The sequence below is a fragment of the Peribacillus sp. TH27 genome, from assembly GCF_016650915.1.
Lineage (GTDB): Bacteria > Bacillota > Bacilli > Bacillales > DSM-1321 > Peribacillus > Peribacillus butanolivorans.
The window spans coordinates 5,203,671-5,261,341 of record NZ_JAEKEV010000002.1 but is presented as its reverse complement, the minus strand read 5'-3'; the positions used below and the strand labels follow the sequence as shown (position 1 = coordinate 5,261,341).

The window sequence follows — 57,671 nt, the reverse complement described above, 5'->3', positions numbered from 1 at the left end:
ATCCTGAGCGATTTGAAAACAACTTTGTGAAAACTCTACCTCAGTTCGCTTACTTTCCGTTTGGCGGAGGTGCGAGAGTTTGTATCGGTAATCATTTCGCAATGATGGAAGCTGTGCTTGTCCTAGCGTGCATTGCTCAACGATATCGGATAAGGCTTGCGCCGGACCATCATGAAGTAAAACCACTTCCGTCTATTACACTTAGACCAAGGCGTGGATTGCGCATGATAGTCGAAGATAGAAAAGAGTCTTTTCGTGAACCCTTAGTTGATGAATAGTAATATAGATTTAAATGACTTGAGGCGGCCATTTGACTTTGAAGTATTTGGGTGTGTTGGCCATTTTAGAAGATCCTATTCTTTCAGTAACCATTTTTAGCAGATTTTTCGTAGGAGACATAATATCACGTTATAGATTTCTAAGAAAACACTATTTATTTTCACCTCTGAAACAAAGAAACAAAAGGCTGCAATGTTCTTCTTCAAGAAAGCATTGCGGTCTTTTCATGTTTCTAGGCATTATGCCAAAATGATAGATACATATATTTAAAGCTTCAGGATAGCTATTAAATTATTGGACACATGAATTTATATCACCGGCATGAAAGATTGTATGGCTATTTTTTACACTTGCTGGTTTTGAAACAAGGATCATTTCGAATCTAGTAAATTATGTTGTTAGCTTAATTGCATGGGGTTCCGCCAACATTTTGACATAAAACCTAGGCTACGACATTTTATGTCAATAAAAGCCAATTCCCTTACAAGAAAAAGAGAGAGAACATTAATTGTCTCTCTTCCTTTTTACTAAATTTCACTTAACTATTAAAGGTATATAATCTGCAGTTGCCCAATTGTTCATGGGTACTACTTTATATTTTACACCAGTCTTCAATGTGTTATTTGTAACATCGAAAATACCAACCGAACCTTTACGAGAAGAGAAACGATATTGTGCTTGTACCGTGCTTCCATCTTCGCCTTGCAATTGTATGCTTCTGCCTGCAAATAACTCCATGCCTGGGTCTTTATCTAATACAATTTTAATAGTCTTGTTATCAATAGCTTCTGCCGATTGAAGTTTAAGTGGAGCGATGTATTGTGCCTTAAACCTTTTATTTTCAAGATCTGCCCATTTTGATTTCACTGTATAGGTTACACCTGGTTTCAATTGTTGTCCTGCTGGTAATCGAAATTTTGGAGCTTGTCTTCCATCTGTTGCTTGTGTAAAAGGAACGTAATTCGCAACAAAACGTTCTCCGTTTCTGCCTGTAATCGTTACAACACGATCACGTAAGGACGAAATAATTTCGAAACGTTTCCCATTTTCGTCTTTGTTTCTGTTATCTAATTCAAATGCTAAATCACCTCGACCTGCCCGATACGCTTCGATAATATTTGCGTAGTCTGTTACACCATCCTCTAAAAATGATTCCAATTCAAATGTGTCATTTGTTACTTGTTGGGTGTTACGAATATTTATTTTCTCATCTGTTCCTTCAAAGGTTTTTACTCGTTGCCCTTTGTAGCTTATTGAGTATTTGGTGTCATCCTTTTGAATTTCAACTGGCACGATGTATGTGCTTTTTGCTCCTGTTTTCAAACGTGGTACATTGACTATGCTCATGCCATGATTAAATTCGAATTGTTTCTTAATATTCTCCAAATTGTTTGGATCCACATCTTCTGCAACTAACGGTTTATTAAAAGTGACCTGTAAAGTCATCGTATTCAATACGTTTATGTTCGTAATCCTTGCTTCTTGTTGTTTCTTCTCTTGTTCTACTAGGTGGTTACTTGAAGCCTCTACGTTTAATGTTTGGTTATATGTCGCTATTCCAGACGATATTACAGATACAACTAATACAGCTGGTACTATACGTTTTTTTATATTCATTTTTCTCTATCTCCTTTATTTTGTTATTTGTTATAAAATTTATAATACAAGTAACATCTAAACTGGCTATAAAAAAATTCTTAATAAAATATTAAATTTATTAATTTCTTTTACTATGAAAACTACATAAAATAGGGAACTCTGGACGAATAGGATCCCTCTTTTCAACTTGATATATTATTGAGTTCTTATAGATTCTCTTCTTATTTTGCTGTTAAAGTGACTGTATCTGGGCTTGCCCAGTTACCCATAGTTACTACTGAGTATTTGACGCCTGATTGAAATGTATTATCGTTTAACACATCAACGATTCCATATGGTCCTTTGCAGGGGGAGAAGCGGTATTGAGCTTCTATATTTCTGCAGTCATCACCCTTTAATTCCACTTTACGACCGGAAATAGCTCCATACCCAGAGATCTTTATCAAAAGTTATCTGGAACGATTTGTTGTCGATTGCTTCTGCAGACTTGAGTGGAGGTGAGGCAATCGCTTCAGTAATAAAGCGTGGATTTTTGATTTTTGCCCAATCAAACATTACGGTATATGTCGTATAAGATGTTAAATTTTGACCTACTGGTAAACGCAACAGTTTGATTTCACCAGTAGGAAGGCTTAGAACATCTGGTTATTTTGCCCCTTCTTTTGTCAAAATCTGTTCAATCTCTTTAAAGCCTTTCTCGCGGGCATGTTGCAAAGGAGTCACATTATTATGATCAGCTATGTTCACATCTGCCCCATGATCTATCAGTAATTGTACTGTTTGCTGCTGTTTTTCATCTCCATTACTCAATATAATTGCCTCCATTAGAGCCGTCCAACCTAGGTTATTAACATGATTTATATCAATATCAGTATTGGTAAGAAGTTCTTTTATCACATTCACATAGCCATGTTCCGAAGCAGGGATCAAAGCAGTTCCTCCATAACGATTGGTAATCTTGGGATCCACACCTGCATTAATTGTAAGCTTCAGGATTTCAAGGTAACCTTCTGCACCCGCATATAGGAAGGGATTGTTTTTCATGTCATCTTGGATATTAACATCTGCACCTGCTGTAATTAGGATTTTTGCAGTCTCAACATCATTGTTATAAGTCGCAATCATAGTGGCAGTTCGCCCTTCGGAGTCCTGTGTATTAATATCTGCACCTACCTCAATCAACCTGCTTATCGTTTCTGTTTCTTTCCGTTCTGCTGCTTGAATTAGTTGTTCATTCACTCCTTCTCTCTCCTTTCCCTGTATTTTCAGGTCTTCCTTGTCATCTGAGACACACCCTTGAAGCAAGAGAATGCATCCTATGATTACTGCCAGCCACTTCCACATAAAATACACGTTCCTTTAAAATTTGTTATTATCACTGTTTTTCTTGACCCATAAATCAAAGGCCTAGATGCACTTTTCATCTCAATATTATGAAAGCGTCCTTCTTTCTGATCACTCCAAGACACATACGGCAAGGTTCACCACTGGCTTAAATCTCTCAAACGGAGAGAAATTCGCTTCCCGAATTGCTTTCATTTCGGTGTGAATTGTCGGTTTCCTTGTTTCCAATGCATCATTAATACCAATAGCAATGATTTTCCCGTTTTGTACAATAACAGCCCCAAAGGGAAGTTCTCCTTTTTCAGGTACATTCTGATGTGCCTGAAAAATGTCTTATTCTAGTAATTATTGAGGTTCCATGAAATATTCCTCCCTTATAAATTTTCAGTTAAACTTTTTTATTCCGTCTTAAATTATGTTAGTACTTAATCCTAAACTCCCTCTAAACAATTTCTTAAAAAAAGATAAACTTATTAATAAAATTTATTAATGTTTATAAAAAATACCCGCCACCTATGTGACGGGTCAAAACACATTATTTAAACATTAAAGCGATATCCGGCTCCCCAAACGGTTTCCAAGAATTTTGGATGTGCAGGATCTCTTTCGATTTTTTCACGTAATTTTCTGATATGGACGGTCACAGTTGAAACATCCGCAGCTGACTCCATCCCCCAAATTCTTTCATAAAGTTGCTCTTTGCTCAACACTTGGTTCGGGTGCATCACAAGAAACAGTAACAAATCGAATTCCTTTGTAGTAAACGGAATTTCCTCTCCATTAACATGAACTTTTCGCGCCGACTTATCGATCGAAATTCCATGAACGAAAACTGTATTTGTTTTGGCTTGACTTCCTGCTAAACGTTCATAACGGGCTAAATGCGCTTTCACTCTAGCAACCAGTTCATTTGGACTAAAAGGCTTTGTAATATAATCGTCTGCCCCTAAACCAAGACCTCGAATTTTATCAATATCTTCATTTTTGGCGGACACAAGCAAAATTGGAATGTCTTTGACAGCACGTATTTGTTTGCATATCTCAAATCCATTTACTCCTGGAAGCATGATATCTAGAATAATTAAATCATTATTTTCTTGAAGTGCCTGTTGAAGTCCAGCATCACCTGTATGTTGAATATTGACACTAAAATCATTAATTTCTAAATAATCTCTCTGCAATTCTGCAATGCTAACATCGTCTTCAATAAGTAATATTTTTTTCATATTTCCTCACCTTTCTTTAGGGAAAAGAAGACACTTGTGCCTTTTCCTATTTCGCTAGTAGCCCAAATATCCCCTCCATGCTCGTGAATAATTTGTTTTGCAATCGCAAGTCCTAAGCCACTTCCGCCTGTCTGAGAATTTCTTGATTGTTCTGCACGGTAAAAGCGATCAAAAATGTAAGGTAAAGCAGATGGTTCTATTCCTTGCCCGTTATCTGCTACTTGAACGACTACATCATATGGTCCTTCATGCAGAGAAATGGCAATGTTCTTTTTTTCTTTATTCGTATACTTCACACAATTACTGATCAGGTTAGCCAATACGCGTTTTAATTTCTCTCTATCTGCTGTCACGTTTATCAGTTTATACATAATATGAAGTTCAATCTGGATCCCTTGTTGAAGTAAATCCAAATGAAGCTCGTCTACGTAGTCTCTCATATATTTATCCAGTTCGACAGTTTCAAAAGTGAATGGTTCTTTTTTTAAATCCAGCTTAGAAAATAAGAACAGTTCATCTATCAATGAATCCATATCTTTAGCTTTTAAGTATACAGTTGATAAATACTTTTCCATTTTCTGCGGGGTGTTTGCTACACCGTCTTTTATACCCTCAACATATCCAATAATCGAAGTAATTGGCGTTTTCAAATCATGTGAAATATTTGATAGAAGTTCTTTTCGATTTTCCTCATACTGAAGCTGGATAGTAACGGACTCTTTTAATTTTATTCTCATTTCATCAAACGTTCTATTTAATTGTCCGATTTCATCATTCGAAGTAGCTTTGATTTCAAAGTTTAAATCTCCTGATTTTATTCGTTTGGCACCTTCTTTAAGAACTGAGATGGGCTTGATGATGCTTCGTGAAACTAAATAGTTTAAAAGCCCAATAATCATAATAAACAAAAATAGCAATAGACCAAATAAAATTGGAAACAACTCTCGAGCCAACTCGGCATAGGAACTCGCCTTTCTCAATACAAAAATACTTCCTTTGCTTTTATCCAAAAAATAAAAATCAAACTTCACATACGTGAAAAAAAAGTCTTCGATTTTAATCGTATCTCGCGTATTGATGTTTGTTTCTTCAAATCCAGGAAGCGACTTAACCAATACCTGCTTATCCAAAGAGGGGGAAGCATACTCGATGTTCGTATCTTTTCTAACGACAATCTCGATATCCTTCTGTTCAATTTTCTTCAGCTGCTCTTCGTTTAGAAGCTGTGTAGGATTATTTTTAGCCAATAGCTTTAAATCGAGAAACGCACTTTCTTCTATTGTAGTCAATGGTTTTTGGACATAAGATTTTTTGTAAAAATACTCTATAGATTTTATATCGCCCGTTATCGCAATAATAATTAAAAACCCAGCCGCTAACAATAAAGTGATAGAAAAAAGTATCACTCCAACGTAAGACAACAGAAATCTCGTTTTAATTGACATGTTAATCACCTCAGTACTTACTTTTCACTCTGCTTCTTAAAAGTATATTTGGCACCATATAAACAATTTTCCTTAGAATTTTTGTTTTTTATTCAGTATGGTGTATTAAACACCTTATCACTAGCTTGTGCTTAACATGGAGATTTACCATTTACAAAGAAACTAAAAGAACAATAACATACAAACCTTAAAACTTTCTAAAATATGTATGAAATATCCCTAAACATCTTAAAATATTTTGTTGAAATATCACATCAGACCGAACTTGGTCGATTTCAAAATGGGATAATTCCAACCGATTGACTGCGCTAGGTCTTCTTATTTTTTCATGAAAAGGCAGAAGTATTTTTTCAGGGAATTAAAAAGGATGAATAGGATGAGTCAGGTAAATGCCACTTCTCTAAAATTTTCTAAAAAACGGGATATTATCAGTGAGCTTACCCTATCAGGATTACACTCTGCAAGAATGGGTCGATATAGAAGAAGACCTTCCAAAGACCATAAGATGGTAGAAGGTGCTTTAAAACTACACACTTCTCATCAATATAACATCAAAGAAATTACGGATATGACGGGTGTTAGTAGATTAGTATTATATCGAGATTAAGAAAAAATTTAACCTTGGGGTTAGAATAGAGGGATTATCCTGTGGACATAAGAGCAACGGAACTACTTGCAACTGATAAAAGAAAGGATTTCTTGACAATCCCTTCTACTTTAAGCAATTGAGAATCAGCATACGACTATACCCTTACACAAGATGATATGGAAGAAATACGAAAACACTACGGTTTTTCTAACTTTTCTGTCCACTCAGATCGGGTTATTTAACAATCATTACTAACATGCTGACACACGAAAAGGCGATCCTTCTTAATATAGAATCGCCCTCTTTATATTTGGTTTTCAGGAATCAAATATATCATTTACAAATTATTGTACCTATTCATTTTTCACTAACAAATTTTATTAGGCTTAAGAAAAATATTAAGCGATTATCGTCAACGAGTTTCTTCTATTAAAAACAACAACTTTTTATCACATGTTCCGTACTAAAGCTGGCACCTTTGATAATTAAGGGTATCCCCTTAATTGGTTGTTATAGGAAGTTATATGATTGACTATCAAACTACTTAATTCGTCGTATTTTCACTCCCAAACTTCCCAAAAACAAATTAACACTATTTTTTGAGAAGTACGTTTTAGGATAACTACTTAGAGTCCATATCATCCTTTTTAATACTAAAAAGAATTAGCGTGGATTTAAATGTACCCAATTAGAGGTGAAGACAACATACCTGTTAATATCGTAGTCCTCTCACTTTTTGCTTCTATCGCCTTTTACTAATTATGATAGTCGCTCCATATTCATTGTGAATTTATATCGATCTGCACGGTAGACGGATCTTACAACCTCAAGTGGTTTTTTTGTATCAAGCGTGCTTATTCGTTCAATTAGCAATACCGGGGCCCCTTCAGCTATCTCTAGCATTTCCGCCTCTTTTTTTTGAGCAATTGATGCTTCAATCACCTGTCTGCCATGCTGAATTTTCAGGCCAAACGTTTTTTCTACATAGCTATAAATGGAGGTTACGGCTATTTCTTTCGTTAGACCCAGGGCAAGATCTTTTGAAATATATAGCATCTCATATGCCATCGGCTGCTGATCAGCAAGCCTTACACGTTTCAGCTCGAAAATAGGAGTTCCTGCTTCAACCTCAAGCTTTGCAGCGAGATCATGATCTGCGTTGACCTCTGTAAAACTGATAACACGTGTACTTGGTTCAAGTCCTCTTGAACGCATATCCTCTGAAAAGCTTGTTAATCCTTGCAGGGGTTGCTCGATTTTATTGTGGGCAACGAATGTTCCTTTTCCGCGCTGCCTGTATAAATAACCCTCATTCACAAGATTAGAAATGGCTTGTCTCACCGTCATCCTGCTTATTTCATATTTTTCAGTGTATTCTCTTTCTGAAGGTATCATCTCGCCTGGCTCTAATTCATGGTTTTGAATCGCTTCTTTAATCGCCTCTTCAAGTTGATAATAAATCGGAAGCGGAGAATTCTTTTGGATCATTTAGCGTACATCTTCCTTTCATCGTGATGTAATTTTGAAAAGGCATCCTGATCGGGATCATCTCAAGCTAAAATAGCGTAAAATCATTCCTGATCCTACCAATGCTTTTTGAAAGTAAAAAACACACGATAAAAAATTTCGGCAGATTAGATTCACTTTTCTAAAGTATCTAGATTTCTTTTTGTGAATTTTAATACAGATTCTCTTGAACGTTCAATTTCATTTTTATTCTCATTATAGAACTTTGAAACATACGCATAGAAAATAATACTAACCGTTAGAAATTGTGCAAACAGGGAACTTGTTGCTGCGCTTCGAAATTTAGCCTCTGGTGCACGTACATGGTGTAAAGACATATCGACTTTTTTAGTTAATCCATTGTTCCCCAATCGCGATAAACCAATTGTTTTAATACCATATGCTTTAGCAATATCAACAAGTTGCAGAACTTCTTCAGTTTCGCCACTATTAGATATACAGAAAAAAACGGTATTCTTTGATGATGCAGCAAGCGCTGTGGCAGTAATATGAGGGTCTTGATTTGCACTTACAATCTTTCCTAACCGTAACCATTTCTGTGTAATATCTTCAGCAATGAGCCATGAAGCTCCTATTCCATAGACGTAAATTACATCTGCACTTTTCATGGTTTCAATTATATTGTCTAGAACGGCTTCATCCAAATAATGTGCGGTTTCTTGTATAGCTTGTACAGAGTTAGAAACTATTTTATCTTTAATGGACGCTATTGTTTCATTAGGTTCAATGTCATAGAAACCTTTTTTCTCTGGTTGCGAAATAAGAGATGATAAAGATACCTTTAGTTCTGAAAAGCTGTTAACTTTTATAGAACGACAAAATCTTGTTACAGCCGAACTGCTGGCATTGGCTTGAGAAGCTAATTCATGTATAGTCATTCTTATAATATCCTTTGGATTTTCTAAGATATATTGTGCAATTTTTCTTTCTGATTTAGGCAATTGATTTAATAAACTTTCAATTCTTAATAAAACATTTTCAACGTGCATATTATTTTCTCCCTTGATCTTTAATTAACTTATATGCTTCAATGCTATGTAATAACAACCTAATGTAGAAGATACGTCTTCTAAAACTAGTTTTACTTCCGGTTTTTCAAGTTTAATATGATTAATAAAAGAGCTTTGCACCAATGGTATATTAGCCAATATACTACCTTTAATTGCAATTGTAACATTCTCACTAAAATTCAACTTCTTGCAAACATCAAGGCTATTCTTAGAAAGGTGATATCCTGCCTGTCTAAGAATATTTTGCGAGAAATCATCGCCAGTTTCTGCATGTTGGACAATTAGTGGAACAAATGCAGCAATCTCGGCTTTCGTTGCGGTATAAATAAATTTCTTCAGTTCTAATACACTGTGATAGCCAAGTTTTGTAAGTATTAACTTAGTTAAATGGCTATAATTTAATCCCTCATCTTCTTCTTTCGTCATTTTTATAAAAGTCTGCATGGCAATCCAATAGCCGCTTCCTTCATCCCCAAGAATGTGTCCCCAGCCACCAGCCAATTTCTCAATACTATTATGAATTCCAATACTTACAGAACCTGTTCCTGAAATTGTCAAAATGCCATCTTTTCCTTTTAGTAAAGCAGCATGAGCAATAATTCCATCATTTACAATTGTAAATGGGGTATTAAATGCCTTGCTTAATGCACTTTTTATCCCCTGTGGATTTTCAACTCCTCCATACCCTGCTAATCCTAAGCAAATGTAGTGACAATTTCCATTATTAATAGGAGCTACGCATTGTTCAATTGCCTGAATAATGTTAGCAATGGCTTGTTTTTCATTTATAAGCAAATTTCCATAACCCGATTTGCCTTCACTTAATTTATTACCCTCTAAATCATAAGCAACTGCTTCGGTTTTAGAGCCACCACCGTCAACACCGATAATATAACTCATATCATTCTCCTATTCAGTAAAAAAGGAAGGAGTATCACTGTTCCTTCCCTTTATCTTCTTTGAAGATTCTAATTAATATTGAATTGGAATTTCCCCCATGGTTCCAAATGATCTAGCAGAAAAATTTCCTCTTCTGCTAATCGGCCAACTACATTTGTTTTCCCTGAGTTCTTCATTTCTTTCAATGCAATCTGCAATTCACCTTTATATTGTCCATAGAGCTCATTTTCAATTAAAATATCACCACGTCTAATATCAGGGGTGAATGTTGGTTTAAAATCTTCATTCTTATATTTTACGCGTGATTGTGTGGAGCGAATAAGATAATCAGATACGTCTCCACGGTAAAAATGAAATTCTTCCAATACTATTTTTTTCTCTAAATCTGTTATAGTGTCGTGAAGATTAACATTAAATGTTATCAAGCCACTGTTTAACATACTAAGATGTTTTAATTCATCTTCAGATGCGTAGGCATTTGCAATAATTACATCATCAATTAATCCAGTTGCAAATAAGTGCTTCGCTTGTGTAGTAATGGGTAATTCCCGGTGCATTTCTAATGTACATAATCCTTCAGTTATAGGCCAAGGTCCATACGTCGCTGCATGTGAGCTAATGAAAGCTGCCGTGTGAATATTATGCTTTTTGAATTGTTCACAGCATTTTATAAAATGTGGATAGCTCAATCCTGCATAGCGATGAGGATAGAAGTTATGTGATCCAACTAAATTTTCTTTTTTAGGTTTGTAATCCATGATATTTTCTAAATATTTTGTTGCATTGCTCATGTTTATTTCAATTTTTAAATCATATGGATTATGTGTCATAATGGACTCTTCATTTCCTGTAAAACCCATGTCTAGCCTAATTCCATACGCACCTAACTCTGCAAAGAATGATAAATCATTATAAGATATACCTAGCGCCCCAAATACTCGAGGAGCAATATCGACCATCACTTCCATATTCAATTGATTTGCAAACAAAATCGTTTCTTTAAATTCTTTTAAAATCTTCTCTTTATCGCCTTCAACTGAAAGCAAGCAAGTAAAAATTTTTCTGAATCCATATTTGTGTGCAAGCGCAATGTATTCTATGTCTTTATCAACGGTTGAATGTTCTGGATAGATAGAAATACCAAGTTTCCCCATAGTTTAATCACCTCTATTTTTTTACTGTTGTGGGGCTAGTTTTTTTATAATACGAATCATATGTTCAATTAGTTTTTGTTCACTCATTGCCGTCATTAAGTGATCCTGAGCATGAATCATTAATAAAGTTTTTTCACTGGGAACTCCATTCAATTCAGCTTGAATTAACTTGGTTTGTGTCTTATGGGCCAAATTTAATTCTTCCTCAGCTTGTTTAATTAGGTCTACAGCTTTTTCAAAATTAAATTCTTCCGCTTCTGCCAATGCTTCAAATGCTAATCCTCTCGCATTTCCACTATGTGATATTATTTCAAAAATTTCCATTTCGTTATTGTTAATTTCAGATGACATATAATTACACTCCTATTTAAATATATTATGAAAGTAATATTCTCATTAAAAAGATTGGATTATAGTATTCCAGTTTGAATTACTGGAGAAAATTTACTAAATGTTAGGCAGACCATTTTGATTGAAGAATTGTGGTAAGTATTCTTCATGCGCTTTTAACAGTTTTTGTAAAACCAATTCAGCTAGATCATCACTTGGAATAAGGGGGTTAATAGTTAAAGCTAATAATGCTTTATCATAAGAACCTGTAACTGTCTGCTTCTGCACCTATTCTTTCAAATGATTTAATTTGTTGAATTAAGCCATGTACTTGTACGGGTAATTTACCCATTGTCATAGGAATTGGTCCATTTTTGGTGACGATACAGCTTACTTCGACTGCTGAATCATAATCAATTTCAGTAAGCGATCCTTTGTTTTGTACATTTAAAACTTGAATGTCTTTTTTATCATTATAAATAGAAGAAATTACATTACACGCTGCATCGCTATAGTAAGCACCGCCGCGTTGCTCTAATTGTGGAGGCTTGATGTCAAGAGTTTCATCTTTGTATAGGTCAAACAAACCTACTTCTAATTTTTTCACAATTTCAGCTCGAGTTTCTCCTGATTTGAATGCTTCTAACTCATCATCTAAAATAGTTTGTGTTTTGTAATAATAGCGATGGTAAGGACAAGGTACAACTCCTAATGATTTCAAAAATCTTCGGTTCCAAGCCAGAGGAGCAATATTCTTCATCGTCATCTGAATTTCTGGATTACCCAGCATTTCAAGCACTTTATCTGTTACTTCTTGATCATCAACGAACACATGCATCCCGAATACCATATGATTTAACCCAGCGAAATCTATGTGTACTCTCTCCATTTCAACACCCAACATTTTAGAAATAGACATATGCATATTAAATGGGACATTGCATACCCCAATTACCTTTTTATGCTTGCTGTAACGGAGAAGAGCTTCCGTTACCATTCCAGCTGGGTTTGTGAAGTTAATTAACCATGCATTGGGGCAAAGCTCTTGCATTTCTTCTGCGATTTCTAGAAGAACAGGTATGGTTCGTAGTGCCTTAAACAAACCACCTGCACCATTGGTTTCTTGACCAATTAATCCTAATTCTAATGGGATACGCTCGTCTTTGACTCGTGCATCAAGTAAACCAACTCTCATTTGCGTTGTGACAAAATCAGCATTATGCAATGCTTGACGGCGGTCTAATGTTAGATGAATTTCCATTGGAACTCCTGCTTTTTCTACCATTCTCCTTGCTAAGGTTCCTACAATCTCAAGTTTTTCTCTTCCTGCTTCAATATCCACTAACCAAAGTTCTCTAATAGGTAACTCATCAAAACGTTTAATAAAACCTTCTATTAATTCTGGTGTATAACTAGAGCCGCCTCCAATTGTGGCAATTTTTAATCCTTTTTTCATTTCCATTTTCCTAACACCTCATAGTAAGCATTTATTTAACAAAAAAAGCCTGCAATTTTTCATTTACGCATAGATAATTGCATAACAAACCAGTGCGCTTACTGCTAATAAAGACAAGAACAAAAGTGTCGCTTGTTTCTTGTTTTTAAACTTACCTTCAACCAAAATAATAACAATCGTCAATCCTGCGCTTATGGCAAAGGTATTTCCTAAGTACAGTGATAATTGTTTATCTATCCCAAAGGCATTCATTAATGTGTTAAAGATAAAATTAAAAACAAGAATAAAACTAAAAAATAGAAAGGCACTTTTGTAACTAAAAAAGTGAATTCTGGTTGTTGAATTCATGTTTATTCTCCCTCTCTCTATTATATTAAAAGGAGTTTGGAGCTTTTAGTCCCAAACTCCCTTTCAGATATTCCTTATAAAGCGATATTTTTATTATCTGTTGTTTCTACCATGTTTTCCTGTGCCAAAAGCTTTTTATCGTACATTTTAAAGAATGGCAGATAAATAACAACTGAGATTGTTAAATTCACCAGCACGAGAATAATTGCTCTCCAATCACCGCCTGTTGAAAGATAGGCACCTATTGGCGCTGGTAATGTCCAGGGAACCATTACATATGTGGGGTTTACTAGCCCAATAGACGTTGCTATATATGCAAGTGTCGCACCAATTAGTGGTGTTATTATAAATGGAATAATCAATATTGGGTTTAATACAATTGGCATCCCAAAGATAACTGGTTCATTGATGTTAAAAATGCTTGGAACAATTGTTGCTTTCCCCATGGCTTTACTATAAGTAGATTTTGCAGTTAAGAGCATAGCAATTACTAACCCCAAGGTTGCACCAGACCCACCAATCCAAATAAACCATTGGAAGAATGTTTCAGGAGCTACGTGAGGAATTGCCGTCCCAGCTGCGACTGCTGCTGAGTTATTAGCTAAGTAAACTTCCCAAACTGGACGAGCAACGGCACCTACTACTGATACGCCATGAATACCAAATGACCAGAAGAATGTAATCAAAAACACTGGGATTAATACACCTGGCAATGTATCGCCTGCACTAATAAGTGGTGCAACCGCTTTATCAACAAGTGAATGTAAATCAACAGCAAACACGACTGTAATTAAGGTCATAACAAGCAGAACAATTGTAACCGGTATTAATGCTTCAAATGATCGGGCTACTGAAGTTGGAACAGAATCCGGCATATTTATTGTAATATTTTTGGTCTTACATAGACGTAAAGTTTCAACAGCAAAAATGGATACAAGCATTCCTACAAAAAGGCCATGGCCTCCGAGATTTGTCATTGGCAAAACAAACCCTACACCATCCATCATTTTTACACCTATTGTGAACAAAAAGGCCGCTAATGATAGTAAACCTCCTGATAGTGGATCCAATTTATAGCTTTGAGATAAACTGTACCCTATACCAAAAGTAATATATAGCGTCATAATAAACATCGTTAATCGATATGGTATTAAAATTTCAGCTATATGTTTTGCCGCCCATTCACCTAATGCAGTGTCTGCTCGCAACTGGTGGAAATGCAATGATAAGGAATAAACTCCCAAAGATGATGAATGGTAAAGCAGAAACCACACCATCACGAATTGCGCGTAAATGTTTTTGTTCAGACAATTTAGCCATGGGTGTTGAAAGATTGTTTTCTAAAAAAGCAACAAACTTGTCCATTCGTGTTATCCCCTTTTAATTTTTAATAGTTAAGACATACTTGTTAGATTATTTTTTTACTAGTTCGGTTATTAGTTTTAATAGCGTAGGGCCACCAAGTGGACTGTATGCTTGAGCTGGAATGACTTGACATGGGACTCCAGCTTCATCCGCAGAAGCCTTAAAGCCATCAAAACGATGTTTGACTTGAGGAGCTACCATTGCAACATCCCAACCGTTTCGAACCTCTGAATCAAATTCTTGAGTGCCAACTGCTAATACATCTATATTTACACCCTGTTTTTCCCCTTCTTTTTTTAAAGCGTTTACAACAATTGCACTTGACATTCCACCTGAACATACGAATAATACTCTCATTTTTTGTTCCTCCTATTATTTTTTTATAAAAAAGCTTTAAATAGCTTTTCTTATGAATCCTTGTGCCATTTTTAAACGATTTGATGCTTCTTCATATGAAACATTCGTTAAAATCATGACAATTGCAATTTTGGGCTGGGAATGTGCCTTTTCTAAAAATTTATTTGCAACTTCATAACTGCAGTCAGTAGCGTCCATAATAATACGTTTTGCACGTTCAACTAGCTTTTCATTAGTCAGTTGTAAATCTACCATTAAATTCCCATAAACTTTTCCAACTCCCACCATTGAAGCTGTAGAAAGCATGTTGCATACTAACTTTTGCGATGTTCCAGCTTTTAACCGTGTAGAACCAGTCAGTACTTCAGGCCCGTTTACAACTTCAATAGCAACATTGGCAATTTTCCCTATCTCTGAACCTTTGTTGCAGCTTATCGATACTGTTCCTGCTCCAACTTGATTGGCATATTCCAAACCGGCAATAACATATGGAGTGCGTCCACTAGCCGCAATGCCTACTACAACGTCTTTGTTTGTTAATTGAATCTTCTTTAAATCTTCAGGACCTAATTCAAAACTGTCTTCAGCACCTTCAACTGCTTTAATGAATGCGCTTTCTCCTCCAGCAATCAGACCTACTACTTCACTAGGAGCAGTATTAAATGTTGGCGGGCATTCTACGGCATCCAATAAACCAATTCGTCCACTTGTTCCAGCACCCATGTAGATTAATCTTCCGTTCTTATTCATTGCTGCAACGATCATCTCCACAGCTTTTGAAATTTGCGGAAGTTCTTTTTTTACACAATGAGCAACTTTTATGTCTTCATCGTTCATCACCTCTAAAAATTCAATCGTTTTCATTTCATCTAAGCACATAGTCTTTTCATTACGACACTCTGTCGTTAAATGCTCTAGCATACATATCATCCTTTTTTATCATTAGTGAAAGTTTCGAAATTTCTTAATCTATAGAGAATATAACACTATTAAAAATTAATTTCAATAATGTGTATACTTTTCTAAAAATTAATTTTAAAATAAACATAATATAAATTAATAATTTTTAATATTCTACTAAATATGTTGTTCTATCCTAAAAGCTACTAGCTATTTCATTAATCAAACCTTTGTATTTTTAAATGACCTTTTTATAGTTTAGAAATTATCCTCTATTCATTTAGATGACAAGTAAGTATATTCATCATTTGTTACCGCTTACAAATGATCATATATAAATAAATATTAAGAAATGAGGTTGTACTATTGATGAATGAAAGAATTTCAAAGAGAAAATTAGGTTCATTGGCAATAGCTGCTTTTGTGGGGGGATCGCTTCTCCTGCCATCTAATTTGATTGTAAGTGCAGAATCCGAGTCTATCCCTCAACAAACGGCTTATATAAAACAGGAACTGCGCGCAACTTGGATTGCAAGTGTGTTAAACATTGACTGGCCCTCAAAGCCCGGTTTATCAGTTTCAACTCAGAAAGAAGAATTTATAAAATATTTGGATGAACAAAAAGCAATGGGTATGAACGCTGTCGTTATGCAAATCAAACCCACTGCTGATGCTTTTTATCCTTCTGAATATGGTCTTTGGTCACAATATTTAACAGGAGTTCAGGGGAAAAATCCAGGATACAATCCTCTTTCATTCATGATTGAAGAAGCCCACAAACGAAATATGGAATTTCACGCCTGGTTCAACCCGTATCGTATTACTATGCCTTTAGGAAAAACGGCTGAACTCTCAGACCTTGATAAACTACCAGAATCTCATCCTGCTAGAGAGCACCCAGATTGGGTCATACCATATGGACAACAATTGTACTTTAACCCGGGTATTCCTGAGGTACAGCAATTTGTGATTGACGGTATTATGGAAGTTGTTGAGAATTATGATATAGATGCAGTTCACATGGACGATTATTTCTACCCTTATAAAATTGAGGGTGTCCCTTTCCCTGATCAAGCTTCATACAAAAAATATGGTGCAAGTAAATTTACAAATGTAGAAGATTGGCGGAGGGATAATGTAAACAATCTTGTTAAGCATATTAATGAAGAAATCAAAGCAGAAAAATCATATGTGAAGTTTGGTATTAGTCCATTTGGAGTTTGGCGTAACAAAGCAGTAGATCCCACTGGATCTGACACTGCTGCTGGACAAACAAATTACGATGATTTATATGCGGATACAAGAACATGGATTAATAATGGATACATTGATTATATTGCCCCACAATTATATTGGAATATTGGATTGCCAGTAGCTGACTATGCAAAGCTACTTAATTGGTGGACAAAAGAAGTCAAAGGTAAAAATGTTCAGCTCTATATTGGACAAGCTGATTATAAAATAAATACAGAGTCTAACGGTGTACAAAACTGGTTTAATCCAGAAGAAATGCCAAACCAGTTAAAATTAAATCGAACATATAAAGAATTTGATGGAAGCATGCATTTCAGTGCAAAAGATTTACGTAAAAATCCCCTTGGAGTAGCAGATCGTTTAAGCAACGACATTTATAAATATCCCGCATTAGTTCCACCAATGCCTTGGATAGATAATAATGCTCCAAAGGCTCCAAATGTTAGCAGGTCAAAACAAACAGGTGCTGGAATCCAATTTGAAATTCAAGATCACAAGCATTCAGATGCATCATATTATGCAATTTATCGTTTTGATGGGAAGAAAAAAGGAAACATAGAAGATTCAACGAACTTACTGGCTACAGTTCATAAAGAAAAGAAAAGTCAATTATTTATTGATCACACTGTACAAAAAGGAAAGACTTACACATATGTTGTGACTGCCTTAGACCGTACTCACAATGAAAGCAAACAAACAAAACAGATTAAAATAAGAATAAAATAATCATCAAAATATATTTTAAGTGTGAAATAAATGAAAAAAAATCTTGTAAGCGTTTTAGAATAAGTATAAATCCTTGAGGACATTACAAAAGACGAAATTTATACATTTAAAACCATGCTAGAAGGGGCCTCAACTTTAGTATAATTTTATTCTTGAAAATTATTGATTAACTAGGATTTTAATAGACAATTAAAAGTAGGTGGAATGACAATGTACATAGTAGGATTAATGTCTGGAACATCATTAGATGGAATTGATGCAGCACTTGTTCGTGTGAATAATACTGGACTAAAAACTGAAATAGAAATGATTGAGTTCATAACATATCCTTTTCCAAAAGATATTGAAAAAGAAATTATGCAGTCTTTGTCTGTAGAAACATCAAATGTGCAGTTAATTTGTAGTTTGAATTTTAAGCTAGGAAAATTATTTTCAGATGCAACAAAGGAAGTTTGCGAGAAAGCTGGACTCCCTATTGAACAGTTGGATCTTATAGGATCCCACGGACAAACTATTTACCATCAGCCTTTGCAAGAACAAAACTGGGTACCTTCAACTTTACAAATTGGGGAACCTGCAGTAATTGCCCACGATACAAACACAATTGTAATATCTAATTTTCGTACGATGGACATGGCTGCAGGAGGACAAGGAGCTCCTCTCGTTCCTTTTACTGAATATATTCTTTATAGAAGTGAAACGAAGGGAAGATTGCTTCAAAATATAGGAGGCATTGGAAATGTAACTGTTTTACCCAAGCAAGCTTCTCTGAATGACATGTATGCTTTTGATACAGGACCTGGAAATATGATTATTGATGAAGTATGCCGCCAACTTTTTAATTTAAGATATGATGAAGGTGGTAAAATCGCTAAACAAGGACTAATTAATGAAGAGCTTTTATCATATTGTTTCAGCCACCCATATATTATGAGCCCTCCACCAAAATCAACAGGTAGAGAATTGTTTGGTAGGCAATATGTAGTAAAGCTATTAAAAATGTTTGAATCACTTCCCAGCCAAGATATTTTAGCAACTGTAACGATGTTTACAGCAAAATCTATTGTGGAGAACTATCGCGCTTACATCTTTCCAATAACCAAAATAGAAGAAGTAATTATTGGTGGTGGTGGCAGCTACAATAAAACGTTATTGGAAATGATCCAGTCATTACTTGGAAATTCTATTCAAGTCTTGACTCAAGAAGAATTGGGATACTCTTCTGAAGCAAAAGAAGCTGTGGCATTTGCTCTCCTTGCAAATGAGACTTTTCATGGTAACCCTAGTAACGTTCCTAAGGCTACCGGTGCTAAAAATGATGTCATTCTTGGAAACATAACCTTCCCTCCTTCTAAATCATTGAATTAAGAAGAAAGCATCCTATAAAAAATGTAAAATAGTTAGATGTGATGTTTCATATTCCCCTTCGATGATATATCTTAGGGGAATTTTCATTAAGATTTCCATAAGTAAACATCGAAAATAACCGTTTTATTATGATACTTTTTGCAAAGGTCAAAGAATGGACGGAACTATGAATACACCAGATGATGATCTGATGATTCCCGCTAAGATAATGGAGAAAAAGAAAGTAATGATTAAAATAATCCAGTCCTCACCTACAATCTTTAAAACTCATTATCCGGATACCGAACTTCTATTGAGAACAAGATCATCCTTCTTATTCATATACTACGTATATTTATTCCTTCAATAAAAAAAGGACTTACTTCCAAATAGCAAATAAATTCTCCTTTGGAAATAAGCCTGATATTAGAAATTACCTATTCACGTCTTCCATAAAGGACTGCAAATCTGCTTTTGTTGCTTTAGAGAACTGTTTGATTTTTTCTACGTTTTTAACCGGGTTTCCAGATTCACCAATTAAAGGATAAAGGTTTTTCTCAATTCTCTCATACCAATCGGGGTACTGATCTTCTACTTGCTTTTCAATCGTATCCCAGCTAGAACTAATTTCTTTGCCAATTTCCTGAATTTTAGCTGAGTCAGCCCTCGCATTTACTTCTTGATCCAAGGTACTTATCGATTTAAGTACAGTATTGACTCCATTTTTAATAGCCTTGTTTGTCCCATTATTTTCTTTCATATTAGTAACTGGATTTGCTTCCTCTAATTGTTGTTTTGGCGTACTCCCAGTTTCTTCCGGTTCGACTGTATTATTGCATCCAGCCAAAAAGAGCGTTCCGAAAATGAATCCAACTACATATAAACGAAAAATTTTCAATGTTTTTCCTCCCTTATACTGTAAAATAACAGGTACCTCCCACAACGGTATACAAAATGAACCCTTCATTCAATCCATTTTGATTTACGCGGGCCAATAGCAACCTCTCCATCAGTTGGTATTTCCATCTTCCCCATTTTATAAACACCTCTTCATTAGGGAGGTAATATCTTTATGAAAAATTCAATTCTTTAAAAAAAGTTTTAACAAACGTCTTATTGAGCTTTATTGCCCGTTTGATGAATATTTGGTATGAACTTATAATCTTTCATCCTGCCGTGTTTTTTTTTGTAAAAGGTCGCGGATTTCCTTTGAATATTGATTGGATGCTGGTACCTCTTCCACGTTCACTTATTTTTTTACAAAATAGAATTCGCCATCTTCATAAACAGGAAAATCACATAGAATTCCTCCTTAGTTTTGAGTTAGATTATACTCATACCTTACTAAGGAGCCCTATTTTTTTCAAAGTCGAAAAATAACGATCTATAGGAATGCTAACCTGCCAAATTAGCACAATAAGAAAAAGCTGCCACATATACAGCTCCGATTGTTAATGAATCTTTTCTCATTGATTCAGGAACTAGTTCGTGAAAGAAGATGAAATATAATCCATCTAAAAAAGTATTGGATTTTATTTTGGATCAATTGTTCATACTAATATAAAATACCTGTTAAAAAAGGAGAATATATGCCAAATCAAGAAAATAATAGCCTTAATCCAGTCCCACATAAAAATCAAGTTAATCGATTAAATAAAAAGATTGATACATACGACATACTTAAACAAGCAATGGAAGTGGATACAGATGTCAATGAAGACCCAAATCGGGAAAGATTATTGGATGAATCAGTCGATTCTTTTCTAGAATCGAAAGAAGAATGGGAATATTAGAGCAGGAAATGTCGTCACACATGTCCTATTTTAAAGGAGCACCTAATGCTTTTATATTCAATTATCCTTCCATTATTTGAATAAGAAAAAACGGTACTTTAATTATCACGCCCTTTAATACAACAAATTATTGCGTAAAAAACCCTCTTGCACCTACAAAGAGGGTTAACTATATAGGTTGAATTATTAAGAATCGTTCTTTAATTGAAAACCTGATTTTTTAAATGGTGTTCCATATGTTCAAGATAGTCTTGAATAAGCCACTCGAGAGTCTTCATTTGATTATTACCAATATCACATTGATACGCTAATTTTTCATAAGGCGTCTTAGCAATAATTTTTATTATTTTTTTATTTAAGCCACACCATAGATTTATTATTTCTTCAATTGATATATCTTGATAATCCTGTATATCCACCCACTGATCTTGATTATATGGGGTAAGGGCAAATGGTTGTTCTTCATATTGAATTTTGATAAATCTTTCAAGATTATTAATAGCAGAATCACATAAATGGCCCAAAATCTCTTTTTTGACCATTTATCTGGCATAGGTCTTTGTGACACCTCTAATTCAGACATCCCACTGAACTCATTCGGGACCTTAATTATCCAATTATTTATTTTATCAACTACGCTCTGCATATTTTTCTCCTCTCATTGTTTAAAGTATTTCTTCATTTTATCAAGCCTCTTTAATAAAAAGAATAAACATTTAAATCATTCAGAATATATGCATTACCTTCTTCAAGTATCCTGACCCATTAGATCCCCTAGATAAAGGGTGCTGCAGCAACCTCCCTTTTCGCATTCAAGTGGAAATACCTAATATTGATTCCAATTATTTACCTGGATATTATTATAGTGGAATATAAAAAACGACTATCTTTATAAAATAGTCGTTTCAGACTGTAGACAAACTCGATGAAAATCGAGTTTGTCTACAGTTTTTTGAGGGGTTGTAAAAATTCGACGTTGATTTCCACTCCAGGCACTCGCTTTCTGCGGGCGGTCAGGGAGCCTCCTCGGCGCCTTTGCGCCTGTGGGGTCTCCCTTGGACACGCATTTCCCGCAGGAGTCTCGCACCTTCCGTTCCAATCAACTTTGTTTTAACAATTAGATATAACCACTTTTGCCTACAGTCCTTTTTGTTTTAATATAGAAGTATTAAAACTTGAGGTGATGACGATGCTTTCGAAACATAATTCTATTCAGCGAGATCAACTTGAAATGATTACTTTGGATCAACTGGTGCCAGCGAACCATTTGGTTCGTAAAATTGAGGGAGCCATTGACTTCACTTTCATTTATGACTTGGTGAAAGATATGTATTCAGAGATAGGGCGCCCAAGTATTGATCCAGTTATTTTAGTTAAATTGACATTCATTCAATATACCTTCGGTATTCGTTCGATGCGTAAAACGATTGAAGAAGTTGAAACGAATATGGCTTACCGTTGGTTTTTAGGTTACGGTTTCCATGATAAAGTACCTCACTTCTCAACGTTCGGGAAAAATTATGAGCGTCGCTTTAAAGATACAGACCTGTTTGAACGGATTTTTTATCGTATCTTAATGACAGCTTCAGAAAGAAAGTTAATAAGTGCAGAGCACGTATTCGTTGATTCAACACATGTGAAAGCCAGTGCGAATAAGCGAAAATTCGAAAAGAAAATCGTTCGTAAGGAAACACGAGCATATCAAGGACGCCTTCAAGAAGAAATAAATCAAGATCGTGAAAACAATGGAAAGAAGCCTTTTCCACCGGATAAATTTGATAAAGAAGAAACCAAAGAAATTAAAGAAAGTACAACTGACCCTGAGAGTGGCTACTATGTAAAAGATGAACGAACAAAACAGTTTGCCTATTCATTTCATGCGGCTGCGGACCGCAACGGTTTTGTGCTGGGGACGATTGTAACACCGGGAAATACGCATGATAGTCATATCTTAGAGCCTCTTGTTGAACAAGTGATTGAGAAAGTTGGAAAACCTGAAGCTGTTGCCGCAGATGCAGCTTACAAAACACCAGCCATTACAAGCTACCTTTTTGGGAAAGAAATCACACCAGCTTTACCCTATACACGTCCACGAACAAAAGAAGGGTTCTTTCGCAAGCATGACTATGTTTACGATGAACATTTTGATTGTTATCTCTGCCCATCGGGCGAGATTTTAAAGTACTCAACAACAAATAAAGAGGGCTATCGCGAGTACAAATCACCCAAACACACTTGTGCGACATGCTCATTTTTATCACAGTGTACAGTAAGCAAAGACCATCAAAAAGTGGTGACACGCCATATCTGGCAAAATTATATGGAAGAAGCAGATCATCTGCGTCATCACAAGGATGTAAAACCTATATATGCGAAACGTAAAGAAACAATAGAGCGTGTATTCGCAGATGCAAAAGAAAAGCATGGTATGCGTTGGACTACTTTAAGGGGACTTAAAAAATTGTCGATGCAGGCGATGCTTACTTTCGCTGCCATGAATTTAAAGAAGATAGCCAATTGGACATGGCAAGGTCCAAGAATGGCTTAATAAAGTGGGCTCGTAGAGGCCCAATCTCTTAATCTTGAGCAAAATTCAAAGGGAATTTCAAAAGGGGTCCGGAATTAAAACATTCCGAACCCCTTTTGTCTACAAACTGAAACGACTATCTTTATAAAATAGTCGTTTTTTGTGAAAATATTGCATTTAAAATTTGTTCATTTAAAAATGGTAGAGATAATTTTTTCTGTCGTCATCTCACTATCTACCACATATGTTCCAGGACGTAATCCGTTGGCCTTACCTTTCTTTTCAACTTCATCAGAAAAATCCTTTGCATTCTTAATGACTTTTGCTCGTTGAAGGGTTTTACCAACGTCAATACTTGTCGAACCTTTAGACACTTTTAGAACTGTACGGTATACGACCTTTTCTGTTGTTTCTGTTTTCGCTTTATCTTTAATGGATTTCGTTTCAGCAATCTGATCTTCCCACTCTTTTTCTGAATGTATGACATATCCTTCAGAAGATAGCAAATCTTTCATATCATCTTCTGACAACTTCTCTGAAGTCTGTGTTCCGGTCGCTTCACTGGGACCAAAGAAGTATACTGCACCGCACAAACCCGCCGCAACAATAAGACCTCCTGCAAAGCTGCGCATTGATTTAGATGTCATTGGCAACATTACTCCTTTCATTATTTGTTTTTATGTAAGGAGTAAGCAAGCGTTCTATCTCATTTTCTGACTGTTGTGTTTTCAATGCGATGCTTTCAAATGAATACCCGCGCTTATGTAAGTCGAGAACCTCACGTAACAAGAGCCGCTGTTCAGAAGAACCTGCAAAAATGCCTGTCTCTTGTGCTGTAATTTCAGCATCTATCTCGATTTTTCGTATTTTTTCTTGTAGTTGATTTACTTCATCTCCAAAAGTACTAGAAAACTGTTCTAATTGTTTATCCACTTTTATTGAATCCGTTTTAATAAACGACAAAATGAACAGTAAAACTGCTACACCAAACAAAATGACTAACGCCCATTCCATCATTCTATGTCCCTCCTTAATCTTTGAATCTAATTTCTCGCTTTCTAATTATATATTGATTCGTACGAAAACTCGATTTAAATGAATAAAACACCACAATAGTCTCGTAGTTTATACAGAAAAATACATAATTAGCCTATTTCCAAGTTTATCAACAGCCAACACACTCATATCTATCATACCATATAAGGACAATGTTACCATAAAAAAAAGACTTGTTGCCTATCAGAATAATAAGATGAAGATTTTTTATCATGTTAGTTTTTAGCCCACTCTAATATGAGGTAAACTCTGACAAAAAGAACAAATTGTATTAGCTCTACTTGCAACAGCTAATCAAGATGAAAACGTATTTGAACGAGCTCATTAATTTGATATTCACCGTAATCTAAATCCTCATATTGTTTTTGGACACGGTAATCATTTCTGTATCGTTGCGCCTTTTAAGCTAACATTGCCTTAACGGAATTGGTGAAAAAGTTTACTTCACTCACGTTCCCGGAGCCATTTACTGATGCAATCGAGAAAAGTGAGGTATATGGACGAAAGAGTTTTCCTATTCAATTGAAAAAAAATGTAACGCCTTCTACTATTTTAGATTGCGTTACATTTTAGCGTATTGTCCCTGGTGGAATTGGGATGCAGAAATAAACCAGAGTAAAAGATAGGTAAAGCTTTGGAGCTATATATAAAAAGAAAATTTACTAATTAATCGAGATTAGAGGGCACGAATCTCATTTATGTACTAGATTTAAATATGGATTTTATTCTTCTACTGCAAGCAAAAAAGAACGATTCCTTTAAAAGGAATCGTTCTTTTTTTGTGTTTAATTTTCAGTAGTTTCGCTTACTCCTGAATAGCTTTTCTTATGCTTCACGACAAAGTAAAGCAGTGTCAATATCATAAAACCAATTGTAAAGCCAAGTAAAACATAGACGTTTTGCCACATTAAACCAAAGTTACCACTTGATATTACTTCTTTAAATCCTCTTACTGAGAAAGTCATCGGTAACCAATTATTGAATATTTGTAATGGTTCTGGTATCAATTCAAGTGGGAATGTTCCAGCACTTGTCGTTAACTGCAAGATCAAGATAACTATCGCGATGAAACGACCTGGATCTCCCATTGTTGTTACAAGCAACTGAATCAATGTAATGAATACCAAACTCGTTATAATCGAGAATATTACGAATAACGGTACACTTTTCACTTCCATATCAAGCAGTACTAAAGTTAATCCTGAGGCAATAATTGCTTGGATAATACCTACTGAAGCAATAATGCCAAATTTACTTAAGAACCAAGTGAACCCGTTTTTCGGAATTCCAATCGGATCTCTTAATGGAAAGACAATTGAAAGTAATAGGGCACCAACGAACAAACCTAATGATAGGAAGTAAGGGGCAAAACCAGTTCCGTAATTTGGAACTTTATTGATACTCTCTTTTTCAACCTTAACAGGTTCTGCAACCATGTTATACGTTTCTTCACCAGCATTAATATCTGCAGAATCTTTTGCAGCTTTATTAATTTTATCCTTAAACTCTGTCGACCCTTCTGCCAACTTACTTGTTCCACTTACAATTTTACTAGATCCATCAGCTAATTGACTAGATCCATCAGCTAATGCTGCCGATCCTGCTGTAAGTTGATTGACTCCATCTGCAAGTGTCGTTGAACCTGCAGCGAGGTTTTGGCTACCAGTTTTTGCTTCTGATAATTTCTCACCGAAAGTTACTAGTCCTACTCTTAATTGAGATTGACCTTCTTTTAATTGAGCTGCCCCTGTTGCTAATTGAACTGCTCCTTCATTTAATTGAGAAACACCTGTTTGAAGAGCTTTTTGCCCATTATTCAGTGTGGCAATATTTTCAGAAAGACTAGCTGAACCTGCTTCAATTTGACCTGCAGAACTTGCAAGCTCTTTATTCCCAGCTTCAAGCTTTGTTGCACCTTCTGACAGTTGTGCAAATGCTTGCTTCAAAGCTGCTTGCTGTTCTTCAGGTAATGCTCCCATATACGGTTCTAATTGCGATTGAAGGGTAGAAACTCCTTCTTTCAATCCTGATGCCCCATTAGCTGCGCTATTTGCACCTGTTTCAAGCTTTTGTAAGTAACCAGTAAGCTGCTTACTTCCATCATGGATTTTTTCAGTACCCGAAACAACCTCATTCATCTTCGCTTCAACTGTACCAATGCCAGAATGAGCTTTTTCTATACCTGCTTGAAGGCTTCCTGCCCCATCTTCTGCCTTTTTCGCTCCGTCAATCAATTGATTTTGAGCGTTAGATAACTGCCCTAAACCATCAGCAAGTGATTGTGCTCCTTTTTGTAACTCAACGGTACCGTCCTGAACTTTCTTAGTTCCACCTGTAAATTCAACTTGTTTCTCAGCTAATGATGTTAATTTTTCTTCTAAAGTTTTTACACCATTATCAACGTCCAGGATTCCATCTTTCAGTTTCCCAGCTGCTTCATCCGTTGACTGAAACCCTTCGCCCATTTCTGTTATGATGTCAAACATCGTTTCTGCATATGTCTCAGTTACTTTTTCTGCTAGAGCCATTTGGATTTTTTGAACAGCTGTTTCTCCTATTTGAGCTGATAAGAAGTTAAAGCTTTCATTTGGAACATACTTTAATTCAAGTTTTTGCGGCTTATCATCCATTAACGTCGTCGCGTTTTTCGAAAAATTCTCTGGAACTTCTACTAGTAAGTAATATTTCTGATCCTCTAAGTTTTTGTAGCCCGTTTTACGATCAACAAACTGAAAATTAAAATCCTTACTTTTCTTCAGTTTTTCTACAAATTCATCACCGAGTTTTAATTCTTCTCCCTCTAACTTAGCACCAGTGTCGTTATTTACAATGGCAACTGGTAAATCTTCTAGGCGATCATACGGATCCCAAAAAGCCCATAAAAACATACCACTATACAAGATAGGAATAAATAGAATTGCGATAATTGGGATAAGCAGTTTTTTATTTTTAAACAGGCCAAGTAACTCCTGTTTTATTAAACTAGATTTCAAAGAATTTCCCCCTAAGAATAATTGACCGATTAATTCATTTGGTCATTTTTTTGTAAATAATAAGGACTATCAGGAGTGACAGCCAATCCGTTAAACAAATATAACTGAAATAGTTCTGCTATTTCTTCTTTTTCAAGTGGTTTATGATTTCTTTCCCAATCGAATATAAGTGCTAAATAAATCTTCAACATGATAAAAGCTGTTATTTCAGGATTACATGGAGAAATATCTTTCTTTTCGATAGCTATTTTAATTTTCCCCTTAATATAGGAAATGATTTCTATTTCTAATTCATTTAACATTTGTAAAACTGCTGGCGTTCCCATTTCTTTTTCTTCCTGAAATAGCTTCAGTGATAATTGATGCTCCTTTCTGAATTCTAAGATTCGATATAGTGCACTATGCAGGTTTTCATAAAAGGTTAAGTTTGGTTTAATTGACTGCTCAGCCTCATATTTCATTTCTTCAATCATTCGTAACACAATTTCTTTAAACAATTGCTCTTTATTGGCATAAAAAGTATAGATGGTCCCCTTGCCGACATTTGCTATTTTCGCTACTTGTTCCATAGTTGTAGCTTTATAACCAAAGAGTGAAAAAGACTTTGTCGCAGCCTCTAATATTAACTTTTTCCTGTCAATTGACATATATCACCTCGAACTGACCGTTTGAACAAATCGGTCATTAAGTTATTTTATGATATTAACAAATTTTTTTTATAATAACAAGACTTCTTTTTTAAAGTTTAGGAACATCATATCTTTCTATCATCTCTTTTTGCTTTATTACCCATATTGATTACTTACTATTAAAGTATAATAAATGACAAATAAGGAACTAAGCGATAAGATATAGACAATTAGGTTCCTTTTCCTGATTTCTTTAATAGGTTGGTGTAAAGATAAAGACCATGAAATTAAACAAAAGGTAACCAATACAAATCGCATAGTATGCATATTAAGGAGGACACAATGATTATTAAGATAAATAATATACCGCGTTTCATGCAGGCCGAAATCGAAAAACTTCAATCAAAACTGTCTCCATTATTGAAGAAAAATATGAAATACGGTTTTTTTCAACCGTGATGATAGGGTTTTCCATCATAAATCTATTTTTTCTTCTATTTAAAAATGACTCATATCCAATCTCTAAAATTGCCCTTGCAATATATGCATTAGTGGGTGCTATAGGATTTGCCCTTTTAAAGGAAAACAAACACAACCAAAAAGAAATAGTGAAAATGAGCCAAAAATATATGCTGGAGAGAATGAAAGAAAGCAACTATTTAACCGATGCCAGGAAAAGTAATTACTATAAAAAGGTAAATGAGCAGCCGCTATCTGCAATGAATGTCTTTTTGGAGTTTCTCGCAGAAGAGGAACAAAGGAAGAACCAACCCTTCCAAAATGAATAAATATAAAATGGAAGTTCGCAAATTTTTATAACTTTATCGGTCGTTGAAATAAGTCAACAAACGATTAGCGCTTTTAAAAAATATAAGGTTAAAAAAACAACTCAACCAGTATGCTCCGGTAGACTACCGATTCATACTGGTTGTTTGCTTAGGCTTTTAAACTGTCTACTTAACAAGGTAAGACCACTTTACGATAGATCTATTCCAAAAAAGGTTGAATAAAATTTCTTGGCATTCACAAATTCTTTGTATTCTCGTTTCTTTTTAATGCTGTGTATTTCTATTAGCAGAAAAGTAATTAGTCATGGAGGGCCTTATCAATTAGTTCATGAAAATAGACTGCTGCATGTTCTGTTGGAGAAAAGATACCATTTGTAAACGCCTGGGAATTTAATCCTTTTTGCAATTTTTCCACCAGTTCAAAATCTTCCTGCCGTACTTGATCAACAAATTTAAAATAGTCTTCTTTTTCTATTGTTGTTTTTTCATTGAGGGAGTAATCACGATAAATACCTAGCGACGTCTCTGCATCAACAGGAATTACTTGAATGGTATTCACATTCCCGTCTCCTGGATAAACGTTAATCATCATATTGGGCCAAATCCAATAAAAACGTGCTTGGTCACCTTCAGCATTCTTACTTGCTGACATATATTGATAGGTAAATTTGTCGTGTGTCGTTGTGCAAAAGTTCGATATATCAAAAGATTTTGCAAAGCCAGGATGAGCAATGGAACAATGATCACATTCAAGGTAGTTGTCAACAACAGCTTTCCAATTAGCTTTAACTACTCGACGAGTTTCCCTAACTAGTTTTAGAGAATCAAAGAAGGGATACTCTTTCATTTCCTCTAAAAATTCCTGATATGCTTCTGCCAGAGAAGGAGCATTTTTGTCTAGATTGACAAAAATCATAGCATTCTGAACTTCTAAGCGAATGGATTTCATACAGCTGTGTGCTCCCAGTTCATTCGTTTTAAAATTAGGAGCTCTATTAACATTTCCATCTAATTTAAATGTCCATCCATGGTATCCACATTGTAAAACTTTTTTATTTCCTTTATCAGATTGTTCTACTTTCATTCCGCGATGCGGACAAATATTGTAAAAAGCACGCAGTTCACCATCAGTACCGTGAGAAACGATAATAGGCTCCCCAGCGACATCTAATGTCAAGAAATCGCCTACTTTTTCGACTTGGCTGGCATGCCCCACCAATATCCAACTTTTTCTAAAAATCTTATTTCTTTCTTCATTAAATACCTCTGGATCGACATACCGTGAATAAGGTAGTGTTGGGCTAAACTGTACATTTTCTTTCGTACTCATATTGAAAATCCCTCCTGATAATCATCTAATTTTAAAGTTCAAAAAACAGCTTAGTACAATTTTTATTTTCTAGTTATACCCGATCCATATATACTGTCTTGATTTCAGTATAAAATTCAACAGCACTCTTCCCTTGTTCACGGCTGCCTGCACTTGAATTTTTACATCCGCCAAATGGCATTTGCGGTTCGGTTCCTGCTGTTTCCGAATTGACATGGACAAGACCCACTTCGACATCTTCAATAAACCGTTGAGCCGCCGTTAAATTATTCGTGCAAATTGCTGCGCTCAATCCATAATCTGTATCATTCGCCATCTTAACTGCTTCCTCATAATTTCCGGCCTTAAAAAGGGCGATGACTGGTCCAAAGATTTCTTCACGTGCAATGCGGGCATGTTGAGGAACATTTTCAAAGATAGCCGGTTGGACATAAAAACCATTCGCCAATTCCTCTTCAGTCGGAATCTCTCCTCCACACAAAAGCGTTGCTTCTGATTTCCCTGCATCAATCATTTCAAGCACGCCATCGCGTTGTGATCTAGATACAGCGGGACCGATATATGTTTCTTCGTTAAGCGGGTCGCCCACTTTTAATTCTTTCGTACGCGCGACAAGACGTTCACGGAATGCTTCGTAAATTCCTTCTTCGACAATCACCCTGCTAGTGGCTGTGCATTTTTGCCCTGTGGATTTAAAAGCTCCGCCTACAGCGATTTCCACTGCTTTTTCAAGATCAGCATCTGCGAGAACGACGAGCGGGTTTTTCCCTCCCATTTCCACTTGCACTTTCTTCCCATGTTCAATGGCTTGTTTTTGAATTTGCTGACCTACTTGATTCGAACCTGTAAAAGATATAGCCTTCACATCCGGATGTTCCACTAATTCAGCACCAATGACAGAACCCCTTCCGAATACACAATTAATGACACCAGCCGGAAGACCCGCTTCATCTAATGCTTTTATCACATGATAGACCGACTTAGGTGTAAGATCAGCCGGTTTAATCACGACTGTATTTCCATAAATAAGGGCTGGCGCCAATTTCCACACAGGGATAGCAATTGGAAAGTTCCATGGTGTAATCAACCCCACCGGACCGAGCGGAGTACGAGTAGTGTACAAAAATGTATTTGCATTCGCTGAAGGAATTACTTCTCCAAGTGGCTGCCGAGCTTCAGCAGCATAATATTCAAGTATGCTAGCAGCACGATTGGCTTCCCCCATCCCTTCCAAGAATGTTTTCCCTTCTTCCTTTATCAAATCCTGACCTACTTCCTGCACATTCATTTTCAAAATATCAGCTGCTTTCTGCAAATATGAAGCCCGTTGCTGAAACGAAAGTTTTTTCCAAGCAGGAAATGAATTTTTTGCGGCTGCCACTGCATCATGTAAATCAGCCGCAGCACTAGATGGAAATTCCCCTAAATTTTCTCCATTATGGGGACTAAGATTTTCCCTATACTCCCCTGTAGTTGGTTCTTTCCATTTTCCATTAATATAATTTAAGTAACGCATATGATTTCCTCCCGTATTCTATTTTTCTACTTCTAGATGATAGATTTGCTTATTACTGGAAACTTCTAAAATAGATTCTTCCACCATTCGTGTATACTCGAATGGTTGCACGTTTTCATTTGTCGGCATATTAAGAATAATTTCTATTGAACGAAATCATTAGGCTGTTCATTTGTAAAGGTAGGCACATCTACCTTCCTTCTCGTATACCTAAAATAGTAAAATATATAGCAAGCAGCGACGAAACCTAATCCCCAATACAACGAAGTGCGCTGTGTCGAATCATAAGCGGTGAACACGAAAATACCTAGACACATAAGGATGCAGAGAATCGGGGCAAACGGGAAGAAAGGTACTCTATACTTCAGATCTTCAACCTTTCCTCCTTCTCTGATATACTGCTTACGGAATCTGTACTGTGCGAACGCAATCGCCATCCAAGTAAGTACACCTCCAACCCCGCTTATAGAAAGTAACACCACAAATAGCGTTTCTTCTGCTACTACACTTGTAAGTAACGACAGCAAGGCAAAGACCAAGGTGACGAGTAAGGCATTAATAGGTACACCGCGCCGATTTAGCTTTCCAAATGAAGGATGCGCCATTCCGTTTTGAGAAAGGGAGAAAAGGACCCTTGTACAAGCAAACAGACCCGTGTTCCCTACAGAGAGGACCGCCGTCAAAATTACGAAATTCATAATGTCAGCGGCATAAGGAATACCTACCATTTCAAACACGGTAACAAATGGGCTTTCCAGCACCCCAACTTCTTGCCACGGAACGATAGCCGACAAGATAAAGATTGCTAGAACATAGAAAAGCAGCACACGTATTACGATGTTTCGAATCGCTCTCGGAATACTTTGTTGGGGGTTTTCCGTCTCGCCTGCTGCAACCCCCATGATTTCTGATCCCTGAAATGCGTATACGACCGTCATCATCGATATAAACACACCCGTGAATCCTGTAGGAAATAGTCCATCACCCATAAAATTAGAAAAAAACGGAGCAGGTTGTGCATCCATACGAATCAATCCAAACATCGCTGCCGCACCGATAATTATGAACAGAATAACAGCAAGTACTTTAATCCCTGAGAACCAATACTCAGTCTCAGCAAAACTTCTCGTTGTTAAGGCATTTATAGTGAACAAAAGTACGGTAAATATCATACACCATACCCATACTGGTATATCAGGAAACCATCTAGTCATAAGCAAACCAGCTGCTACAAATTCTAAGCCTACGTAAAGAGCCCAACTCAGCCAGTAAATCCATCCAATGACAAATCCAGTAGCGGGTCCAATAAATTTCGTTGCATGGACCTGAAAGGAACCGGACACCGGCATCACTACCGATAATTCACCGAGACAAATCATCGCCAAGTACATTAATAAACCACCGAACAAATAGGCAATAATCGCTCCTGCGGGTCCGGCTTCACCGATCGCATAACCTGATCCCAGGAAAAGACCTGTTCCAATAACCCCACCTAAGGAGAGCATAAATAAATGTCTGCTCTTCATCGAACGCTGTAATTCTTTTGGCTGATTTTCATGTCCTGTTTGCATTAATTCCCCCCCGTTTCTAATCGATAAACTGCTCTATACACTTTTATGATTAACACAAGATAACGAGAGTTCCCATTATTCTGAAATTAAACCACATTATTGTGCAGGTAACGCTTCGGAGGGTTCTGCATATTCTAGCAAGTCGCTGATTGTCGGTTTAAATATTTCATAAGCTACTTCTCTTTGATATTTATTTTGGTTTTTTGCTTCTGTAAACAACTGATACGTATTTTTCCTACAAAGTTTTTCAATATCATCAACTACAGCTTGCGGATTTGGTTTAACTAGTCCGAAAATAACCACTTCATAAAATCTTATCGCCCCCAGGTTGGCAACGAAATCATTGACAACATCAATTCCTCTTTGTTTTATGATTTCGTCTCCCTCAGAAGAAAGGGGAATGTTTGCCGCTTCCACAATTAAGCTTGCTTTTACACTTTTAGCATTAGATTTGTGGATGACATCCTCTAGTGCGCACGGAATTAAAATATCGCAATCTATATCGAGCCATTCCGTGTTTGACCTTACATTATAATGCGGTTCAAAAAAGTCTTTATCCATTTCTCCGTACAAATTCTTATGATCAATAAGCTTTTGGACATCTAATCCTTCTTCACACGTTACTAAAAGGGTTGCATCAGAAATTCCAACAACTTTATAACCTAACTGGGACATTTTCAATGCGCAGCTTGCTCCTACACAGCCGAATCCCTGAATGACAACTCTCGCTCCATCTTTTCCGCTTTTAAATTTCCAGGCCTCATCTGCCGAAAATGCTACACCATAGCCTGTTACGACATCGTTTAAATACAACCCGTCAATTTTTGTTTTCAACAATTCATCAAAGTCCTTTATCCCTTGTAGAACATTCGGATTCTGCTTCATTGATTTCGTAAGAGGGATATCAATACCAAATTCATTAAATATTTTGAGCACATCTTCATATTTGGTACCTAAATCACTGCCTAAAGATACCCCGATGTCTATATAAGGCATCATCGCAATTAGAAATCTTCTTAATACTGCATACGCGTCTGGCGCTTTATAGTCATAGGCAATGCCCGCTTTACATCCGCCAGTCGTCTCAGATTCACCGGCTACATACTTATAAGCCATCGCCTCAGCTAACCTTTGAACCTCTTCTTTTGTGACCGTTGGATGCATTCTTGTACCGCCGCCTGCGTAGCCTTTGACAAAGTTATGCACGACCAGCCAACCTTTTGCATCTGTTTCCGTATCATTCCATTCCACAACTAAATATGGTTTGAACATCTGTGAAACCTCCCCAAAATCTTTTATTATTTCCACTAACTTCTAATGCAAAAACAATGCCACAGCATATATGCCCCGCAACTATTTGTTGGACAATAGCTTTGCGTGTACTTCCTTCTTGTTTTGGGCAACAGATAGAATCTTTGGATTGACTGCAACTTCAATTACAGCCGGAAGCCCTGAAGCAATCGCCCTTTGCAGTGCTGGCGCAAAATCACTATTTTTTTCAACCTTTTCACCATGCGCTCCAAATAAGCGGGCCAATTCGGCAAAATTAGGATTGGACAAGTCAGTTCCAACGACCCGATTTGGAAAATGCCTTTCTTGATGTACACGGATTGTTCCGTAAATATTGTTGTTCACCACAATTGATATAGTCGGAATTTTATATCGTACAGCCGTTTCAATCTCTTGGAGAGTCATCATAAAGCCGCCATCTCCTGAAAAAGAAACAACATGTTTGTGAGGCTGCGCCAGCTTTGCCCCAATTGCCGCAGGCAGTCCATATCCCATGGCTCCCGACGTTGGCCCCACGTATGTGTTTTCATGTTCAAAACGATAATATCTGGATAGCCATCCAAAAAAGTTGCCGGCATCATTTGTAATAATGGTATCTTTCGGAAGACAGACAGTAATGTCATGCATTAATCCGTCCATATCCACGAAATCTTCTGTGTAGTCGGCCTTTGGTTCAGAAAATTTCATATATTTATCGTGCAATTCTTTCATATTATCTTCGCTTGAAATAGAAGAATCTGATCCTGACGCTTGCAGCGCTTGTTCTAAGAAACTCTTGACATCTGCTTCTATGGCTAGAGAAGGAGCATACACTTTACCAAAAATATCGGGACAAATATCCACATGGATCAGTTTTGTATTTTCAGAAAGCAAGGTGTAATCTTGTGTTCCTACTTGAGAGAATCGCGTCCCTAACGCCAAAACTACATCTGCATCTCGAATTGCATCAAGTAAATATTGAGGTGTCCCAAACCCAAGCCATCCTGCATAGCAAGGGTGTGAGTTCGGAAACGCGTCGAATCGACGGAAAGCGGTAACAACAGGAAGTTTCATCGCCTCGACAAACTGTACAAGCAGCCTGTTAGACTTACCATGAATCACACCGCCACCGGCAATCAATACGGGGCGCTCCGCTTTTTGTATCGTCTCTATCACCTGCTTCACCACTTCCATATGTGGCTGAGGAGGAAGCGAGCGATAAGAAGGATAGATGTTCAACTCTGCCTCATCTTCTAACATGTCATGCGGCAAAGCCACTAATACAGGGCCAGGACGTCCCGATCTCGCCATATGAAACGCCCGTTGCAATAATTCTGGGATTCTTTCCACACGATCAATCTCTACCGTCCATTTACATAAATGACTGAAAAAACCCGTCAAATTTACCTCCTGAAATGCTTCCTTTTCTTTAAAAGGGCGTTCAACTTGGCCAATAAGCGCAACCATTGGGGTTGAATCTTGAGCAGCAGTATGAATACCGATAGCTAAGTTTGTAGCACCCACTCCACGCGTTGCCATACAAACTCCTACCTCACCTGATGCCTTCGCATACCCTTCCGCCATAAAAGAGGCACCTCCTTCATGCCTGGCGGAAATAAGTTCTATTTCAGGATGTTGATATAATGCATCCATTACACTAAGATAACTTTCACCTGGTACACAAAAAGCTTTTTTTACCCCTTCTTTAGCCATTACTTCTACGACTGCCCTACCTCCACTGACTTTCATAAATAAGCCTCCCGCTTTCAAGAACGTGTTTTCGTTCTAGTAATTTATGTTTAAATTAATCTTGAACTCATTTTTAATATTATTTTACAAGTTTTCCTATACCGGAAACTTGTTTATTATCTTCTTCCATCTCAATTGAAGTTTTTCTTGTAATAGCACTTACTCCTAAAGTCACTGCAATGTTGATAAATAGTACAGCTAACCCCACATCAAGATCCTGTATTGCTTGTGGTAGAGATGGAAATAATGTGGCAAGTGTCGTACCTGAAGTAGTCGAGTATATGACAATTAGAATTCCAACGATCATTCCGAAAAAAGCTCCTTGAACGGTAACAGGATTTTTTTTCCACAGACTGAAAAATAGTGCTGGGAACAACTGTGCCATAAAGCTATATGCCATAAGATACAAAGTAAAAATCGACTCCCCGCCATTGAACGTAAAGTATAGTGTCACTAAAGCAATGACAGGTACTAACATCCTACTCAATCTCCGAAGTTGGTCATCTGATGTATTCGGTTTCCACACCTTATATACATTTTTTGAAAGAATCGTGGCCGTAGCCGTCAACACGAGTGAACTAGGTATAAGGGCGGCCATCGCCCCTGATGCTCCAATAACTCCAACAAACCAGGGATCAAATGACATCTTCGCCATTTTAAATAAAGCTAAGTCTGCTTCTGCTCCTTGTAAATTCGGAACTTGAAGAATCGCAGAAAAACCAATAAAAAGCGAAAAAATGATGATTACTTGATAAATTGGCATAACTCCAGCATTCCAACGAAGTGATTTTGGACTTTTTGCAGAAAACACTCCCGCTAACATATGAGGAAACATATAGAATGCCAGTGCTGTCATAATCGTAGCTGAAATAAACCAAGAGATACTCAATCCTTGTTCAGGGAATATCAATAATCCTTGTTTTGCTGTATCGATTGCTTCAAACATCGGCTGCAAACCACCGTAAAAATGAAGTGGAAAATAAATCCCCATAAAGACGACAACTGCCAAAATCATGATATCTTTAATAACCGCCGTCCACGCTACTCCATGCATCCCTGAAGCAGTTACATAAATTGTGATCGCAATTACACTTACAACTATGGCCACATTAGGAGAGATGGACCCATAGGAGGCTTCCGATACGATAATTCCTAACCCTTTTAATTGCATGATCAGATAAGGAATAATTGAAATAACGCTAATTACCGCCACAAGCACACCTAAAGCCGGACTATTGTACTTTTTGTCATAAAAATCAGATTGAGATATGACATTGTTTTTTTTGGCATATTTCCAAATTGGCGGCAACAGCCAATAGGCGATTACGAAATAGAAGCAATTGAAAGCGTATAAGGCAGGAGGCATACCAGATCTATAAGCGCCGCCGCTTGCCCCCAAAAACGTATATGTCGTAAACATTTCACCGGCAATCAAAAAGAAGAGTAAAAAACTGCCGAAACCTCGTCCACCTATAGCCCATTGTTCCAAACTCATATTTTTACCTTTTCGTGCTTGTAGCCCTAACCAAATACACAGAACTAGAAAGAAAAGGATAACAAGAAGGGCTGCATTCATTACTCTTCTTCCTCCTTGGTTGAAGGATCAAGTTTATTAGCAATTATCAAAAACAATGATGTAAGACAAACCCATAATATGGCCCAAAAAAGAACAAATGGCATTCCTAAAACATAAGGTTCAATTCGATTGATAACAACAAGTGAACCAAGTGCTGGTACCACACTTATCACAAAGATTATTTTTTTCTTCATTTATTCACCATCCTTATCAACTAATGCCAAACTCGATCTTTTCATATATTACTATTCTATAAAAAACAAATAATTAAACTTGTATTATTACATTGACAACCCTTTAGTTAAGGGCTCATTTACAGCCCACTTAGGATTCACGCCAGTCAGAACTTGATCCACTTGCATTGCTGCATGTACAGCCATGCGTATCGAACCTTCCTTCGTCAATGCCGCATTATGAGGACTGACAATCACATTATCCAATTTAAAAAGAGGATTCCATTTATCAGGAGGCTCAACTTCAAATACGTCTATTCCAGCGCCGGCAATTTCGCCCGCTTGCAAAGCATTTACTAAATCACTTTCCTTCACTACACCTCCCCTGGAAGCGTTTACAAAATAGGATGAAGGTTTCATCCAGGAAAACTCACGGCTTCCTATTATACCTTTTGTTGTGTTCGTTAACGGCAGATGCAGACTGATAACATCAGAGTTTCTGAATACCCATTCTAAATCTGTTGCTATCTCTAACTCCAAGTTCGTGCTAGCTGTAACATATGGGTCGTAGCCAATTACTTTCATATCGAAGCCTTTAGAAGCCTTTTTTGCCAGAATTCTACCGATTCTCCCTAGTCCAATAATCCCCAAAGTCTTGCCTTCCAAGTCCATGCCAAAAAGTTGATTACGGATAGCAAAATTCCCATTGCGTAGCTCTTTATCCGCCAAGCTTAAGTTTTTGGACAAAGATAAAATTAATGCCATTACATGTTCAGCTACAGCATTCGCATTTGCCTCTGGCGTATTTGTTACATAAATGCCACGCTCAGTAGCGGCCTCGATATCAATATTGTCCAAGCCCACTCCATACTTAGCAATTACTTTGAGATTTTCAGCTGCTTGAATAACTTCTTTATTTATTACAGCCGTTGATCTCGTTAATACTGCATCACAATCCTTGATTTCTTCCATAAGAATTTCTTGCGCCAGATCAGACCCTACTTTAATCTTATAGCCTTTCTCTACTAAATAACTTTTCCCCTCTTTCTCAATATCTTGAGGAATATACACTAAATGACTCATATGCCCACACCCTTTCATGTTAACCTGGAAAGAAGTATCTTTCCTACTCCATTGTATATATACAATAATCGTGCCAACATAAAAAACATCAGTTTATCCAAGAAAGAAGCCAATTAGTTCTCTAATTAATAAATAAATAAAGTTAACAAATTGTTTCAAATTGAATTAAATAGTTTCATTTCGTTTCAATTTGTTTCAATATTCAAATTTTTCAACTTTCTCCATAAAGTCGTGCGACTCATCCCTAACTCAGAGGCAGCTTTTCCTTTATTATAGTTAACCTTTTTTAACGTTTGAACAATTCTTTCACGCTCGGATAAATGTATCCCTGGTGACATATCCCTTTCTTCCTCTTGATTCGACAGTATTTTCTTTTTACTCTTATTCGGAAAGTACATTTCGATATCGTACACATCAATTAACTTGTCTTTATAAAGAACGCTTAATCGCTCACAAAAATTTTGCAATTGACGAATGTTCCCTTCCCAATTTCCTTCACTCAGCTTTTTCTTTGCAGCATCCGTAATCTTAATTTGTTTTTGATCCGAAAGACCTTTCTGAATAAAAGCATTCACCAATAACGGAATATCTTCTCTTCGTTCCCGAAGTGGAGGCAATACAAGGTCCAGTACACTCAAGCGATAATACAGATCCTCCCGAAAGTCATTACTTTTAACCATTTGCATGAGGTCTTTGTTCGTTGCCGACAAAATTCTCACATCAACCGGAATTACTTTATCATCACCGATGCGCATGATTTCTCGCTCTTGCAGGACTCGTAGCAGCCGGCTCTGCATTTTTGGAGAGATTTCTCCTATTTCATCTAAAAAGATCGTACCTCTATGTGCCAGTTCAAAAAATCCTTGCTTTCCGCCTTTCATTGCCCCTGTGAAAGCTCCTTCTGCATACCCAAATAGCTCACTTTCCAATAAATTTTCGGGAAGCGCAGCGCAATTAATGGCTACAAACGGGTTATTTTTCCGGTTGCTATGATTATGTATACTTTGGGCGAATATTTCCTTGCCCGTTCCGGTTTCTCCAATTATAAGAATATTTGAATCTACTTCACTATAACGTTGAGCTGTTTCAATCGTCCTCTTAATTTCGGAACTCTGAAACAATATATCATCAAATGTGTACTTAGCCACATGTCCGCGTAAATGAATCTTCCTATAGAACTTCCCTTCCATCTCCTGAATGCGTGTAACATCTTGAAAGGCGACCATATCTCCTACTTTTTTACCTTTTAAAAATATCCCAACTTTTTTTACCGATAATTGAATAGATTGGTAAGCAACAATATCTTTTTCGTATTCATCGTCACTTAACAGCATATTACGAAATTTTCCCTGTTTTATTATATCGTATATAGAATTTCCAATTAAGCTCCCCTTGTAAATGGATAATATCTCCTGAGCGGCAGTATTAAATACAGATATTTGTCCTTTTAAATCTACAGCAATAACTCCTTCATAGGCATAATTAAGAATCGTTTGGTAACGCTTGGTCTTCTCCTGTTCCCTTCTACTGACTAGAGCTACTCTTTTCGCCTCAATCAACGCCTGCCGAAATGATTCCTTTCCAGTGTCAACTAGAATGGCTCCCAATCCTATCTCTTCAGCATATTTACAGGTACTTAAACCACTTAGCACCACCTCACAGCCATCACTGGCAGCTAAATCTACTAAACTGGCTGAGGACTCGATATTATTTAATATATAGGACTGAATTGGCAAATCAACTATATCCGAAAGGTTTTCCACTCCATAAATCATATTTAGCGCTCCTATAACGGCCACTTTTTTACTGCCAAAACGTGCCTTGCAATCATACAGACAACGAATGAGATCAATACCTTGTACAGGTATATCAATGATAGGAATAAATTCATTGCTTTCTTTTAAAAGTTTCGTGATTAATCCCCTTGAGATGACTACATCAGCATCAAGCTTCAACTTCACAATCTGATCAGCATCCACAACTACCTCCTCTAACACAAACTTCACTGAACCATTATCTTTATTTTCCAACTCTTCCAACTGGTTGAATTCCTCAAATCTTTCAAACGCATCCGTAATATACCCTTTTCGAGGAACAACGAGTTTAATTTTTATCAACACACACACCTCCAGCGTAAAATTCATTTTGGTTTATTGAATATTATAACTCAGCAACCTCTTATTAAAGCTCTAGTCAAACCAGGACTTGATATAATCGAGATAGCTAAGAATGCCAAGCAAAAATTTTCGTTCAAAACCGCAAAAGAATTTATTTAGAAATTAGATATTTTATTTTTAAAAATCACCTTTGAAAAATAAAAAACCCTGTTATCGTGGGTTTTTTCAATACACAGCCTTTTCACTTTTAATTCTAAACCCTAGTATTAAGATTGGTTTTGATTATCATCCAATACGTTATTCACCTTCTTAAAGGGGGATGGGTATCACATTCAAAGTATCTCATAAAACTTTTTAAAGTCTCTTTACTTACATTACGCCACTAACCTTTTTCTTTTTCGAATGTTTATGTTCTCCTGCTTTTCATCACTAGAATACGCTTTTAACATTAACTTCTTATAGGCGTAAAATCATTATGAGTAAAATTTTCACCTTAATTTCTTAAAGTATTCATTATTTAGTGATTCAATGAAATCAAAAACTGAACTAAAAATGGGTGATCCCCCCTGCTCTTCATATAACCAATTACTTGGTAAGGACATTTCATTTAATACCTATTTTATTTTTCGAAATTTTCATTCCTTTCACACTAATAGGACAATATCCCTTATATTCTTCATACAAATGTGGAATTCCTTTTGATTTTAAAGTTACTGATAATAAAATTGATGTACAAACACAAAAACCCCGTTCAAGAAATTCTGAACGGGGTTTTTCTATAAACACTACCTGTTTCATATTGAGCATTTGAGACCAAGGAGCTCAGTTGTCCATCATCGTAGATCTGTTCAATTCAAGGAGGTTTTACTTACGACTTACTTAAAATAGGATCTGCTATGACAAGAATTTTCCCAGCCTTGATATCCTCCACATACCGATCGATTTCTGCTTCATCTAGACCAATATCCAATAATGGCTTCTTCAATCCTCCGGCACCTGATGCTGCCCCAGCTGCCGCTCCTCCAAATGTGGTGAAAATAGGGCCTGCAGCTAATATCGGGCCGATTCCAGGTACAGCCAATGCACTCATCCCAATAACTAAACCAGTTAAACCAAGAGCGCCACCTGCTGCTGCACCGGCTACGAATCCATCAGTCTTTGTAGGACTCACTTCTTCGGCTTCATTTGGTAATTTATCAATATTTTTAGCAACTAATGATATTTGATCGGATGAATATCCTTTTTTCTTTAAATTTTCAACTGCTAAGGTTGCTTCATTTTCATTATCATAAATTGCTATAAATCTATTGTCCATGGTATCTTCTCCTTTAAAAGTAATGTACTGTACAATACCCTTAAGTGAGTTTTGATAACCATCTATTAAAAAATGGAATTACTCCCGGATTTGTCCCTCGCCATAAATAAAATATTTGCTTGAAGTTAATGCCGGCAAGCCCATTGGTCCACGCGCATGAAGCTTTTGTGTAGAAATGCCTATTTCAGCGCCATAACCGAATTCAAATCCGTCAGTAAAACGTGTGGAAGCATTATGATAAACTGCTGCTGCATCTACTTTATTCAAGAAGACAGCCGCATTTTGTTCATCTTTTGTCAGGATTGCTTCGGAATGATTTGTACCATATCGATTAATATGTTCAATAGCATCTGAAACACAACTGACGGTTTTCACGCTGATTTTCAATGCTAAATACTCTGTTGACCAATCTTCTTCCGTAGCAGTTTTGGCTTCAGGAAAAGCGTTACAAACCGCTTCATCACCGTATATTTCAATGCCCTTTTCGTTCAGGACTGCCAAAAGACTCTTCCCATTTTCTTCGAACCATTTTTCATGAATAAGCAGGCTTTCAATTGCGTTACAAACGGAAGGACGCTGTGTTTTACCGTTTAAGACAATATTCTCTACCATGGTTAAATCTGCCGTCTCATCGATGAAGATATGACAATTACCTGCCCCCGTTTCAAGGACGGGGACGGTAGACTCCCTAATTACTGTTTCAATTAAATTCTTTCCACCGCGCGGAATCAAAACATCTAAATAATCTTTAAGGTGAAAAAGTTCCTTAGCTGTCTCACGACTTGTATCTTCAATTAATTGAACAGCATCTACAGGAATTTTCGTATTCTTCAATGCTTCGTGAATAGAAGAGACTAGCGCCATATTGGAATACTTTGCTGAAGAGCTTCCCCGTAATATGACCGCATTCCCTGTTTTTAAAGATAATGTAGCTGCATCAATAGTCACATTCGGTCTTGCTTCATAGATCATTCCAATAACACCGATTGGGACACGTAATTTTTTAATTAATAAACCGTTTTCTTTTTCTATCATTTCCAATTTTTCACCTATTGGATCTTTTAATTCAATCAATAGCCGTATCGCCGCGGCAATGTCATCAATACGTTTAGGGTTTAACATAATTCGGTCTAACGTAGACTCACTAAAACCTTTTAGCCGGCCTTGTTCGAGATCCTTTTGGTTTTCTATTAACAAACTTTCTCTATCAATAACTAGTTGCATGGCGATTTTCTCAAGCGCCTCATTTTTCTGTTCGGTAGACAGTCCGATTAGCTGATAACTTGCTATTTTCGCTGCCTTTCCTTTCGCAATCACTTCACTCATTTTATAAGCCCCCTTTACCTTCGATAAAATTGATATACAACTATGCCTTCACCCATTTATCACGATGGATTACTTCAATGGAAGTTAGTACAAGCTCCGTTGTTCGTTTGCCCATCGCCTGTTTTAACTCCGCTTCGGAATATAGAACCTCTCCACGTCCTAATAATCCATTTGCCCCGAAGACCTCGACGACATCTCCCTTATTGAAAACTCCTTTAATATCATAAATCCCAGCCGGTAATAGACTGCTGCCATTTGAAACTAGTGCCTTTTCTGCACCTGCATCGACATAGATTTTCCCGGATACTTTTGAATGAAGGGAAATCCACTGTTTGTTTTTTGTAACAGTTGTTAAGACATCATTGCCAATATACGTGCCATCACCATTTCCTGAAAGTATTGTAAGAAGTTTTTCACTACCCTCTCCTGAACCGATAAATACTTTGACTCCAAGAGACAGTGCTGTTTGCGCTGCAATCAGCTTGGATTTCATTCCCCCCGTACCAACACTTGAACCCGCTCCTTCAGCCATTTGTAATAACTCTTCGGTAACTTCGGAAAGCTTATCAAATCTGTTAGCCTCTGGATTTGTTTGGGGATTGGAATCGTAGAGCCCATTAATATCAGTTAAAATAATCAGGTTGTTGGCATGGACAAGCCCGCTTACAAGAGCAGATAGCATATCATTATCACCGAAAGTCAACTCTTCTACCGATACGGTGTCGTTTTCATTTATTATCGGGAGAATGCCCCGCTCAAGCAATTCCATTAATGTGGCATAGGCATTTTTATACCGATCTTTTTTTGAGAAATCTTTTCTTGTAAGTAAAATTTGTGCTGGAACAATTCCAAAGTGCCCCAATTGTTCCATATAAGACTGGATCAACAGGCTTTGCCCGACGGCTGCAGCTGCCTGTTTTCCTTTTAGAGTAACAGGTCTTGAAGGGTATCCGAGCTTGCGAAAACCGGTTGCTACAGCCCCTGATGAAACAAGAACAACTTCATGTCCAGCCTTCCTTAATGCTGCCACTGCCTGGATATGATCGGAAAATTTCTTTTGGTCGATTTCACCTTGTGTGTTGGTTAAAGAACTACTTCCTATCTTTACAACGATGCGCTTCTTTTCCATCGATTTTTTCCTCCAATTAATATCTTAGACATGAAAAAAAGCCCTTTTCGTCCTCGAAACAAGGACGAAAAGGGCTTCTCTCCGTGGTACCACCTTCATTGAATGCAAATTTATGCATCCCACTTTGCCTGATAACGCCAGGATTTGCGCCTATGTTTCGCATAGGACTCAAGAAGCAGGTTCTGCGCTTTCCTGTCGCGGGTCTTCCAGCAATTAACACCGCTCTCTGTCACAGTAAATTTTCGCATACTAATCTTCCTTCAACGTTCATGGTTTTAATATAGTATGCAAAATTATCTTCTTGATGTCAACACCATTCAAAAACCTTTATTAAATCTTAAAGCGCTATCGCTGGGCCGAAGAATTCATAGTGGATTTTTTCTGGATCTATCCCAAGCTCTTTCAGACAAGTAATAATAGCTTTCATAAACGGGACCGGACCACATACATAATAATCTGCTTCAGGTTTTACATGTCTGCTTAATAGTTCCGCATCCATATAACCTTGCTTCTCAAAACTCGGTAAGTTCTTATCTTCTTCGCTCGGATTTTTATAAACAAAGGATAATTGATAATTAGTCAATTTTCGAGAAAGTTCTGTCAACTCACTTCTAAACGGCTGCAATGCACCATTTTCAGATGCATGAATGAATTGTACATCACGTTCGGGCTTTTGATCAGCAACCGCATGTACCATGCTCATGAAAGGAGTTATTCCAACGCCGCCGCTAAGAAATACTAGAGGTGTTTGTTTTTCCATGTTGATAGTGAAATCTCCAGCAGGAGCGGTTACGTCTATCATGTCTCCCACCTGAATAACTTCATGCAGATAGTTTGAGACTCTACCATCTGGAGAGATTCCCGGCTTTTCTTTTTTGACAGAAATACGGAAGTAATCTTTTCCAGGTGAAGCTGATAAACTATACTGACGGTTGAATAAGTAACGTTCACCCTGTATCTCCATACGTATGGTCACATATTGTCCAGGTAAAAAAGATGGAACCGCATCACCATTTGCTGGCTTTAAATAAAAGGAAGTAATTACATCGCTTTCCTGTACTTTTTCCACTACAGTGAATGGTTTGAAATCAGACCATCCTCCGTCCTGATTGGAAGCTTGATCGTACATTTCCTTTTCTATGCTAATAAATACACCGGCAATGACTCCATATGCTTCTCCCCACGCATGGATGATTTCCTCGGTAGCCGCATCTTTTAATACTTCTTTAATTGCTCCTAATAAGAATTCTCCTACAATAGGGTAATGTTCCGGTTTAACAGCCAGACTTCTATGTTTTTGTGCTATTTGTTTCACAGCTGGTAAAATCGTTTCAAGTTGATCTATATATTTAGCTGCGGCTAATACTGTGTTAGCAAGTGCATTTTGTTGGCGTCCTTTTTTCTGATTGGCGTGATTGAAAACATTCAATAGTTCAGGATGCGCTTCGAAAAGATTTTCATAAAATACAGTTGTAATAGTTGTACCATGTACTTCTAAAACAGGTACAGTGGATTTGATGATGTCGATAGTTTTTTGGGATAGCATGTGTAAACCCCTCTTCTTAAACAAGTATTTTAAATACATGTTTATCTTAGAACTTAATGACTTGAAAAGCAATATATAAAATACATCTTTTTATACTATTAGTATTAATGTTTAAAAAATGTTCACATTTATGATATAGTCAAATAGGGATAGAATGTGAGGCGATAAACATGAGGTTAACGAGTTATTCCGATTACTCACTAAGAGTGTTGATTTACCTGGCTTCCCAAGATCAAAGCAAATTGTCAAATATTAAAGAGATTTCTGAGGTTTATCAACTATCAAAAAATCATCTCATGAAGATTGTTTATAATCTCGGTAAATTAGGTTATATTGAGACAATACGCGGACGAAATGGCGGTTTCCGGCTCGCAAAACCTCCTGCTGAAATAAATGTAGGGGAATTAGTTCGGAAAACTGAAGAGGATTTTTATTTAGTGGAATGTTTTAAAGATCACGATAACTGTGTGATTTCTCCCGTTTGTTCATTAAAATTCGTACTTAATAATGCCTTAGATGCTTTTCTAAAGGTCCTTGACCAATATACTATTGCTGACTTCAGCGAAAATAAAGCAATGCTCAAAGCCTATTTCGATTCAGTAAAGCATAGTGAGAAAGAGCCCGATTTATAATAATCGGGCTCTTTCCTCATTTACCTATAATCCGTTCAATCTGCAATTCTTTTTCTAACCTTAAATCTAAGATACCTGAATTAGTTTTCATTAAAACTTTAAGAGGCTCGTAAGGATTTATCATGATAATTGTTCCGATTTGTTGATTAGTAAGCATGACTTCTTTCCCAACTAAGGTACCCATCAATTGGTTAATGAATACTAGCAACATTTTCGGATTGAATTTCCCAAAAACATCGCGGTTCATTTGCTCAATCACCTTATAAAATGGCATAGCCTGATGATAAACACGATCTGATGACATAGCATGAAATACATCAGCTATTGCCACGATCTTCGAAAGATAGTAAATATTACTTCCTTTCAATTTATGGGGATAGCCTTGCCCATCTTCCCTTTCATGGTGCTGAAGAGCCGTTAAAGCAATCGAGGGTGGAATGCCCGGGATACTTTTAAGGAGCTCGTATCCATAAATTGTATGGCGTTTTATTTCATCATACTCTGCCGCAGTCAGTTTCCCCGGTTTTTCTAATAATCTCTCAGGAATCCTCGTTTTACCTACGTCATGCAGAATAGCTGCCAATGTCAGATCTGAAAGACTTTCCTTCGATAAACCAAGCTTTGTTCCCAAATAAGTGGCAATGATTCCTACACCAATATTATGCTTATACGTATATTCATTTTTTGCCTGCATCTCTTCGAACAGGTAATAAATATCAGGGTTCTTTGCAGCCTCCTCGATGATAGGAACAATTTCAGCTTTAATTCCTTCAACAGTTTCAAGCTGAATATTTTCTTCTTTACGGATGTCTTCAAATAAATTTTTAATTTGCTCAGAAGCGCCGTTAATTTTTTCATGAATTCTTACGTTGGGTTGTACATGTTGTTTAACTGATTCGCTTTCTTTCCCTTTATTCATTTCTTCCATTATGAAATCAATTTCAGGAATTGTAAGAGGGGAAATCTCATTATTTAGCTTCCCTTTTCTATATTTCATTTCTCTCACACTTTTCTCTATTTTTTACCTATAATACCATATTATTCATTGGTTTTGTGTGAAAATGAATGCTATTTTCTTTGCCTAAGAACGGTCGTTAAGTTCATTGCCGAGCTGTTTTAATTTCTCACCAACTGTACACTGAGAAATGCAGAATTGGTGAGCATATGAACGACCATATTCTTTTCGAAAATGTTTTTGTAAAAAACATTCATGGCAAAATGAGGAAATTACATCTTCTACTTCTTCATATATTTTTTTCCTGTTCATTTTTGTTACGACTCCTTTAACTCAGCAATTTCCGATTTGCTAAATATGACTTCTCCCTGAAGAGCAAGTGTTGCCAGACGATCGGCTTCCTGGTTCTCTTTCCGTGAAATTGGCTTATAGACCGGGATAATCTTTAATTTTTCTAACTTCGCTTCTATACGGTCCAGCCATTTATTTAAGTTTTCCTCCATACAGGGCCATTCTCCAGAAAGTTGGTTTAATACAACAAGAGAATCACCTTTAAATAAACAGCTTTGGTGGTGGACTCCAAGTTCCTCCATCTGCCTCACTGCTTCATAAAAGGCAGCATACTCTGCTTCATTATTGGATTCAAATTGCTCAAGCCTTAGGTTAGTCCGTATACGCCAGTGTTTTTTCCCTTGTCGATAATATATAGCTGCACCAATTCCGGCTACTCTTTGCTCTTTTTGAAAACCACCATCAAAAAAAACCGTCACATCCTGAGGTTCCTCCTCTACCTCTGTTAAGAGTTTCTTTAACTCTTTTTTTGTCCAAATTGTATCGAATTCATCCTTGAATTCCACTTCCTTCAAACGTCCCGCCTTTTCAAGATCTTCTGTAATGACTAAGGCAGTACCAGCATCCAACCAATCGGAAACAAAATCGGCAGTTGGTTTTTTTGAAGCATGATATGTCCATTGCATAATTACCTTCAATGATTTCCAGCTCCTTGTCATCTATTCCATGATAAAGTTTGTCAATTTTCATACCTATTTTTCGGAATACCATTTATAATAAAATTTAAACAATCAAATATTCTTTTAATTATTTCTTTATAGTTCCCATAACAGCCTGAAATTCTCTTGTTGAATTAGAATCTTTTTAATTTCATGATTCACATCTATCAGTCTTTAATTATTATATGAAACAACTACTAATCATAGCATATGAACAGTGTAAACTCGAGGAGGAACATCATGATTGAAGTGTATATTGATGGAGCCAGTGCGGGCAATCCGGGGCCGAGCGGCGCAGGAATTTTCATTAATAATAACGGTGTAGTCGAGCGTCATTCCATCCCACTTGGAAATATGGAAAATCATGAGGCGGAATACCATGCTTTAATCAAGGCATTGGAGATATGTATATCCAGTCATTATCAAGTCGTTTCTTTTCGGACCGATTCCCAGGCCATCAACCAGGCCATTGAAAAAAGGTTTGCTAAAAAAAAATACGCCACCTTGCTTGATCAAGCACTTAAGTTATCAGACCAGCTTGAGTTATTTTTTGTGAAATGGATTCCAAATCTCGAAAATAAGAGAGCTGATGAGCTAGCACGACGGGCCATTCGTTTAAACAAAGTTGAGGAAAATAATGAAAAAGACAGCTGATGTTTCATTATTGTTTGTTGTATTCATTTGGGGTGTCACATTTGTTATGGTGCAGAATGCCCTTTCTTTTCTTGAACCTTTCACATTTAATGCTATCCGGTTTTTTATGGCCTTTGTTTTCTTGTTTATACCTTACTTATTAACCTTACATAAAAGGGGAAAAACCTGGAACAAGAAATTGTTAATTGCAGGACTTCATATCGGGGTATGGCTTTTCTTGGGTTATGGCTTTCAAACAATAGGCTTGAATTATACTACCCCTGCCAAAACTGGCTTCATAACAGGCTTAAGTGTTGTCATGGTACCAGTTTTTTCTTTGTTGCTATTAAAACTGAGGCTATCACGTAATACAGTATTGGGTGTCGTTGCCGCAACGATTGGGCTTTATTTAATGACTTTCGCCGACCGCTCTAACTTGAATGTTGGTGATTTTCTAGTATTTTTATGTGCGATCAGTTTTGCCATGCAGATTATTACGACTGCCAGGTATGCTAAAACCCTTCCTGCCTTACCGTTAACTCTGATTCAAATTTTCACGGTTTCTTTTTTATCCTTAGGTTCAGCCATATTATTTAATGAAGATTATTCTGTAATCTTTAAGTCGGAAGTCATGTTACAGCCAGAGGTCTGGACCGCCTTATTGGTTACGGCTGCTCTTGCAACGGCATTTGCCTTTTTCGCACAAACCTTCTTCCAGGCTTATACGACACCTACAAGGGTCGCATTAATCTTTTCAATGGAACCGGTTTTTGCGGCGTTTTCCTCATTCATATTGATTGGGGAAAAATTGACTTCTGCTTCAATCATCGGCTGCGTATTCATTTTCCTTGGCATGATTCTCGCTGAGTTGCCATCGAAGAAAAAGAAATCGATAGCAACTCAAGATTTTTCTTAAAAGATTAAATAAAAATAAATCGGACTTCTAATTTACGAAGTCCGATTTATTTTAGCAGTCCCTGCTTTTTTGCAAATGATAACGCAGCACTGCGAGTTTCAATGCCATTTTGTTTTAAGTTTTCTAAAAAGGAAATATAAAAGCTACCATCAAAATTCTTTTGAACTTTCAATGTCAATTCGATTGCTACATTGACTAAAATATCACTTGCGTTTGTATAGCGTTTGCCAAAATAAATAAAACCAATAGCGTCATTCCCAAAAGTGAATCCCTTTCCTTCTAAAAAACTCACATACTCTTCAGTTGATTGCCCCACTTCTGCATCCACTCCATAATACTTGCCTTAATTTCATCTTACCGTAAATATAAGATTTTGCCTATCCATTTTTCGACAAAATACTTCCTATAAAAATAAACGGAGCTCCCAAGGGAACCCCGCTTCATTTATTTTACAGCATTCGCAGTAAAGTCCTAAATTCATGGTCTCTAGCCAGATTTTTCACTTTTTCACGGTCATACTGATACACCGCTTCATCTAAGGAGCATGAAACAGGTACGTCACACTTGATTTCGGCAAGTTTTCTCGATAGGTGAAGCATATCGACAGCCGATTCAATCTTAGATCGCTGCCCCTTGGTTAATGAAGCAACATTTTCAAGAATACCCTCTATATTTTGATACTGAATCAACAATTTCAAAGCTGTCTTTTCCCCAATTCCTTTGACGCCGGGGTAGTTATCAGCTGTATCTCCCATTAAAGCTTTTAAATCAATCATTTGTCTTGGTGTAATCCCTTTCCATTCAAAAAAGCTATCGGGATTATGCACTTCATAATTACCATACCCTTTTCTCAATAAAAGTACAGAAATGTTTTCTTCAATTAACTGAAGCATATCTTGATCTCCTGTCAATATGCCTACTCGACTATGTTCAGCAGATGCTTTTGCTATTGTCCCAATACAATCATCAGCTTCGTATCCGGAAAGCCCAATGTTCGGGATATCAAAGGCTTCAACAGCTTTTTTCGCTAAATCGAATTGAGGAATCATTTCAACTGGTGCTTCTGAACGATTAGCCTTGTATCCATCAAATAGTTCATTGCGGAAAGTTTTGCTTCCCATATCCCAACATACTGCTACATGACTAGGAGAAAAATGATTCACCGCTGTCAGCATATGCTTTAAGAAACCCTGTACGGCATTTGTTGGAATACCTTTTGAGTTAATCATAAATTGACCTGTAACGGCTGTTGCATAAAAAGCTCTAAATAAAAGCGCCATCCCGTCGACAAGCATAAAGGAAGGATGCTGTTCGTTTTCTTTCATTAACACATTTATCACCTCTATCATGATGTATATCTATTTTAACATAGCTGTCCACCTTTTTGAGGATCGTTAATTGGAAAACCTAATCATTCAATAGGATTATCAGAATAGGAAATCCAGTCACTAAAACTACCGACATATACCTTCACATCTTTAAAACCAGCTTCTTTTAAGGCTATATAATTGGGAGAAGCCGTCACACCTGATCCACAGTAAACGATAATCTCCTTATCTCGGCTAATGTCTGTGAAACTTAATTGAAGTTCTTCCGATTTTTTATAAAATCCATTTTCAAGAACCTTTGTCCATACCTTGTTGACTGCCCCAGGTATATGTCCCGCTTTTTTATCAATCGGCTCTTCAATCCCTTGGTACCGTTTAGACTCCCTTGAATCAATTAAAACAACATCAGTGGGTCTTTTTACTGTATATTCCTTCACTTTTTGATAAGAAGCCAAAACAGATTCATTTAAAACTATATTATAATCGGCTGAAGCATATTTCGACTGATTCGTTTCGAGCGGATAGCCCGCATCCTTCCATGCCCTAAAGCCGCCGTTAAGTACAAACACTTTCTGATGACCAAGATAGCTCAGCAGCCAGACAAACCTAGAAGCAAAGGAACCTTCCCCTCCGTCATAAGCAATAAGTACCGTTTCATTGGTAATACCCTTTGATTCAAGCCTCTCTTTTAATGTATTAAGGTCAGGAAGCGGATGTCTCCCGCCGTGTTTTTCAACCTGGCCGGATAAATCTTTTTCAAGATCAAAATAGACAGCACCCGTAATATGTTCTTTCTCGTATTCAATATAACCCACATCAGGGGCTCCTAACTGAAAACGACAGTCACAGATTCTAATATCTCTAGAATTCAACAGCGACAACAGCTCTTCTTTTTCCATTATATAACCCATCTACACATCTCCCTATTTCAAAATGGACCAAATTAATTGATTAAGCTCCTCTTCCATGTGCTTCCCCATAGGAAGCTTAGTTATTTCATTCTTTATGGAAGGTAATTTCCCCTCCAAAAACTCAAGACTTTTTATACTTTCATGTTTTGAAAATTCTTCTTTTTGTTTTGCTGTAAATATTCGCGTCATTCTGCTTTTCATTTCCTTATCAATTAATACAGAATCGAGTAATTCCCAAACGCATAAAGGTGGAAGAGCTCTAAACAGGATTAAATATTGCAGTACTAAATAGGAACGATAAACCTGTACCCATGTTTTCAGCACTTTTTTTTCGGAACTACTTGTTTTTGTCAATTGCTGAAGATTGCCTGTCATCATCCGGTAGTAATGATGTCCTAGAGCCTTTTTGGAATAGCATTCTTCGATTAACCCCTTCATCACGCGATAATAATCCGGTTGAGCAATCAGTTGGATGGGCGACTGAAATAATTCAAATAGTGCGGGGTTGCTCTTTAACGTTAGCCGTGATGTTTTAAATAGATCCCAGCCTTCCACGTCACAAAAGCCTTCATTCAATTGAATCACTTCGTCGGGTTGACTAAGTGAGAGATAGGACCGCCTATCATTATGAACATATATAAACCGGACATCACTATCTGAATTGGCTGATGATAAACCAAAAGAATGGCTGCCAGTTACAGCAGCCATTAATATTGTGATATTCTTTTTCTTTTCTAGGTTTCTCAAAATTGAAATAAGGTTTTCTTTCATAAACGAACCTCGTTTCTATTACAAATGCATTTTTTCCAATTCAATTACAGCCTTTTCATAATACGGTAAATCAACCTTTTCTTCTAAGGCTGCACGTAAGCCTGCGAAAATATCCGATATTTCCGTTTTATATTCTTTTTGAATGGAAAGTAACTCTTGATCAAGAATTTTCGTATACATTTCGAATATTCTCCCACCTTGCTCTTTTACATATATAAGGGCAGGTTCATCCAAACGCTGCTGAAGTCCCTCGCTCATTTTCACTTTCTCATTTTTTTCAAAGAAAGCCTTTGGATTTTTAAACAACGCCAATTCTTTTTTGAATTCACTCGTGTCTAATTGGACAAAAGCACCCGAAAATTCAAGGGAATCCCTCTCATTTGGTTCATATGGCTGTAACGAAAGAGTCTTTCTTACTTTCTGTATCTGCTGAAGCAATCCGACTTGTTTCTCATTCAATAATTTATTAACGAACATTTCAGTCCTTAACGCCGTAGCACGCATTTCCTGTGCAAGGTCAAAGCCTAGTGCTTCTAATAAATTTTTTAATGCTTGTTTAAGGACCAGCTTCAAATCCTGCCCATCGTCTTTAATGACAGCCGGATTAAAAGATTCCTTGAAGAAATCATTAAACCGGAAAAATACGCGTTGTTTACTATAGAAAGTCAATTCATCAATCTCTTTTTTCAAACGTTGTTTTTCGGCGTCCCCTTTAATGACTTCCAGAAGACCAGAAATAGACTGTGCCTCAAGAGCGAGAGTCTCGAGCGCTTTTTGTTTCGCTTTTTCATCCTGCTTGGACGCTGTTATAACATCTCGAAGCAGTTCTTCTGTTCTTTTTACAGCAGCTTGCGCTGATTCAATTGCCAGTCCTGTTAAGTCGTTCTCGATGAAAGAATCAAATTGTAATTGGAATTCCGAAATTCCACTATTAGGAAGGAAAGAGTGTATAAATGAACCTGGAATTTGTTTTTCTATTAATGCTCCCTTACTTGTTAGCGGGAACAGCTTTGGAAAACGGATTCCGAATCCATTTAATTGATCTTTCACATAATCCATAACTTCGTCCAGTTCGTCAGTAGTTTGAGCAAGATCGACCGCATTGACAATAAAGAACATCTTATCCATAGCAAAGGAATCTTTCACTCGCCCAAGTTGGATTAGGAACTCCCGATCTGCCCGAGAGAATGGGTGATTATAATAGGTCACAAAAAGAATGGCATCAGAATTCTTAATATATTCGAAAGCAGCACCAGTATGCCGAGCATTTATTGAATCCGCTCCAGGAGTGTCAACAAGTACCATTCCCTGCTTTGTCATTTCACAGTCATAACGCAATTCAATCAAATCAACGAGACACGATTTGGACTCTTCAGCAGCAAAACGTTTAAACCCTTCAAGGTCCACTGTAATGACATTTCCTAAATCACTTTTGTGAGGAGGCAATCCTTGATAAAAAGCCCTTAGGAAAGATAGATGCGTTTTCCCTTTATCCACTTCCCCTGCGGTTTCAATGATCTGTCCAGCAAGATGGTGAGCCTCATCGAGTGATTTTGCTGTCTTACCAAAAGCAACTAAAGCTAAGGTTACATCTTCTAGCAGCATAGCTTCGGTTTTTAATTTAACTGTTGCCGTACCATGTGGATGCTCAGCGTCAGATGACATGATTTTGTTAATGGCAGCAGTAGTAGGATTTGGCGAAACAGGAAGAACGCTTTCTCCCATTAACGCATTTGCAAATGAAGATTTGCCTGCACTAAATGCACCGAATAGCGCAACCGTGAAAGTCTGCTTTTCTAGTCGGTTTGCCTTATCTGTTAATTCTTTATAAAGTGATTGAAAACCTTTCAAAGGTTGAATTAGTTTGGCTGCCTGCTGTAAATTTGATGCAGTCTCCATTAACTTTTCCTTCCCTCGTAAATCTATCGTATTAGATAATGGAACGCCTACAGTTGATTCTGCTGCCTTAGTTTCGATTTCAAGATCCGCCACATGTAGTTCGTTAGCCTGCTTAACCCTATTGTCATCATTCGTGTTCATAATTTTGACTGTAATATTTTTTTCTTCTTCATCCCATTCAGTCAAAAGTGTCTCGACATAACGCTCATCCATTAGCGATACCGTTTGATTAGCAATACCCTCTAATTGTTCTGTTTGGGACTCGATTTCTGCATTCATCGCTGCGGTAACTTTGAGGGCTTCCGCAAATTCAGCAAAACCTTCAAGTTCATTATCGATGGATATCGTCTGTTGCTCCACTATACCCTGCATGACAGCAATCATGCTGTGCAAAAATTCTTCAGCTTCATCACGTGACTTTTTTTTGATAGCAGAGGCCAAATCATTTGTATAGTTTAAAACGTATTCACCTGTAATATTGACTTGGGGCTTTAAAGAATTTTTTATGTAAGCTTCTGTCACCTCGATGTGCAGGGCCTGAGCCTTACTTTCAAGCGTTGAGTCATGGACTTCAGCTTCAGTAAGGGTTTTAACCGCTAACTCTTTAAGATGCCATTCAAGCTGGGTTTTGACCTTCTCTTGTAAATCTGCCAAGAATACGTTTAGACGCTCCTCGCGCTCGGCCTCCGTTTTTTTCTTGGCAAATAATAGCCCCATTTTAAAATCGGGTTGTGCTGATTCCAAGAATGATTTACCTAGGTCCCGTGTAGCCGCCGGCATGATGTAAGCACTTTTCAAAATGGTTTCTAAATCTTTGGCAAATTGCACTTTCACATTCTCTAAACGTTCTGTTAATGATTTTTTTCCCTTTATAAGGCTGTCCACTTTATTCGTTAGGTCGATTCGCTCTTCATATGGAAGTTCTGATAAAACTTCAAATTCACTGGCATGATCCTCTTCATACTGTTCCTTCAGCCAAATAAGGTGTCTTTCGATTAGGGCCTTTGCCGATTGCATTATGGCATCTTTCCCATCATTTTGACCTTTCTCTGCCATTTCATATATAAATTGACGAACGGTTTCGATTTCATTCTCACTATTGTTCAAGTCTCTGACTGATGTATAAAATATTCCATCAGGGTATACATTCCAGTTTGCAAATGCTTCAGAAACAGATAATTTAAAGTCTTGGAAGCTGAGCTCATTTTCATCATGTTTATCAATCATATTGATAATTAAATATGTTGGTTTTTCCGCTTCTAACAATTCTTTAGTAAAAAGAAAGTTCACTTCTGATTGAACATGATTATAATCCATTACATAGAAGACTACATCAGCAAGATGCAAGGCCGATTCAGTAGAAACTCTATGTGCATCATCTGTCGAATCAATCCCTGGCGTATCCATGATTGCACATGACTCTGGCAGTGAAAACTGATTGGAGCTTATTGTTATTGCCGATACTGAATCACCATCTTTAGCAAATTTCTTTACCTCTTTAAAATCATAAGGGGCGGGAAATACGACCGGTGCCTGATGATGATAAAAGACTTTGGCATAGTCCTCCCCTTTTTGAACCTTAACCGTATTGGCACTCGTTGGAATCGGACTTGAAGGCAATACTTGATCATCTAGGAAGAAGTTAATCATGCTTGATTTCCCTGCTGAAAAATGCCCGCAAAAAGCAATGATAAATTCCTCATTTTTCACTTTCATGATTAGCTGTTTCAGTTTATCAGCATTGCTTGTATCTCCTGCTGATTGAAATTTCTCATACATGGCAGTCAAAATCCCCAATTTAGACTGTTGCTTTAATGTTTCTTGAATCATGAATCCATACCCCTTAATCTATCGTCATTTTAATAATCTTATTGTAAACGATTTCGATTGTTATTCATACCGAAAGCTTTTAGTTTTACTATATGAATTCTTACAAAACGTGTTCAGAAAACAAAAAAATCCACCGATTGGTGG

General features: G+C 36.9%; 50 protein-coding genes, 3 pseudogenes and 1 other annotated feature (1 of these 54 only partly in view). Of the genes and pseudogenes, 10 read left to right on the top strand and 43 right to left on the bottom strand.

What is annotated here, in order from left to right:
* Nucleotides 1–278, top strand: partial view of a cytochrome P450 gene (locus tag JFU24_RS26795; protein ID WP_201223849.1) — the 3' portion only. Its footprint begins 1,111 nt before the window's first position; only the last 278 of its 1,389 coding nucleotides appear in the window; its start codon lies off the left edge, out of view; the stop codon is at nucleotides 276–278.
* A gap of 535 nt (nucleotides 279–813) precedes the next feature.
* On the opposite strand, the gene JFU24_RS26790 is transcribed toward JFU24_RS26795, so the two are convergent.
* The 6 genes from JFU24_RS26790 to JFU24_RS26765 all read right to left on the bottom strand — a co-directional run bounded on the left by JFU24_RS26790 (nucleotide 814) and on the right by JFU24_RS26765 (nucleotide 5,893).
* Complete coding sequence (locus JFU24_RS26790; RefSeq protein ID WP_201250727.1) at nucleotides 814–1,896, bottom strand: hypothetical protein; 1,083 nt, start codon at nucleotides 1,894–1,896, stop codon at nucleotides 814–816.
* Nucleotides 1,897–2,283: 387 nt separating this feature from the next.
* A complete protein-coding gene (locus tag JFU24_RS26785) occupies nucleotides 2,284–2,484 on the bottom strand; it encodes a hypothetical protein (protein ID WP_201185533.1) in 201 nt (66 codons plus the stop codon).
* A gap of 39 nt (nucleotides 2,485–2,523) precedes the next feature.
* The gene (locus JFU24_RS26780) at nucleotides 2,524–3,222 is read right to left on the bottom strand and encodes an ankyrin repeat domain-containing protein (protein ID WP_201250726.1); all 699 of its coding nucleotides are present in this window, start codon (nucleotides 3,220–3,222) and stop codon (nucleotides 2,524–2,526) included.
* Between the two features lie 111 nt (nucleotides 3,223–3,333).
* On the bottom strand, nucleotides 3,334–3,552 hold the full coding sequence (locus tag JFU24_RS26775; RefSeq protein WP_446728309.1) for a deaminase: 219 nt from the start codon (nucleotides 3,550–3,552) through the stop codon (nucleotides 3,334–3,336).
* A gap of 209 nt (nucleotides 3,553–3,761) precedes the next feature.
* Nucleotides 3,762–4,448 (bottom strand): response regulator transcription factor, encoded by a 687-nt coding sequence (locus tag JFU24_RS26770; RefSeq protein ID WP_053346696.1) that lies wholly within the window; start codon nucleotides 4,446–4,448, stop codon nucleotides 3,762–3,764.
* Nucleotides 4,445–5,893: a sensor histidine kinase gene (locus tag JFU24_RS26765; RefSeq protein ID WP_201250725.1), complete on the bottom strand. Its 1,449-nt coding sequence runs from the start codon at nucleotides 5,891–5,893 to the stop codon at nucleotides 4,445–4,447. Before JFU24_RS26765 ends, JFU24_RS26770 begins: the two co-directional genes overlap by 4 nt.
* A 376-nt stretch (nucleotides 5,894–6,269) precedes the next feature.
* Here JFU24_RS26765 and JFU24_RS26760 point away from each other — a divergent pair, with 376 nt between their 5' ends.
* The gene (locus JFU24_RS26760; protein WP_242485400.1) at nucleotides 6,270–6,500 is read left to right on the top strand and encodes a hypothetical protein; all 231 of its coding nucleotides are present in this window, start codon (nucleotides 6,270–6,272) and stop codon (nucleotides 6,498–6,500) included.
* A gap of 741 nt (nucleotides 6,501–7,241) precedes the next feature.
* On the opposite strand, the gene JFU24_RS26755 is transcribed toward JFU24_RS26760, so the two are convergent.
* The 10 genes and pseudogenes from JFU24_RS26755 to murQ all read right to left on the bottom strand — a co-directional run bounded on the left by JFU24_RS26755 (nucleotide 7,242) and on the right by murQ (nucleotide 15,850).
* On the bottom strand, nucleotides 7,242–7,970 hold the full coding sequence (locus JFU24_RS26755; protein ID WP_201223841.1) for a GntR family transcriptional regulator: 729 nt from the start codon (nucleotides 7,968–7,970) through the stop codon (nucleotides 7,242–7,244).
* A gap of 152 nt (nucleotides 7,971–8,122) precedes the next feature.
* Complete coding sequence (locus JFU24_RS26750; RefSeq protein WP_201223840.1) at nucleotides 8,123–8,998, bottom strand: MurR/RpiR family transcriptional regulator; 876 nt, start codon at nucleotides 8,996–8,998, stop codon at nucleotides 8,123–8,125.
* Nucleotides 8,999–9,022: 24 nt separating this feature from the next.
* Nucleotides 9,023–9,919, bottom strand: a complete 897-nt coding sequence (locus tag JFU24_RS26745; RefSeq protein WP_201223839.1) for an N-acetylglucosamine kinase — start codon at nucleotides 9,917–9,919, stop codon at nucleotides 9,023–9,025.
* Between the two features lie 68 nt (nucleotides 9,920–9,987).
* Nucleotides 9,988–11,073, bottom strand: a complete 1,086-nt coding sequence (locus tag JFU24_RS26740; RefSeq protein ID WP_201250724.1) for a DUF871 domain-containing protein — start codon at nucleotides 11,071–11,073, stop codon at nucleotides 9,988–9,990.
* 21 nt (nucleotides 11,074–11,094) lie between these two features.
* On the bottom strand, nucleotides 11,095–11,424 hold the full coding sequence (locus tag JFU24_RS26735; protein WP_056524848.1) for a PTS lactose/cellobiose transporter subunit IIA: 330 nt from the start codon (nucleotides 11,422–11,424) through the stop codon (nucleotides 11,095–11,097).
* Nucleotides 11,425–11,520: 96 nt separating this feature from the next.
* Nucleotides 11,521–12,865, bottom strand: a pseudogene (locus tag JFU24_RS26730) (6-phospho-beta-glucosidase).
* Between the two features lie 57 nt (nucleotides 12,866–12,922).
* Nucleotides 12,923–13,207, bottom strand: a complete 285-nt coding sequence (locus JFU24_RS26725; RefSeq protein ID WP_056524851.1) for a hypothetical protein — start codon at nucleotides 13,205–13,207, stop codon at nucleotides 12,923–12,925.
* Between the two features lie 74 nt (nucleotides 13,208–13,281).
* Nucleotides 13,282–14,572: pseudogene (locus JFU24_RS26720) on the bottom strand (PTS sugar transporter subunit IIC).
* 48 nt (nucleotides 14,573–14,620) lie between these two features.
* Entirely contained in the window at nucleotides 14,621–14,929 is a 309-nt protein-coding gene (locus JFU24_RS26715) for a PTS sugar transporter subunit IIB (RefSeq protein ID WP_056524858.1), read from the bottom strand.
* Between the two features lie 36 nt (nucleotides 14,930–14,965).
* Nucleotides 14,966–15,850, bottom strand: coding sequence for an N-acetylmuramic acid 6-phosphate etherase (murQ, locus tag JFU24_RS26710; RefSeq protein ID WP_201185547.1), 885 nt, complete (start codon nucleotides 15,848–15,850; stop codon nucleotides 14,966–14,968).
* A 348-nt stretch (nucleotides 15,851–16,198) separates the two neighbouring features.
* Between murQ and JFU24_RS26705 the strand changes: the two genes are divergently transcribed.
* Together JFU24_RS26705 and anmK are read left to right on the top strand one after the other, a co-directional pair.
* Nucleotides 16,199–17,809 carry a glycoside hydrolase family 10 protein gene (locus JFU24_RS26705; protein WP_201185549.1) on the top strand — a complete coding sequence of 537 codons (1,611 nt, stop codon included), beginning with the start codon at nucleotides 16,199–16,201 and terminating at the stop codon, nucleotides 17,807–17,809.
* Nucleotides 17,810–18,019: 210 nt separating this feature from the next.
* Nucleotides 18,020–19,177 carry an anhydro-N-acetylmuramic acid kinase AnmK gene (gene anmK, locus JFU24_RS26700; protein WP_201185551.1) on the top strand — a complete coding sequence of 386 codons (1,158 nt, stop codon included), beginning with the start codon at nucleotides 18,020–18,022 and terminating at the stop codon, nucleotides 19,175–19,177.
* Between the two features lie 412 nt (nucleotides 19,178–19,589).
* Here the strand turns inward: anmK and JFU24_RS26695 are convergent, their stop codons facing one another.
* Complete coding sequence (locus JFU24_RS26695; RefSeq protein WP_201185553.1) at nucleotides 19,590–20,054, bottom strand: hypothetical protein; 465 nt, start codon at nucleotides 20,052–20,054, stop codon at nucleotides 19,590–19,592.
* 691 nt (nucleotides 20,055–20,745) lie between these two features.
* Between JFU24_RS26695 and JFU24_RS26690 the strand changes: the two genes are divergently transcribed.
* The gene (locus tag JFU24_RS26690; protein ID WP_053346701.1) at nucleotides 20,746–20,949 is read left to right on the top strand and encodes a hypothetical protein; all 204 of its coding nucleotides are present in this window, start codon (nucleotides 20,746–20,748) and stop codon (nucleotides 20,947–20,949) included.
* Between the two features lie 200 nt (nucleotides 20,950–21,149).
* Here JFU24_RS26690 and JFU24_RS26685 read toward each other — a convergent pair whose 3' ends face one another.
* The gene (locus tag JFU24_RS26685; protein ID WP_242485399.1) at nucleotides 21,150–21,491 is read right to left on the bottom strand and encodes a DinB family protein; all 342 of its coding nucleotides are present in this window, start codon (nucleotides 21,489–21,491) and stop codon (nucleotides 21,150–21,152) included.
* A 647-nt stretch (nucleotides 21,492–22,138) separates the two neighbouring features.
* Here JFU24_RS26685 and JFU24_RS26680 point away from each other — a divergent pair.
* Entirely contained in the window at nucleotides 22,139–23,497 is a 1,359-nt protein-coding gene (locus tag JFU24_RS26680) for an IS1182 family transposase (RefSeq protein ID WP_201180978.1), read from the top strand.
* A gap of 167 nt (nucleotides 23,498–23,664) precedes the next feature.
* Here JFU24_RS26680 and JFU24_RS26675 read toward each other — a convergent pair whose 3' ends face one another.
* From JFU24_RS26675 to JFU24_RS26660, 4 genes are all read right to left on the bottom strand, one after another.
* Nucleotides 23,665–24,123, bottom strand: coding sequence for a hypothetical protein (locus tag JFU24_RS26675; RefSeq protein ID WP_056524882.1), 459 nt, complete (start codon nucleotides 24,121–24,123; stop codon nucleotides 23,665–23,667).
* Nucleotides 24,113–24,493, bottom strand: coding sequence for a hypothetical protein (locus JFU24_RS26670; protein WP_242485398.1), 381 nt, complete (start codon nucleotides 24,491–24,493; stop codon nucleotides 24,113–24,115). Before JFU24_RS26670 ends, JFU24_RS26675 begins: the two co-directional genes overlap by 11 nt.
* An 824-nt stretch (nucleotides 24,494–25,317) precedes the next feature.
* On the bottom strand, nucleotides 25,318–27,525 hold the full coding sequence (locus JFU24_RS26665) for a YhgE/Pip domain-containing protein (RefSeq protein WP_201250723.1): 2,208 nt from the start codon (nucleotides 27,523–27,525) through the stop codon (nucleotides 25,318–25,320).
* 29 nt (nucleotides 27,526–27,554) lie between these two features.
* Nucleotides 27,555–28,172: a TetR/AcrR family transcriptional regulator gene (locus JFU24_RS26660; RefSeq protein ID WP_116820647.1), complete on the bottom strand. Its 618-nt coding sequence runs from the start codon at nucleotides 28,170–28,172 to the stop codon at nucleotides 27,555–27,557.
* Nucleotides 28,173–28,475: 303 nt separating this feature from the next.
* Here JFU24_RS26660 and JFU24_RS26650 point away from each other — a divergent pair.
* Nucleotides 28,476–28,942: pseudogene (locus JFU24_RS26650) on the top strand (DUF5392 family protein).
* Between the two features lie 298 nt (nucleotides 28,943–29,240).
* Here JFU24_RS26650 and JFU24_RS26645 read toward each other — a convergent pair.
* From JFU24_RS26645 to hmpA, 13 genes are all read right to left on the bottom strand, one after another.
* Nucleotides 29,241–30,272, bottom strand: a complete 1,032-nt coding sequence (locus tag JFU24_RS26645) for an aromatic ring-hydroxylating oxygenase subunit alpha (protein WP_201185562.1) — start codon at nucleotides 30,270–30,272, stop codon at nucleotides 29,241–29,243.
* A 73-nt stretch (nucleotides 30,273–30,345) separates the two neighbouring features.
* Complete coding sequence (locus tag JFU24_RS26640) at nucleotides 30,346–31,788, bottom strand: aldehyde dehydrogenase family protein (RefSeq protein WP_201223828.1); 1,443 nt, start codon at nucleotides 31,786–31,788, stop codon at nucleotides 30,346–30,348.
* Between the two features lie 143 nt (nucleotides 31,789–31,931).
* Nucleotides 31,932–33,359, bottom strand: a complete 1,428-nt coding sequence (locus JFU24_RS26635; RefSeq protein ID WP_201185564.1) for an amino acid permease — start codon at nucleotides 33,357–33,359, stop codon at nucleotides 31,932–31,934.
* 96 nt (nucleotides 33,360–33,455) lie between these two features.
* Nucleotides 33,456–34,631 (bottom strand): Glu/Leu/Phe/Val family dehydrogenase, encoded by a 1,176-nt coding sequence (locus JFU24_RS26630; RefSeq protein ID WP_201223826.1) that lies wholly within the window; start codon nucleotides 34,629–34,631, stop codon nucleotides 33,456–33,458.
* A gap of 81 nt (nucleotides 34,632–34,712) precedes the next feature.
* Nucleotides 34,713–36,377, bottom strand: coding sequence for a thiamine pyrophosphate-dependent enzyme (locus JFU24_RS26625; RefSeq protein WP_201250720.1), 1,665 nt, complete (start codon nucleotides 36,375–36,377; stop codon nucleotides 34,713–34,715).
* Between the two features lie 79 nt (nucleotides 36,378–36,456).
* Nucleotides 36,457–37,953, bottom strand: a complete 1,497-nt coding sequence (locus JFU24_RS26620; RefSeq protein ID WP_201223824.1) for a sodium:solute symporter family protein — start codon at nucleotides 37,951–37,953, stop codon at nucleotides 36,457–36,459.
* Nucleotides 37,953–38,147 (bottom strand): DUF3311 domain-containing protein, encoded by a 195-nt coding sequence (locus JFU24_RS26615; protein WP_201185568.1) that lies wholly within the window; start codon nucleotides 38,145–38,147, stop codon nucleotides 37,953–37,955. Before JFU24_RS26615 ends, JFU24_RS26620 begins: the two co-directional genes overlap by 1 nt.
* A gap of 87 nt (nucleotides 38,148–38,234) precedes the next feature.
* Entirely contained in the window at nucleotides 38,235–39,209 is a 975-nt protein-coding gene (locus JFU24_RS26610; RefSeq protein ID WP_201223823.1) for a hydroxyacid dehydrogenase, read from the bottom strand.
* Between the two features lie 185 nt (nucleotides 39,210–39,394).
* Nucleotides 39,395–41,326 (bottom strand): sigma 54-interacting transcriptional regulator, encoded by a 1,932-nt coding sequence (locus JFU24_RS26605; RefSeq protein ID WP_201250719.1) that lies wholly within the window; start codon nucleotides 41,324–41,326, stop codon nucleotides 39,395–39,397.
* A gap of 868 nt (nucleotides 41,327–42,194) precedes the next feature.
* A complete protein-coding gene (locus JFU24_RS26600; RefSeq protein ID WP_201223822.1) occupies nucleotides 42,195–42,641 on the bottom strand; it encodes a general stress protein in 447 nt (148 codons plus the stop codon).
* 78 nt (nucleotides 42,642–42,719) lie between these two features.
* Complete coding sequence (locus tag JFU24_RS26595) at nucleotides 42,720–43,967, bottom strand: glutamate-5-semialdehyde dehydrogenase (RefSeq protein ID WP_201185578.1); 1,248 nt, start codon at nucleotides 43,965–43,967, stop codon at nucleotides 42,720–42,722.
* Nucleotides 43,968–44,007: 40 nt separating this feature from the next.
* A complete protein-coding gene (gene proB, locus JFU24_RS26590) occupies nucleotides 44,008–45,096 on the bottom strand; it encodes a glutamate 5-kinase (protein ID WP_201185579.1) in 1,089 nt (362 codons plus the stop codon).
* 57 nt (nucleotides 45,097–45,153) lie between these two features.
* Nucleotides 45,154–45,369: a binding site (T-box leader), on the bottom strand.
* 64 nt (nucleotides 45,370–45,433) lie between these two features.
* Nucleotides 45,434–46,642, bottom strand: coding sequence for an NO-inducible flavohemoprotein (hmpA, locus tag JFU24_RS26585; protein ID WP_201223821.1), 1,209 nt, complete (start codon nucleotides 46,640–46,642; stop codon nucleotides 45,434–45,436).
* A gap of 170 nt (nucleotides 46,643–46,812) precedes the next feature.
* Here hmpA and JFU24_RS26580 point away from each other — a divergent pair, with 170 nt between their 5' ends.
* Nucleotides 46,813–47,274 (top strand): RrF2 family transcriptional regulator, encoded by a 462-nt coding sequence (locus JFU24_RS26580; RefSeq protein WP_053346712.1) that lies wholly within the window; start codon nucleotides 46,813–46,815, stop codon nucleotides 47,272–47,274.
* A 16-nt stretch (nucleotides 47,275–47,290) separates the two neighbouring features.
* Here the strand turns inward: JFU24_RS26580 and JFU24_RS26575 are convergent, their stop codons facing one another.
* From JFU24_RS26575 to JFU24_RS26565, 3 genes are all read right to left on the bottom strand, one after another.
* On the bottom strand, nucleotides 47,291–48,271 hold the full coding sequence (locus tag JFU24_RS26575) for an HD-GYP domain-containing protein (RefSeq protein ID WP_201250718.1): 981 nt from the start codon (nucleotides 48,269–48,271) through the stop codon (nucleotides 47,291–47,293).
* A gap of 84 nt (nucleotides 48,272–48,355) precedes the next feature.
* A complete protein-coding gene (locus JFU24_RS26570; RefSeq protein WP_201185582.1) occupies nucleotides 48,356–48,541 on the bottom strand; it encodes a zinc-finger domain-containing protein in 186 nt (61 codons plus the stop codon).
* Between the two features lie 5 nt (nucleotides 48,542–48,546).
* Entirely contained in the window at nucleotides 48,547–49,218 is a 672-nt protein-coding gene (locus tag JFU24_RS26565; protein WP_309446286.1) for a reverse transcriptase-like protein, read from the bottom strand.
* 261 nt (nucleotides 49,219–49,479) lie between these two features.
* On the opposite strand from JFU24_RS26565, the gene JFU24_RS26560 reads away from it, so the two are divergent.
* Both JFU24_RS26560 and JFU24_RS26555 read left to right on the top strand, forming a co-directional pair.
* Nucleotides 49,480–49,893: a reverse transcriptase-like protein gene (locus JFU24_RS26560; RefSeq protein ID WP_053346715.1), complete on the top strand. Its 414-nt coding sequence runs from the start codon at nucleotides 49,480–49,482 to the stop codon at nucleotides 49,891–49,893.
* Nucleotides 49,877–50,788: a DMT family transporter gene (locus JFU24_RS26555; RefSeq protein WP_201185583.1), complete on the top strand. Its 912-nt coding sequence runs from the start codon at nucleotides 49,877–49,879 to the stop codon at nucleotides 50,786–50,788. The genes JFU24_RS26560 and JFU24_RS26555 overlap by 17 nt, the downstream gene beginning before the upstream one ends.
* Nucleotides 50,789–50,834: 46 nt before the next feature.
* Here JFU24_RS26555 and JFU24_RS26550 read toward each other — a convergent pair whose 3' ends face one another.
* From JFU24_RS26550 to JFU24_RS26530, 5 genes are all read right to left on the bottom strand, one after another.
* Nucleotides 50,835–51,116, bottom strand: a complete 282-nt coding sequence (locus tag JFU24_RS26550; RefSeq protein WP_201185585.1) for a DUF6123 family protein — start codon at nucleotides 51,114–51,116, stop codon at nucleotides 50,835–50,837.
* 121 nt (nucleotides 51,117–51,237) lie between these two features.
* Nucleotides 51,238–52,113 (bottom strand): 5'-3' exonuclease, encoded by an 876-nt coding sequence (locus JFU24_RS26545; RefSeq protein WP_053346718.1) that lies wholly within the window; start codon nucleotides 52,111–52,113, stop codon nucleotides 51,238–51,240.
* Between the two features lie 86 nt (nucleotides 52,114–52,199).
* Nucleotides 52,200–53,027, bottom strand: a complete 828-nt coding sequence (locus JFU24_RS26540; protein WP_201250717.1) for a sulfurtransferase — start codon at nucleotides 53,025–53,027, stop codon at nucleotides 52,200–52,202.
* A gap of 12 nt (nucleotides 53,028–53,039) precedes the next feature.
* Nucleotides 53,040–53,798: a DNA polymerase beta superfamily protein gene (locus JFU24_RS26535; RefSeq protein ID WP_201223814.1), complete on the bottom strand. Its 759-nt coding sequence runs from the start codon at nucleotides 53,796–53,798 to the stop codon at nucleotides 53,040–53,042.
* Nucleotides 53,799–53,816: 18 nt separating this feature from the next.
* Nucleotides 53,817–57,527, bottom strand: a complete 3,711-nt coding sequence (locus tag JFU24_RS26530) for a dynamin family protein (protein ID WP_201223813.1) — start codon at nucleotides 57,525–57,527, stop codon at nucleotides 53,817–53,819.
* Nucleotides 57,528–57,671 lie beyond the last annotated feature (144 nt).

Coding starts and splice junctions, on each gene's coding strand:
- JFU24_RS26540 (WP_201250717.1), bottom strand. CDS start 53,027: ATGGGTTATATAATGGAAAAAGAAGAGCTGTTGTCGCTGTTGAATTCT.
- JFU24_RS26560 (WP_053346715.1), top strand. CDS start 49,480: ATGATTGAAGTGTATATTGATGGAGCCAGTGCGGGCAATCCGGGGCCG.
- JFU24_RS26580 (WP_053346712.1), top strand. CDS start 46,813: ATGAGGTTAACGAGTTATTCCGATTACTCACTAAGAGTGTTGATTTAC.
- JFU24_RS26690 (WP_053346701.1), top strand. CDS start 20,746: ATGCCAAATCAAGAAAATAATAGCCTTAATCCAGTCCCACATAAAAAT.
- JFU24_RS26770 (WP_053346696.1), bottom strand. CDS start 4,448: ATGAAAAAAATATTACTTATTGAAGACGATGTTAGCATTGCAGAATTG.
- JFU24_RS26685 (WP_242485399.1), bottom strand. CDS start 21,491: ATGGTCAAAAAAGAGATTTTGGGCCATTTATGTGATTCTGCTATTAAT.
- JFU24_RS26765 (WP_201250725.1), bottom strand. CDS start 5,893: ATGTCAATTAAAACGAGATTTCTGTTGTCTTACGTTGGAGTGATACTT.
- JFU24_RS26780 (WP_201250726.1), bottom strand. CDS start 3,222: ATGTGGAAGTGGCTGGCAGTAATCATAGGATGCATTCTCTTGCTTCAA.
- JFU24_RS26745 (WP_201223839.1), bottom strand. CDS start 9,919: ATGAGTTATATTATCGGTGTTGACGGTGGTGGCTCTAAAACCGAAGCA.
- JFU24_RS26635 (WP_201185564.1), bottom strand. CDS start 33,359: ATGCAAACAGGACATGAAAATCAGCCAAAAGAATTACAGCGTTCGATG.
- JFU24_RS26740 (WP_201250724.1), bottom strand. CDS start 11,073: ATGGGGAAACTTGGTATTTCTATCTATCCAGAACATTCAACCGTTGAT.
- murQ (WP_201185547.1), bottom strand. CDS start 15,850: ATGCTAGAGCATTTAACGACAGAGTGTCGTAATGAAAAGACTATGTGC.
- JFU24_RS26750 (WP_201223840.1), bottom strand. CDS start 8,998: ATGCACGTTGAAAATGTTTTATTAAGAATTGAAAGTTTATTAAATCAA.
- JFU24_RS26645 (WP_201185562.1), bottom strand. CDS start 30,272: ATGAGTACGAAAGAAAATGTACAGTTTAGCCCAACACTACCTTATTCA.
- JFU24_RS26535 (WP_201223814.1), bottom strand. CDS start 53,798: ATGAAAGAAAACCTTATTTCAATTTTGAGAAACCTAGAAAAGAAAAAG.
- JFU24_RS26575 (WP_201250718.1), bottom strand. CDS start 48,271: ATGAAATATAGAAAAGGGAAGCTAAATAATGAGATTTCCCCTCTTACA.
- JFU24_RS26670 (WP_242485398.1), bottom strand. CDS start 24,493: ATGATGGAATGGGCGTTAGTCATTTTGTTTGGTGTAGCAGTTTTACTG.
- anmK (WP_201185551.1), top strand. CDS start 18,020: ATGTACATAGTAGGATTAATGTCTGGAACATCATTAGATGGAATTGAT.
- JFU24_RS26595 (WP_201185578.1), bottom strand. CDS start 43,967: ATGAGTGAAGTGATTGCGAAAGGAAAGGCAGCGAAAATAGCAAGTTAT.
- JFU24_RS26715 (WP_056524858.1), bottom strand. CDS start 14,929: ATGAGAGTATTATTCGTATGTTCAGGTGGAATGTCAAGTGCAATTGTT.
- proB (WP_201185579.1), bottom strand. CDS start 45,096: ATGGAAAAGAAGCGCATCGTTGTAAAGATAGGAAGTAGTTCTTTAACC.
- JFU24_RS26610 (WP_201223823.1), bottom strand. CDS start 39,209: ATGAGTCATTTAGTGTATATTCCTCAAGATATTGAGAAAGAGGGGAAA.
- JFU24_RS26530 (WP_201223813.1), bottom strand. CDS start 57,527: ATGATTCAAGAAACATTAAAGCAACAGTCTAAATTGGGGATTTTGACT.
- JFU24_RS26760 (WP_242485400.1), top strand. CDS start 6,270: ATGAGTCAGGTAAATGCCACTTCTCTAAAATTTTCTAAAAAACGGGAT.
- JFU24_RS26725 (WP_056524851.1), bottom strand. CDS start 13,207: ATGAATTCAACAACCAGAATTCACTTTTTTAGTTACAAAAGTGCCTTT.
- JFU24_RS26620 (WP_201223824.1), bottom strand. CDS start 37,953: ATGAATGCAGCCCTTCTTGTTATCCTTTTCTTTCTAGTTCTGTGTATT.
- JFU24_RS26555 (WP_201185583.1), top strand. CDS start 49,877: ATGAAAAAGACAGCTGATGTTTCATTATTGTTTGTTGTATTCATTTGG.
- JFU24_RS26735 (WP_056524848.1), bottom strand. CDS start 11,424: ATGTCATCTGAAATTAACAATAACGAAATGGAAATTTTTGAAATAATA.
- JFU24_RS26600 (WP_201223822.1), bottom strand. CDS start 42,641: ATGGACAATAGATTTATAGCAATTTATGATAATGAAAATGAAGCAACC.
- JFU24_RS26545 (WP_053346718.1), bottom strand. CDS start 52,113: ATGAAAGAAAACGAACAGCATCCTTCCTTTATGCTTGTCGACGGGATG.
- JFU24_RS26755 (WP_201223841.1), bottom strand. CDS start 7,970: ATGATCCAAAAGAATTCTCCGCTTCCGATTTATTATCAACTTGAAGAG.
- JFU24_RS26570 (WP_201185582.1), bottom strand. CDS start 48,541: ATGAACAGGAAAAAAATATATGAAGAAGTAGAAGATGTAATTTCCTCA.
- JFU24_RS26615 (WP_201185568.1), bottom strand. CDS start 38,147: ATGAAGAAAAAAATAATCTTTGTGATAAGTGTGGTACCAGCACTTGGT.
- JFU24_RS26660 (WP_116820647.1), bottom strand. CDS start 28,172: ATGTCAATTGACAGGAAAAAGTTAATATTAGAGGCTGCGACAAAGTCT.
- JFU24_RS26705 (WP_201185549.1), top strand. CDS start 16,199: ATGAATGAAAGAATTTCAAAGAGAAAATTAGGTTCATTGGCAATAGCT.
- JFU24_RS26675 (WP_056524882.1), bottom strand. CDS start 24,123: ATGACATCTAAATCAATGCGCAGCTTTGCAGGAGGTCTTATTGTTGCG.
- JFU24_RS26790 (WP_201250727.1), bottom strand. CDS start 1,896: ATGAATATAAAAAAACGTATAGTACCAGCTGTATTAGTTGTATCTGTA.
- hmpA (WP_201223821.1), bottom strand. CDS start 46,642: ATGCTATCCCAAAAAACTATCGACATCATCAAATCCACTGTACCTGTT.
- JFU24_RS26625 (WP_201250720.1), bottom strand. CDS start 36,377: ATGAAAGTCAGTGGAGGTAGGGCAGTCGTAGAAGTAATGGCTAAAGAA.
- JFU24_RS26630 (WP_201223826.1), bottom strand. CDS start 34,631: ATGTTCAAACCATATTTAGTTGTGGAATGGAATGATACGGAAACAGAT.
- JFU24_RS26680 (WP_201180978.1), top strand. CDS start 22,139: ATGCTTTCGAAACATAATTCTATTCAGCGAGATCAACTTGAAATGATT.
- JFU24_RS26640 (WP_201223828.1), bottom strand. CDS start 31,788: ATGCGTTACTTAAATTATATTAATGGAAAATGGAAAGAACCAACTACA.